General features: G+C 71.7%; 41 protein-coding genes and 4 pseudogenes (1 of these 45 cut by a window edge). 20 read left to right on the top strand and 25 right to left on the bottom strand.

The annotated features are described in order from the left end of the window. Positions 1-1,170: pseudogene (locus GA0070619_RS32090) on the top strand (hypothetical protein); the annotation flags it as partial. A gap of 45 nt (positions 1,171-1,215) precedes the next feature. Here the strand turns inward: GA0070619_RS32090 and metG are convergent. After that, positions 1,216-3,013, bottom strand: a pseudogene (metG, locus tag GA0070619_RS32085) (methionine--tRNA ligase). 581 nt (positions 3,014-3,594) lie between these two features. Between metG and GA0070619_RS32080 the strand changes: the two are divergent. Beyond that, positions 3,595-4,326 carry a hypothetical protein gene (locus GA0070619_RS32080; RefSeq protein WP_088951416.1) on the top strand — a complete coding sequence of 244 codons (732 nt, stop codon included), beginning with the start codon at positions 3,595-3,597 and terminating at the stop codon, positions 4,324-4,326. 41 nt (positions 4,327-4,367) lie between these two features. On the opposite strand, the gene rsmI is transcribed toward GA0070619_RS32080, so the two are convergent. Next, the gene (rsmI, locus tag GA0070619_RS32075) at positions 4,368-5,216 is read right to left on the bottom strand and encodes a 16S rRNA (cytidine(1402)-2'-O)-methyltransferase (RefSeq protein ID WP_088951415.1); all 849 of its coding nucleotides are present in this window, start codon (positions 5,214-5,216) and stop codon (positions 4,368-4,370) included. A 132-nt stretch (positions 5,217-5,348) separates the two neighbouring features. Between rsmI and GA0070619_RS32070 the strand changes: the two genes are divergently transcribed. The 3 genes from GA0070619_RS32070 (at position 5,349) to GA0070619_RS32060 (ending at position 9,496) form a co-directional block, all read left to right on the top strand. Then, on the top strand, positions 5,349-7,010 hold the full coding sequence (locus tag GA0070619_RS32070) for a dolichyl-phosphate-mannose--protein mannosyltransferase (protein WP_406085405.1): 1,662 nt from the start codon (positions 5,349-5,351) through the stop codon (positions 7,008-7,010). A gap of 420 nt (positions 7,011-7,430) precedes the next feature. Continuing rightward, positions 7,431-8,714, top strand: a complete 1,284-nt coding sequence (locus GA0070619_RS32065; RefSeq protein WP_088951413.1) for a VWA domain-containing protein — start codon at positions 7,431-7,433, stop codon at positions 8,712-8,714. Then, positions 8,714-9,496: a peptidase gene (locus GA0070619_RS32060; protein ID WP_088951412.1), complete on the top strand. Its 783-nt coding sequence runs from the start codon at positions 8,714-8,716 to the stop codon at positions 9,494-9,496. Before GA0070619_RS32065 ends, GA0070619_RS32060 begins: the two co-directional genes overlap by 1 nt. A 45-nt stretch (positions 9,497-9,541) precedes the next feature. Here the strand turns inward: GA0070619_RS32060 and GA0070619_RS32055 are convergent, their stop codons facing one another. Beyond that, positions 9,542-9,811 carry a hypothetical protein gene (locus tag GA0070619_RS32055; RefSeq protein WP_088951411.1) on the bottom strand — a complete coding sequence of 90 codons (270 nt, stop codon included), beginning with the start codon at positions 9,809-9,811 and terminating at the stop codon, positions 9,542-9,544. Between the two features lie 202 nt (positions 9,812-10,013). Here GA0070619_RS32055 and GA0070619_RS33175 point away from each other — a divergent pair. The 7 genes and pseudogenes from GA0070619_RS33175 to GA0070619_RS32025 all read left to right on the top strand — a co-directional run. Further along, positions 10,014-10,436 (top strand): annotated as a pseudogene (locus GA0070619_RS33175) (4'-phosphopantetheinyl transferase family protein); the annotation flags it as partial. Beyond that, positions 10,419-11,219, top strand: a pseudogene (locus tag GA0070619_RS32050) (M56 family metallopeptidase); the annotation flags it as partial. The pseudogenes GA0070619_RS33175 and GA0070619_RS32050, both read left to right, overlap by 18 nt. Before the next feature lie 200 nt (positions 11,220-11,419). Continuing rightward, positions 11,420-12,673 carry a cytochrome ubiquinol oxidase subunit I gene (locus GA0070619_RS32045; RefSeq protein ID WP_088946156.1) on the top strand — a complete coding sequence of 418 codons (1,254 nt, stop codon included), beginning with the start codon at positions 11,420-11,422 and terminating at the stop codon, positions 12,671-12,673. 26 nt (positions 12,674-12,699) lie between these two features. Further along, positions 12,700-13,707, top strand: coding sequence for a cytochrome d ubiquinol oxidase subunit II (locus GA0070619_RS32040; RefSeq protein ID WP_088946155.1), 1,008 nt, complete (start codon positions 12,700-12,702; stop codon positions 13,705-13,707). Beyond that, complete coding sequence (gene cydD / locus GA0070619_RS32035; RefSeq protein WP_088946154.1) at positions 13,704-15,380, top strand: thiol reductant ABC exporter subunit CydD; 1,677 nt, start codon at positions 13,704-13,706, stop codon at positions 15,378-15,380. Before GA0070619_RS32040 ends, cydD begins: the two co-directional genes overlap by 4 nt. Then, on the top strand, positions 15,377-17,167 hold the full coding sequence (cydC, locus tag GA0070619_RS32030) for a thiol reductant ABC exporter subunit CydC (protein ID WP_088951454.1): 1,791 nt from the start codon (positions 15,377-15,379) through the stop codon (positions 17,165-17,167). Before cydD ends, cydC begins: the two co-directional genes overlap by 4 nt. A gap of 69 nt (positions 17,168-17,236) precedes the next feature. Further along, on the top strand, positions 17,237-17,941 hold the full coding sequence (locus GA0070619_RS32025) for a permease prefix domain 1-containing protein (RefSeq protein ID WP_088946153.1): 705 nt from the start codon (positions 17,237-17,239) through the stop codon (positions 17,939-17,941). A 51-nt stretch (positions 17,942-17,992) separates the two neighbouring features. Here the strand turns inward: GA0070619_RS32025 and GA0070619_RS32020 are convergent, their stop codons facing one another. Continuing rightward, positions 17,993-18,334 (bottom strand): PadR family transcriptional regulator, encoded by a 342-nt coding sequence (locus tag GA0070619_RS32020; RefSeq protein WP_088946152.1) that lies wholly within the window; start codon positions 18,332-18,334, stop codon positions 17,993-17,995. 160 nt (positions 18,335-18,494) lie between these two features. Here GA0070619_RS32020 and GA0070619_RS32015 point away from each other — a divergent pair, with 160 nt between their 5' ends. Together GA0070619_RS32015 and GA0070619_RS32010 are read left to right on the top strand one after the other, a co-directional pair. After that, positions 18,495-19,451 (top strand): DNA primase, encoded by a 957-nt coding sequence (locus tag GA0070619_RS32015; protein WP_088946151.1) that lies wholly within the window; start codon positions 18,495-18,497, stop codon positions 19,449-19,451. Positions 19,452-19,490: 39 nt separating this feature from the next. Then, a complete protein-coding gene (locus tag GA0070619_RS32010; protein ID WP_088951453.1) occupies positions 19,491-22,061 on the top strand; it encodes a transposase in 2,571 nt (856 codons plus the stop codon). Between the two features lie 244 nt (positions 22,062-22,305). Here GA0070619_RS32010 and GA0070619_RS32005 read toward each other — a convergent pair whose 3' ends face one another. The 4 genes from GA0070619_RS32005 to GA0070619_RS31990 form a co-directional block, all read right to left on the bottom strand. Then, positions 22,306-22,899: a GTP-binding protein gene (locus GA0070619_RS32005; RefSeq protein WP_007455465.1), complete on the bottom strand. Its 594-nt coding sequence runs from the start codon at positions 22,897-22,899 to the stop codon at positions 22,306-22,308. Position 22,900: 1 nt separating this feature from the next. Continuing rightward, a complete protein-coding gene (locus GA0070619_RS32000) occupies positions 22,901-23,275 on the bottom strand; it encodes a DUF742 domain-containing protein (protein ID WP_088952188.1) in 375 nt (124 codons plus the stop codon). A gap of 101 nt (positions 23,276-23,376) precedes the next feature. Continuing rightward, entirely contained in the window at positions 23,377-23,781 is a 405-nt protein-coding gene (locus GA0070619_RS31995; protein WP_030329023.1) for a roadblock/LC7 domain-containing protein, read from the bottom strand. Then, positions 23,778-27,398 carry a sensor histidine kinase gene (locus tag GA0070619_RS31990; RefSeq protein ID WP_088951452.1) on the bottom strand — a complete coding sequence of 1,207 codons (3,621 nt, stop codon included), beginning with the start codon at positions 27,396-27,398 and terminating at the stop codon, positions 23,778-23,780. Before GA0070619_RS31990 ends, GA0070619_RS31995 begins: the two co-directional genes overlap by 4 nt. A gap of 502 nt (positions 27,399-27,900) precedes the next feature. On the opposite strand from GA0070619_RS31990, the gene GA0070619_RS33715 reads away from it, so the two are divergent. Continuing rightward, positions 27,901-28,194, top strand: a complete 294-nt coding sequence (locus GA0070619_RS33715; protein WP_231927210.1) for a hypothetical protein — start codon at positions 27,901-27,903, stop codon at positions 28,192-28,194. Positions 28,195-28,218: 24 nt separating this feature from the next. Here the strand turns inward: GA0070619_RS33715 and GA0070619_RS31980 are convergent, their stop codons facing one another. Beyond that, a complete protein-coding gene (locus GA0070619_RS31980; protein WP_088951450.1) occupies positions 28,219-29,292 on the bottom strand; it encodes an adenosine deaminase in 1,074 nt (357 codons plus the stop codon). A 105-nt stretch (positions 29,293-29,397) separates the two neighbouring features. Here GA0070619_RS31980 and GA0070619_RS31975 point away from each other — a divergent pair, with 105 nt between their 5' ends. Next, positions 29,398-30,267 (top strand): putative RNA methyltransferase, encoded by an 870-nt coding sequence (locus GA0070619_RS31975; protein WP_088946150.1) that lies wholly within the window; start codon positions 29,398-29,400, stop codon positions 30,265-30,267. Between the two features lie 2 nt (positions 30,268-30,269). Here GA0070619_RS31975 and GA0070619_RS31970 read toward each other — a convergent pair whose 3' ends face one another. The 3 genes from GA0070619_RS31970 to GA0070619_RS31960 form a co-directional block, all read right to left on the bottom strand. Beyond that, a complete protein-coding gene (locus GA0070619_RS31970) occupies positions 30,270-30,950 on the bottom strand; it encodes a DUF4272 domain-containing protein (RefSeq protein ID WP_088951449.1) in 681 nt (226 codons plus the stop codon). A 110-nt stretch (positions 30,951-31,060) separates the two neighbouring features. Continuing rightward, positions 31,061-32,341 carry a thymidine phosphorylase gene (locus GA0070619_RS31965; RefSeq protein WP_088951448.1) on the bottom strand — a complete coding sequence of 427 codons (1,281 nt, stop codon included), beginning with the start codon at positions 32,339-32,341 and terminating at the stop codon, positions 31,061-31,063. Positions 32,342-32,488: 147 nt separating this feature from the next. Beyond that, a complete protein-coding gene (locus GA0070619_RS31960; protein ID WP_088951447.1) occupies positions 32,489-33,193 on the bottom strand; it encodes a cytidine deaminase in 705 nt (234 codons plus the stop codon). A gap of 247 nt (positions 33,194-33,440) precedes the next feature. Here GA0070619_RS31960 and GA0070619_RS31955 point away from each other — a divergent pair, with 247 nt between their 5' ends. Continuing rightward, entirely contained in the window at positions 33,441-33,935 is a 495-nt protein-coding gene (locus tag GA0070619_RS31955; RefSeq protein ID WP_231927209.1) for a nitroreductase/quinone reductase family protein, read from the top strand. Between the two features lie 54 nt (positions 33,936-33,989). Here the strand turns inward: GA0070619_RS31955 and GA0070619_RS31950 are convergent, their stop codons facing one another. From GA0070619_RS31950 to GA0070619_RS31915, 8 genes are all read right to left on the bottom strand, one after another. Then, the gene (locus tag GA0070619_RS31950; protein ID WP_088951445.1) at positions 33,990-35,270 is read right to left on the bottom strand and encodes an ABC transporter permease; all 1,281 of its coding nucleotides are present in this window, start codon (positions 35,268-35,270) and stop codon (positions 33,990-33,992) included. A 3-nt stretch (positions 35,271-35,273) separates the two neighbouring features. Next, positions 35,274-36,644 (bottom strand): ABC transporter permease, encoded by a 1,371-nt coding sequence (locus GA0070619_RS31945; protein ID WP_088951444.1) that lies wholly within the window; start codon positions 36,642-36,644, stop codon positions 35,274-35,276. Then, positions 36,641-38,188, bottom strand: a complete 1,548-nt coding sequence (locus GA0070619_RS31940) for an ABC transporter ATP-binding protein (RefSeq protein ID WP_331716868.1) — start codon at positions 38,186-38,188, stop codon at positions 36,641-36,643. The genes GA0070619_RS31945 and GA0070619_RS31940 overlap by 4 nt, the downstream gene beginning before the upstream one ends. A gap of 249 nt (positions 38,189-38,437) precedes the next feature. After that, on the bottom strand, positions 38,438-39,505 hold the full coding sequence (locus tag GA0070619_RS31935; RefSeq protein WP_088951443.1) for a BMP family lipoprotein: 1,068 nt from the start codon (positions 39,503-39,505) through the stop codon (positions 38,438-38,440). A 277-nt stretch (positions 39,506-39,782) separates the two neighbouring features. Then, a complete protein-coding gene (locus GA0070619_RS31930) occupies positions 39,783-40,124 on the bottom strand; it encodes a hypothetical protein (protein WP_088952187.1) in 342 nt (113 codons plus the stop codon). Positions 40,125-40,203: 79 nt separating this feature from the next. Beyond that, positions 40,204-41,091, bottom strand: a complete 888-nt coding sequence (locus tag GA0070619_RS31925) for a sugar ABC transporter permease (RefSeq protein WP_088951442.1) — start codon at positions 41,089-41,091, stop codon at positions 40,204-40,206. Beyond that, a complete protein-coding gene (locus tag GA0070619_RS31920) occupies positions 41,088-42,731 on the bottom strand; it encodes an ABC transporter permease subunit (protein WP_088951441.1) in 1,644 nt (547 codons plus the stop codon). Before GA0070619_RS31920 ends, GA0070619_RS31925 begins: the two co-directional genes overlap by 4 nt. Then, complete coding sequence (locus GA0070619_RS31915; RefSeq protein WP_088951440.1) at positions 42,731-43,978, bottom strand: sugar ABC transporter substrate-binding protein; 1,248 nt, start codon at positions 43,976-43,978, stop codon at positions 42,731-42,733. The genes GA0070619_RS31920 and GA0070619_RS31915 overlap by 1 nt, the downstream gene beginning before the upstream one ends. A 199-nt stretch (positions 43,979-44,177) precedes the next feature. On the opposite strand from GA0070619_RS31915, the gene GA0070619_RS31910 reads away from it, so the two are divergent. From GA0070619_RS31910 to GA0070619_RS31900, 3 genes are all read left to right on the top strand, one after another. Continuing rightward, positions 44,178-45,224 carry a LacI family DNA-binding transcriptional regulator gene (locus tag GA0070619_RS31910; protein ID WP_088951439.1) on the top strand — a complete coding sequence of 349 codons (1,047 nt, stop codon included), beginning with the start codon at positions 44,178-44,180 and terminating at the stop codon, positions 45,222-45,224. Positions 45,225-45,256: 32 nt separating this feature from the next. After that, complete coding sequence (locus GA0070619_RS31905; RefSeq protein ID WP_088951438.1) at positions 45,257-46,891, top strand: glycoside hydrolase family 13 protein; 1,635 nt, start codon at positions 45,257-45,259, stop codon at positions 46,889-46,891. Positions 46,892-47,073: 182 nt separating this feature from the next. Continuing rightward, a complete protein-coding gene (locus GA0070619_RS31900; protein WP_088951437.1) occupies positions 47,074-47,445 on the top strand; it encodes a VOC family protein in 372 nt (123 codons plus the stop codon). A 43-nt stretch (positions 47,446-47,488) separates the two neighbouring features. On the opposite strand, the gene GA0070619_RS31895 is transcribed toward GA0070619_RS31900, so the two are convergent. From GA0070619_RS31895 to trpS, 5 genes are all read right to left on the bottom strand, one after another. After that, on the bottom strand, positions 47,489-47,926 hold the full coding sequence (locus GA0070619_RS31895) for a hypothetical protein (RefSeq protein WP_030486628.1): 438 nt from the start codon (positions 47,924-47,926) through the stop codon (positions 47,489-47,491). A gap of 81 nt (positions 47,927-48,007) precedes the next feature. Further along, positions 48,008-48,394 (bottom strand): GntR family transcriptional regulator, encoded by a 387-nt coding sequence (locus GA0070619_RS31890; RefSeq protein WP_088951436.1) that lies wholly within the window; start codon positions 48,392-48,394, stop codon positions 48,008-48,010. After that, on the bottom strand, positions 48,394-49,320 hold the full coding sequence (locus tag GA0070619_RS31885) for a YhjD/YihY/BrkB family envelope integrity protein (RefSeq protein WP_088951435.1): 927 nt from the start codon (positions 49,318-49,320) through the stop codon (positions 48,394-48,396). The genes GA0070619_RS31890 and GA0070619_RS31885 overlap by 1 nt, the downstream gene beginning before the upstream one ends. Positions 49,321-49,399: 79 nt before the next feature. Beyond that, on the bottom strand, positions 49,400-49,969 hold the full coding sequence (locus GA0070619_RS31880) for a 2'-5' RNA ligase family protein (protein ID WP_172862155.1): 570 nt from the start codon (positions 49,967-49,969) through the stop codon (positions 49,400-49,402). Positions 49,970-49,993: 24 nt separating this feature from the next. Then, positions 49,994-50,547, bottom strand: the 3' portion of a protein-coding gene (gene trpS / locus GA0070619_RS31875) for a tryptophan--tRNA ligase (RefSeq protein WP_088951433.1). 472 nt of this gene lie beyond the right edge of the window; only the last 554 of its 1,026 coding nucleotides appear in the window; its start codon lies off the right edge, out of view; it ends in the stop codon at positions 49,994-49,996.

The following is a 50,547-nucleotide window of genomic DNA, read 5'->3' as shown; positions in this document are numbered from 1 at the left end:
TGTACCCGGCCGAGGAGATCGCCCGGGGCGCCGCGTACGAGCTGTTCAGCGCCGAGGAGGTGGCCGGCTTCGAGCGGGCGCCCCGACCGGGCAGCGCCCTGCCGTGGCGCCGGTTCGTGCACGTCACCGAGGCGAGCGCGGTGCACGGGGCGGTCGAGCCGGCCGAGGAGCCGGAGACGCCGCTGATGATGCCGGCGCACCGGGAACGCGGTTGGACGCACGTACACCAGCTCAGCCAGCAGCCGTCCGCGGCGGGCGACCCCGTCCTGACCGCGGTGCGTGCCTCGGCGGTGGTGCGGAGGGGCACCCGGATGGTGAAGGTGCTCTCCGCCCGGCAGCTCGCCGGGTACGTGCGGGGCTGGCTGCCGCACGGCTTCTGCTTCCGCGAGCACGACGTGGCGCACCTGCGTACGCCGACCGCGACCACGGTGCTGCGCACCGACGGTGACGCCGGGCGGGAAGGCTCGGACGTCGCGTACGCGCTGTTGGCGGGCCGCGGACCCGGGCGACTACGACGTGCCGGTCGGCGAGACGCACCGCGGTCTGACCGCGCTGGCCGCCCGGGACCGGCTGGGCCCACCGGTGCTGGGCACCGGCTTCGTGCCGAGCAACGGTCAGCTCATCCCGAGTTCATCACCCGGGACTTCGCCGACCTGCCGATGCCGGCGAACGCCACCCTGCTCGCCTACCCCGCCGAGGGGTGAGGTCGTGCTCTACACGTACCAGGCGGAGCAGCGCGGTTGGCTGCGGATGGTGGGTCCGCAGTGGCGGCACCTGCTCGCCGCGGTGCCGGGCCTCTCCCCCGACCAGGAGTACGTGCCGACCGGCGACGCTCTGCGCTCCACACAGTTGGTGGGCCTCTACGGCGACACCGAGTACGAGGCGGTGGCCGACCTGCCCGGCGGGTTCCGGGTGTTGGCGATGACCCGGGGCGCCCGCTACCCGGTGGACGCGGTGGCCCGACGGCTCCGGTTCGCCCAGTGGCGGGGCGTGCCGTGCCTGGTGCTGCGCGAGGAAGCCGGCTGGCTGCGGCTGCGGCTGCGCTTCCCGGACCCGGACACCGTGGTCGCCACCGGCGCGCAGTGTCACGACCGCGGCATCTACGAGACCTGGGCACCGGGCGCCGAGGTGAGCGACGACCAGGTGATGGACACCCGGTACGTGATGTGACGTCCCCGGCGGCCGGATGCCCTGCCGCCGGGGGGCGTCGTGCGCTCAGTCGGCCAGTCGGGCCAGCTCCTCGTCGACGATCGACGGGTCGAGCTTGCGGAACACCGGCTTCGCGCTGCCAGCGGCCGGCCCGCCTCGATCGACACCGACTCCCAGCGCGCGCCGACGGTGTAGTCCCCGGTGAGCACCGGGTACGACGGCCCGCCGTCCAGGTCGTCGACCTGCTCGATGACGGGCATCGGGGCGTGCACACCGGTGCCGCCGAGCAGCTCGTGCACCTGCTGAGCCGAGTGCGGCAGGAACGGGTGAGCAGCGTGTTCGCGTCGCTGATCACCTGGAGGGCGACGTGCAGGATGGTGCCCATCCGGGGCTTCTCCGCCTCGCCCTTGAGCTTCCACGGGGCCTGCTCGGAGAGTATCTGTTGGCCTCGGCGACCACCCTCATGGCCTCACCGATGGCCTGCTTCTGCCGGTGCCGGCCGATCAGGTCGCCCACTGTGGCGAAGCCGGCCCGAGAGGTCGCGAGCAGCGCCTCGTCGGCCTCGGTGAGCCCGGCCGGGTCGACCGGCGGGATCTCGCCGAAGTTCTTCGCCGCCATCGAGACGCACCGGTTGACCAGGTTGCCCCAGCCGGCGACCAGCTCGTCGTTGTTGCGGCGGAGGAACTCGGCCCAGGTGAAGTCGGTGTCGTTGCTCTCCGGGCCGGCGGCGGCGATGAAGTATCGCAGCGCGTCGCGTCGTAGCGCTCCAGGAAGTCACGAACGTAGATGACCACCTTGCGCGACGAGGAGAACTTGCGCCCCTCCATGGTCAGGTATTCGCTCGACACCACCTCGGTGGGCAGGTTGAGCCGACCCAGCTCGCCCGGCGCACCGTCGCGGGAGCCCTCGCCGGAGTATCCGGAGAGCAGCGCCGGCCAGATGACCGAGTGGAAGACGATGTTGTCCTTGCCCATGAAGTAGTAGGACTGGGAGTCCTTACCGGCACCGTCGGCGGACCAGTACTGCCGCCACGCCTCCGGGTCGCCGGAGCGGCGGGCCCACTCGATCGAGGCGGACAGGTAGCCGATCACCGCGTCGAACCAGACGTAGATCCGCTTGTCCGGCCGGTCCCGCCAGCCGTCCAGCGGGATCGGAACGCCCCACTCCAGGTCACGGGTGATCGCCCGGGCTGGAGGTCGTCGAGCAGGTTGCGGGAGAACCGCAGCACGTTGGGCCGCCACCCCTCCCGGGTGTCCAGCCACTGCCGCAGCACCTCGGCCAGCGCGGGCAGGTCCAGGAAGAAGTGTTCGGTCTCGACGAACTTCGGGGTCTCCCCGTTGATCCGTGACTTCGGGTCGATCAGGTCAATCGGGTCGAGCTGGTTGCCGCAGTTGTCGCACTGGTCGCCCCGGGCGCTGTCGTACCCGCAGATCGGGCAGGTGCCCTCGATGTAACGGTCGGGCAGGGTGCGGCCGGTGGACGGGGAGATCGCGCCCATGGTGGTCTTCGGCACGATGTAGCCGTTGCGGTACATCCCCTCGAACAACTCCTGCACCACCGCGTAGTGGTTACGGGTGGTGGTGCGGGTGAACAGGTCGTAGGAGAGACCCAGGCCGTGCAGGTCCTCGACGATCACCCTGTTGTACCGGTCGGCCAGCTCGCGCGGGGTCACCCCGTCGGCGTCGGCCTGCACCTGGATCGGGGTGCCGTGCTCGTCGGTGCCGGAGACCATGAGCACGTCGTGGCCGGCCATCCGCATGTACCGGGCGAAGACGTCGGAGGGAACGCCGAAACCGGAGACGTGGCCGATGTGGCGGGGGCCGTTGGCGTACGGCCAGGCCACTGCCGCGAGAACGTGACTCATGAGCAGCAAGCCTAGTGACCCGCCAGGGGCGACCGCGAACCAATGGGGGGTGCCGGGCCGGCGGACCGGCCGGACCACCTCCACCATTGGTCCGATTTGTCGCCGACACGCGGTCGAGCTGCCCGTTCCGCCTCCCGGACCGGTGTGCAATGAACGTCGTGACTGGCAGACGAGCGGCACGGGACCACGAGGACCCTCGCACCGGCCCGACGGTCGGCGACGACCCTGGCCCCGACCCCGCCTCGCCCCGGAGTGCCGGGGTAGCACCCCAGCCCCGGTTGGTGCCCGGAGCCGACGCGGGTTCCGCGTCGCGCCCCAGTCCCAGCCCGCGACCGAGCCCCGCCCCGCGGCCCGGCGCCGACCGGCCCGAGGAGCAGCAGGCCAGGCCGTCGGGGCAGGCGGTCACATCGGGGCGGGAGGAGGCTGCGGAGCGCACCGCCACCCCGGCCCGGCCCACGCCGGGCGCGCCGGTACCCACGCCGGCCCGGCCGACCCCGGCGGCACCCGCACCGAGCCCGGCCCGACCCGGCTCATCAGGCCCCCCGGTCGGCTCGGCACCCGCCGCCACGGAGGCCGTCGAGATGGAACCCACCACCGGCGCGCCGGTGGACGCGGTGCCACGTCGAGTGCCCGTCCGCCAGCAGAGCCGCCTGCAACGGGAGGGCCGGTCCGACGGTGACACGCCGGACGACGTCGCTGCCTTCTGGGCGCCGATCGAGGAGGTGCACTGGGACGGCACCCCGGTGCGGGAGGACCCGGCGCCGTCGGGGGACCGCGGCTTCCGCCCGGTGGGCCGCCGCGCACCGAGCCGTACGGCCCCACCGCCCGATCCTCTGCCCGGGCTGGCCGCGCTGGTGACGCTGAGCCTGGTGGCGGCCTTCTTCGCCTGGGTCAGCGCCGGCCCGTTCTGGCTCGCCGTCGGGCACGCCCGGGTGGGCACTGTGGTGCTCGACGGCTGCACCGGTGACGGGCTCACCCAACGGTGTCGGGGGACGTTCACGGCCGACGACGGGCGGTTCATCGCGCACGGCGTACGGGTCAGCGGCGTACCCGCCGGGGAGAACGCGAGCGGTACACCGGTGCCGGCACGGATGACGGGCCCGGACGCCGGCACCGCGTACGCGGACACCGGCGTGGGCCGGCACCTGCTCTGGCTGCCCGGTCTGCTGGTGGTGCTGGCCTGCACGGCCGGCATCGTCCGGTGGACCGGGTCGGCCCGGCTGCCCGGCCGTCGGCACCGTCGCTGGGCCGTGACAGCGGCCGTCGCCGGCCCCGTGCTGATCACCGTCGGCTTCCTGGCCTTCGCCTGGTGAGCGCGTCACCCGGTGAACCCCGGCACGGCCGGGCGCCCGGGTCAGCTGTGCACGATGGTGTAGACGTCGCGCCGGCGCAGCGCGTACTCGGTGGCGACGTCGGTGATGGCGTCCCGGCGGGACCGGCCGGCGGCCTCCCGCTCGGCGACGGCCGCGCGCAGGGTGTCGTCGTCGGGGCGTTCCGGGGCGATCACCGGCGCACCAGCCACCACCAGAGTGATCTCGCCGCGCGGGTCTCCCTCGGCGGCCCACCGGGCCAGCTCGCCGAGGGGACGGCGGAGCACCTCCTCGTAGGTCTTGGTGAGCTCCCGGCAGAGTGCGGCTGGCCGGTCCGCGCCGAACGTGTCGGCGAGGTCGGTGAGAGCCGCACCGATCCGGTGCGGGGCCTCGAAGAAGACCAGCGTCCGTTCCTCGGCGGCGAGCGCGCGCAGGCGGGTTCGCCGGGCGCCGGGGGTGCGGGGCAGGAAGCCCTCGAAGCAGAACCGGTCACAGGGCAACCCGGAGACCGCCAGCGCGGTGGTGACCGCGCTGGGCCCGGGGGCGACGGTGACCGGCGCCCCGACGTCCAGTGCGGCCCGGACCAGCCGGTAGCCGGGGTCGGAGACGCTCGGCATCCCCCCGTCGGTGACCAGTGCCACCACGTATCCGCTCAGGATGACCTCGACCAGCTCGGGGGTTCGCCGCTCCTCGTTGCCCTCGAAGTAGGAGACGATCCGGCCGCCGACTGTGATGTCGAGGTCGCGGGCCAGCCGGGTCAGCCGGCGAGTGTCCTCGGCCGCGACCACGTCGGCGGTGCTCAGCACCTCCCGGAGCCGGGCCGAGGCGTCGGCGGGGTTGCCGAGCGGGGCACCGAGCAGGATCAGGCGCCCAGCTTCGGACTTTTCACCCACGAATTCGTCTCCTTCATCGACAGCGAATACCGGTATCAGGGACGACGGGCGCCACAGGACACCTTGGCAGCCTACGATCGCCGGGTGACGAGTGCGTCGACAGCGCAGAGCCCGAGCGCCGAGCCTGCCAAGATGGTCGAGGTGACGGGCGAGCCCAGCCCCAACCAGGAGCCGGCGGCACCGAGTGCCGGTGGCGGTGGCGCGTCCGCCGCGCTCCGGCGAAGGTTCGCCACCGTCGACAGCCAGGTGGACCGGTTCTCCTGGCTGGCCACGGCGGTGGTGGTGACCATCGCGGCGATCCTGCGCTTCGTCGGGCTGTCCAGCCCGAAGGGCAAGATCTTCGACGAGACCTACTACGCCAAGGACGGCTACGGGCTGATCTCCCGCGGCGTCGAGTGGAACTACAAGGACAACGTCCCGTCGTACGTCGTGCACCCGCCGCTGGGCAAGTGGCTGATCGGCCTCGGCGAGTGGGCCTTCGGCTACCAGGACGCGGATTCGAAGGTCTCCGTCCCCGGGCACCTGATGACCACCGCGCCGGAGTTCGGCTGGCGGTTCTCGGCGGCCGTGATCGGCACCCTGTCGGTGTTGCTGCTGGTCCGCATCGGTCGGCGGATGTTCCGCTCGACGGTGCTCGGCTGCGCAGCCGGCCTGCTGCTCGCCCTGGACGGCTTCCACCTGGTGCTGTCCCGCGCTGCGCTGCTCGACATCTTCCTGCTCTTCTTCGTGCTGGCCGCGTTCGGCGCGTTGGTGCTCGATCGGGATGCCCGCCGCAGGCGCTGGGCGCGGGCCCTGGACGACGGGCTCGACCCGAGCCAACCGGGCCGTGCCGGCCGGCCGCCGACCGGTTGGCGCACCTGGCCGTGGTGGCGGCTGGCAGCCGGGGTGTTGATCGGCTGCGCCTGCGCGGTCAAGTGGAGCGCTCTGTATTTCGTACCGGTCTTCGCGCTGCTGGTGATCCTCTGGGAGGTCGGCGTCCGCCGCTCGGCGGGGGTCCGCCGGCCCTGGCGGGACACAGTGCTCGACGAGCTGCCCTGGCTGGTCCTCGCCGGTGTGCTCATGCTGGCCACCTATGTCGCCACCTGGTCGGGCTGGCTGCTCACCGACGACGGCTACTACCGGCTCGCGTCGGCCTACCCGAGCGCCCCGCTCAGCGACCGCCCGGTGATCGGGCCCCTGATCAACCTCTTCGAATACCACCGGGCGGCGTACGGCTTCCACGCCCAGCTCGACGACGCGCACAAATACCAGTCGTGGCCGTGGCAGTGGCTGCTGCTCGGCCGGCCGGTGGCGTTCCACTGGTCCGGTGACGGCGCCTGCGGCGCACCGACCTGCGCCTCCGAGATCCTGCTGCTCGGCACCCCACTGCTCTGGTGGTCGTTCCTGCCCGCCCTGGCGGCGCTGGCCTGGCTGGGTCTGGCCCGCCGCGACTGGCGGGCCGGCGCGATCCTGCTGACCGTGGCGGCCGGGCTGCTGCCCTGGTTCTGGTTCGCTCTCGACGGCCGCACGATGTTCTCGTTCTACGCCGCGCCAGCGCTGCCGTTCCTGGTGCTTGCCGTGGTGTACGTGCTCGGCGCGCTGATCGCGCCCGCCGGGGGTGACGTGGGTGAGGTGGCACCGCTGGTGCCCGGCGACCCGAGCTACGAACGTCGACTGGTGGGCAGCATCGCGGCCGGGGCGTACGTGCTGCTGGTGGGGCTCTGCTTCGCGTACTTCTATCCGATCTTCGTCGGCAAGGTGATTCCGTACTCGGACTGGCTGTCCCGGATGTGGCTCGACGGTCGGTGGATATAAGCACCGACAGGCGACGCGCCGCACAGCGCGACGGAGAAGGGCCCGCACGCCGAAGCGTGCGGGCCCTTCTGTGACCCTGCGGGCACTGCGACCCCTGCGGGCACTGTGACCTTGCGGGGCCTTTCGACAAAGACGCGCGCCCCGATCGCCTGCCACGGGGGAAGCGGGCGATTGGGGCGCGCATGAAGAGCTTAACCACCGCGCACCACCGGCACAACGGGTCAACTTGGGTCAGATTTCCGACGGATGGTGGCCGGGCCGACTCGTACCCGCCTGCAGTTGACCGAGGGTGACCTGGCGTGGACCCAGAGCGCGGAAAAGCAAGGTCGGAGGTGGTCATCGACCTGGCCGGAGGCACCGGGGTCCGATCCACGCCCACCCAGACGATCATCCAAAGTGGATCTCACTACACTGCGGGCCGTGATCAACTTCAGACGATCGACGGCGGTCCTTCTCGGGCTGCTGGCGACCACCGCACTGGCCGGGCCCGCCCCGGCGCAGGCCGACGAGGAGCCGGTGCCCGAGCCACCCCGGGTCGAGCTGGTGCTCGACGTCAGTGGCTCGATGCGCGCCGCCGACATCGACGGGCGCAGCCGGATCTCCGTTGCCCAGCAGGCCTTCAACGAGGTCGTCGACGCGCTGCCGGCGGAGACCCAGCTCGGCATCCGGGTGCTCGGCGCGACCTACCGCGGCAAGGACAAGAAGGTCGGCTGCCAGGACACTCAGCAGATCGTGCCGGTCGGCCCGGTGGACCGGTCCGCGGCCAAAGCTGCCGTGGCGACGCTGCGGCCGACCGGATTCACACCGGTCGGCCTCGCACTGCGCTCCGCCGCGGAGGACCTGGGCCGAGGGGCCACCACCCGACGGATCGTGCTGATCACCGACGGCGAGGACACCTGCGCCCCGCCGGACCCGTGCGAGGTGGCCCGGGAGCTGGCCGCCCAGGGCACCAGCCTGGTCGTCGACACCCTCGGTCTGGCCCCCGACGAGAAGGTCCGAAAGCAGCTGCTCTGCATCGCCAGCGCGACCGGCGGCACCTACACCGCCGCACAGAGCGCCGAGGAGCTGACCGGACGGATCAAACAGCTCGTCGAGCGGGCCGGCGACACGAACACCCGCGCCCCGACGGTGGTCGGCGGCACGAACGTCTGCGACTCGGCGCCGCTGCTCGCCCCCGGCGTCTACGCCGACCGGGAGGCCTTCTCCGAGCACCGCTACTACCGGGTGCCGGTACGCCCCGGGCAGGAGCTGCGCGCGTCGGTGAGCATGGCGCTGGACCGAGGAGTGAACCGGGACTACGGGGTCCTGCTGAGGGCCACCGCAGCGGACGGCCGGGAACTGGTTCGCGGCGCTGACGCCGGCAGCGGACGGGCCGATGTGCTCTCCGCCGGGCTGCGCTGGTCGGCCAGCGCCGACGACGAGAATGCCGCGAAGGCCGAGGAGAGTTCCGCGCCGGTCGTCGAACCCACCACCGTCTGCCTGGTGGTGAGCAACTCGTTCGCCCCGCGCCCCGGCACCGCGGCCACCCCGGGCATGCCCGTGGAGTTGACCATCGACGTGGTCGCCGCCGCACCGGCACCGGACGGCCCGGACCTCGGTCGAGGCTGGGTGCTGCTCGCCCTGCTCACCGTCGCCGGGCTGCTCACCGGCCTGATCGCCGGGCTGCTCACCCGCTGGTGGGTCGCCACCTGGAGGGAGAACTGATGCGTACCGCCCTGAACCGATCGCTGGCGGCGCTGCTCGCCGCCGGCGGGGCCGCGCTGCTCCCCGCCTCGGCCGTCGCCGCCCCGAGCCCCTCCCCGGGCGCCACGCCGGTGAACCGGGCCGGCACGTCGTTCCTCAGCGCCACCCCGATCGCCGCGGGGCAACCGGTACGGGTGGACGCGTCGATCGGCGACCACCTCTACTGGGCGTTCCCGGCGAAAGCCGGCCAGGTGCACGAGATCACCGCCACCGTCACCTTCCCGAAGGGGCGCAGCGGCGCCTCCACCTGGACGGTCGACGTGTTCGACGGGCTGCGCCGGCGGCAGGCGTGCACCGCCGGGGCACAGACCCCGACCGTGGACGCGAAGGCGTCGAGCGTGGCGCTGGGCTGCACGTTGCGCGAGGTACGACCGTGGGCGGAGCCCTGGTCAGCCGATCCACTGCCCGGCACGTACGTCATCAGGCTCTCCGTGATCGATCTGCCCGAGCCGGATCTGGGCGCACCGATCGACGTGGACCTGCTGGTCGGCACGGTCGCCGACCGGGGCGCCTCGGCCGACGACGGTGAGTTGGCAGCGCCGCTGGTGCCGAACACCAAGGCGGGCACGGTGCTCAACGCCGTACCCGTGGCGGACCCGGAAGCTGGCGACGACGGTGACTCGCCGGCGGACTGGTTGCCGAATCTCGGCTCGCGGTGGGTCTGGACCGCCATCGGCGGCGTGCTCGCCGCGGTGGCCGGCGTCGTCGGCTTCGCGGTGACCAGGCGGCCCCGGCGTCGCTGAACCGCCCCGCTGGTGGCCCTGCCCGAAGGTGGGGCCACCAGCGGCTCAACCTCGGCGGGAGCCGCGTGGCAACCAGCCGATGAACCGACTCTGGAGCGACATCACCGGCGCGGCGCGCAGATCCTCCGTGGCGGCGGCGAGACAGGAACCCAGATAGACGCTGAGCATCGCGCGGTCACTCCCGTACTCCGCCAGCAGCCGGCTGCGCTTCGTCGCGCACGGCCACTCGTCGCCGCAGGAGCCGCAGCTCCAGCAGGGGGTCTTCGGGGCGTGATCGTCCACCCGCACCCCCGACCGTTCCGCACCATCGGTCATCGCACGTCCTTCCAGATGTCCACGGGACTGGCGGCTGCCCTGCCCGACCAGTTCTTGATGGTGGTCCCCCCGGAGCCATCAGGGAGGGCGCGCTGCACGTCCCTCCGGTGTTACATCTTTGCGGTACCTTCTCCCGTCGTGGGAGTCGGAAATCTGACGGTTGACAGGAGCCGCTGCTCCCACCGACCAGTAGGCTGCCGCGATGCGTGACCTGCTGCCGTCGACAGTCGCCGTGGCCGTGGCCGGGCCGGACGACTGGGTCGGCGAACTGCTCCCCGCCGAGCAGGCGTGCCTGAGCGAGCGGGCCGTGCAGACCCGTCGGCGGGACTTCGCCGCTGGGAGGGCCTGCGCCCGTCGGGCCATGACCGGTCTCGGCCTGCCACCGACAGCCGTGCCGGCCGCCCCCGACCGCGCGCCCGTCTGGCCGGCCGGGGTGGTCGGCACCATCACCCACACCACCGGCTACTGCGCCGCCGCGACGGCGCTCACCACCGATGTCCGATCCGTCGGAATGGACGCCGAGCAGCACCACGAGGTCGATCCGGGAGTACGCAGAATGGTGCTGCTGCCCGAGGAGGAGGCCCTCTGCGCACGGCTGCCCGGCGGCATCTCCTGGCCGGTCGTCGGGTTGGCGGTGGGTCTCTCGGCGATGGGCCTGCCCATGGCGCTCGGGCTGAGCGCGTACGACCTGCCGACCGGCAGCGCGCTGCTCGCCCTGGCCAACGACCTCGCCCACGGCACACTGCCGATCGGGGTGAACACCTTCCACCTCGCCGGCGTCGGGGTGGGCTTCGGCATCGGCGCGGTGCTGGTCGCCACGACCGTCCGCAGCATCCACGGCACCGTACGCGCCCAGCGCCGGCACCGGGACCTGCTCTCCCTGGTCGCCCGGGACGATCCGGCCGCCCCCGGCGCGCTGGTGCTGGATCATCCGAGCGCCGCCGCATACTGCCTGCCCGGGGTGAAGCCGCAGGTGGTGGTCAGCGCCGGCACTCTGAGCCTGCTCGACCGCGCCGAGCTGGCCGCGGTGCTCAGCCACGAGCGCGCGCACGCCCACGAGCGGCACGATCTGGTGCTGCTGCCGTTCACCGCGCTGTGCCGGGCGTTGCCGTGGTTCGGCTGGGTCCGCGACGCCCACGAACGGGTCGCCCTGCTGGTCGAGATGCGCGCCGACGACAAGGCCCGTGAGCTGCACGCGGAAGCGCCGCTGGCCGGAGCGCTGCGCCGCTTCGCCGCCGCCGGTCACCGGATCACCCCGGCCGGCGCGCTGGGCATGGGCGACCGGGATCTCGACGTACGGGTCCAGCGCCTCCTGGTCACCGACCGGCCGCCCCGGGTGCTCGGCGCCACCGCCCTCGCGGTGGCCAGCACGCTGGTCGCCCTCCCGGTCACCCTCTTCCTGTCCTGACCTGAAATAGCACGTCACACGCCGCGCCCCCGCATGGGTGCCGCGCCGCCGTGTCCCGCCGCAAGAGCGCGATCTTCCAAACCCATGACTACTACGTGCTGTAGTACCGTCTTCTACGACGTCACGTAGTAGACAGACGTGTAGAGAAACTACGTGTAGGGTGGCTACGACAAGGGAGCCAACACTACGGAGAGCCGGCCATGGACACCCTGCTCCTCGCCCGCCTGCAGTTCGCCACCACCACCTCGATCCACTTCCTCTTCGTGGTCGTCACGCTCGGGCTGGTCACCCTGCTGGTCGGGATGCAGACCGCCTGGGTGCTCACCGGCAACCCGAAGTGGGAGCGGCTGACCCGCTACTGGGGTCAGCTCTACGTGATCAATTACGTGCTCGGCATCGCCACCGGCATCGTGATGGAGTTCCAGTTCGGGCTGAACTGGAGTGGCCTGTCGCGCTACGTCGGCAACGTCTTCGGCGCGCCGCTGGCCATCGAGACGCTGGTGGCGTTCTTCCTCGAATCCACGTTCCTCGGGATGTGGATCTTCGGCTGGCACCGGCTCGGTAAGGGTGTCCATCTCGCGCTGCTCTGGGGCGTGGCCATCACCGCGTACGCCTCGGCGTTCTGGATCATGGTGGCCAACTCCTGGCTGCAACACCCGGTCGGTTACGAGGTACGCGACGGCATCGCCCACCTCACCGACTTTGGCGCGCTGCTCTCCAACCCCAGCCTCGGCATGGCGTTCGGGCACGTGGTCTCGGCCGCGTTGCTGGTAGGCGGGATGCTGATGGCGGCGGTCAGCGCCTGGCACCTGATCCGGCGTACTCCCGACTTCGTGCTCTTCCGCACCTCGCTGCGGATCGGCCTGGTCACCTCGGCGCTGGCGATCAGCCTGGTGCAGGGCTTCGGCTTCGCCCAGTTCGGCCCGGTCGGCGGCGTGCAGCCGACCAAGTTCGGCGGCCAGAGCCCGGAGGCGCAAGCGCTGATCGCCGACTGGACCACCCGGTTCGGCCCCGGCGACTACACGCCACCGGTGCTGGCCAGCGTCGGGCTGGGCTTCATGATCCTGATCGGCTTCACCCTCGGCTGCGTCTGGTTGCTGCTCCCCCTGCTCTTCCGGGACTGGATCATCCGGCTGCGCTTCCCGCTCTGGCTGGTCCTGCTCGCCCTGCCGCTGCCGTTCGTCGCGGTGGTCCTCGGCTGGATCGCCCGCGAGGTCGGCCGCCAGCCCTGGGTGGCGTACGGGCTGCTCCCCACCGAGCAGGCCGTGTCCCCGGTCGGCGCACCGGTGATGCTCGCCTCGCTGATCGGGTTCAGCCTGCTGCTCGGCACCCTCGCCGTCACCAACTGGGTGCTGCTCGCCCGGCACGCGGCGCGGGGCGCGGCCGATCCGGCACTCGGCCGCCCACCAGCGCCGCCGAGTGAGTCGACCCACCCCGAACCCGCGCTCGTCTGAGGCACTGAGGAACTGAGGAGAACACCGTGGACCTCGCCTGGTACGCCCTGCTCGGCCTCTTCTTCACCGGCTACCTGGTGCTCGCCGGCTACGACTACGGCGTCGGGCTGCTGCTCGCCCGCGGTGGCGGCCCCGCTCTGCGGAGGGAGGCGCTCACCGCGCTCGGCCCGTTCTTCCTCGGCAACGAGGTCTGGCTGGTGGCCGCCGTGGGCATCCTCTTCGGTGCGTTCCCGGTGCTGGAGGGCGAGTTGCTCTCCGGCTGCTATCCGGCCGTGGCCGGTGCCCTGGTCGGCGTCATCCTGGTCACCGTCGGGGTGCAACTGCGTAGCCGGCCCGCCGACGAACGGATCCGCGCGCGCTGGGACCGCGTCGTGATGATCGGCAGCGCACTCGCCGCAGTGGGCTGGGGGGTGGTGCTCGCCGCGCTGCTCCAGGGCGTGCCCCGTCAGGCCGACGGGCACGTCGCCGGGGTGTCGCACCTGGCCACCCCGTTCGCAGCCACCGTCGGGCTGGCCATGGTCGCACTGGTCGCGGTGCACGGAGCGACCTTCCTCGCGCTGCGTCTGTCGGCCGACGCCGCCGCAGTGGTCGGCCGCACGGCCCGCCGACTGGTGCCGGTGGCGCTCACCGCGGTCGCCCTGGCCACCGTCGTGGGCCTGCTCTCCTCCCGGGTACGCGACGCCGTCCAGCGGCCGGCGGTGGCCGTACTCCTGCCGGTGCTGCTCGCGGCGGCGCTGCTGGCGGCCCGCGCGGCGCTGGCGCGGCGGCGGCCGGGGTGGGCACTGGCCGCAACCGGCGCGGCCCTGGCGCTGCCGGTGGTGCTGGTCGGGGCGGCTCTCTGGCCCTATGTGCTGGTCTCCACGACCGACCCGGGCGCCTCGCTGACAGTGACCGACGCCGCTGCGAGCGCACCGACGCTGCGGCTCCTCGGCTGGGTGGCGCTGCCGCTACTTCCGGCCCTACTAGGCTTCCAGGCGATGTGTTGGTGGGTTTTCCGAGGACGGACCGACGGCAGGGCACCGGTGTACTGGTGAAACGCCGTCCGTTCGACCCGCGTCTGCTGCGCCGGGTCCCTGCGGCCCGGCGCGATCTTGCCGTGCTCGCGCTCCTCGGTGTGCTCGCCGCCGGGTTGATCGTGGCGCAGGCCACCGCCCTCGCGGCGGTGCTGGCCACGGCGATCGACGGTCGACTGGATCGGCCGGCGCTGGGCGCCTTCATGGTCGCGGTCGCTGCCCGCTCGGCGCTGGTCTGGGCACAGGGCACGGTCTCCGCGCGGGTCGCCGCCACGGTCAAGGCGACGCTGCGGGCCGACCTGCTCGGCGCGGTCGGCCGCCATGGTCCTGGCTGGGTGGCCGGGCAGCGGGCCGGTCAGATCGCCACCCTGGCCGGGCGCGGGCTGGACGCGCTGGACGCCTACTTCACCGGATACCTGCCCCAACTGGTGCTCAGCGTCACCGTGCCGCTGGCGGTGCTCGCCCGGGTCGTCTTCGCCGACTGGAGCTCGGCGGTGATCATCGCGGTGACCCTGCCGCTGATCCCGGTCTTCGGCGCGCTGCTCGGCTGGCAGGCCCAGGCCGCCACCGAACGGCAGTGGCGGCGGCTCTCGCTGCTCGGCGGGCACTTCCTGGACATGGTCGCCGGGTTGCCCACGCTGCGCGCGTTCGGGCGGGCCCGGGCACAGACCGAGGTGGTGCGCCGGATGGCCGACGGGCACCGCGTCGCCACCATGAAGACACTGCGGATCGCGTTCCTCTCCGCGCTGGTGCTGGAGCTGGTCGCCACCCTCTCGGTGGCACTGGTCGCGGTGCCGGTCGGCATCCGGTTGCTCGGCGGCGGGCTGGCCCTGCAGACAGCGCTGCTGGTGCTGCTGCTCACCCCGGAGGCGTACCTGCCACTGCGGGCCGCCGGCAGCCGCTTCCACGCCAGCATGGAGGGGCTCGCCGCGCTGGACGAGGCGCTGACCATCTCGGCCGCGCCCACCGCGCCCCGGGCCGCCGAGGGCGCCACCGTCCCGGACGCGCGACGTGACATCCGGTTCGAGGGGGTGACCGTTGCGTACGAGCGGACCACCGCCCTGCGTGACGTGACCCTGACCATCCGAGCCGGCGAACGGATCGCCATCATCGGGCCCAGCGGCGCCGGCAAGAGCACGTTGCTCGGCCTGCTGCTCGGCTTCGTGACCCCGACCAGCGGCCGGATCACGGTGGACGGGGTCGACCTCGCCACGGCCGACCCGGACGCCTGGCGTCGACAACTCGCCTGGGTGCCGCAGCGGGCCCATCTCTTCGCCGCCTCGCTGGCCGACAACATCCGGCTCGGCGCACCGGACACCACGCCCGACGCGCTCGCCGCGGCGGTGCACGACGCCGCTCTGGACGACGTGGTGGCCGGCCTGCCGGACGGCCTGGACACCCTGCTCGGCGAACGCGGCCACGGGCTGTCCAGCGGGCAGCGGCAGCGCGTGGCGCTGGCCCGGGCATTTCTGCGGTCCGCCCCGGTGGTGCTGCTCGACGAACCCACCGCCCGCCTGGACACCGCGGCCGAGGCGGTGGTGCTCGACGCCACCCGCCGCCTGGTCGCCGGGCGCACCGCGCTCCTGGTCGCGCACCGACCGGCGCTGCTCGCCGACGCCGACCGGATCCTGCGGGTCGAGGACGGTCGGGTCACCGAGCTGACGCCCGAACCGACCGGGAAGGCGACCCGATGAGCACGGAACACGGACCGGAGGCGGTCGCCGGCGTGGCATCGGGCGGGCGGACCGCCGCCGAGCGCGCCGTGCTGCGACTGGCCCGCCCGTACCTGGGTCGGCTGGTCGGTGCCGGGCTGCTCGCGGCCGCCACCGAGTTCGCCGGGCTCGCCCTGATGGCCACCGCCACCTGGCTGTTGATGAGCGCCGCCGGCCAGCCTCCGCTGGACCGGCTCACAGTGGCGATCGTCGCTGTCCGGGCGCTGGCGATCAGCCGTGGCGTGTTCCGCTACACCGAACGGCTCGCCGGGCACGACGCGGTGCTCCGCATGATCACCGACGTCCGGGCCCGGGTCTTCGCCACCCTCGCCGCCCGGCGTGGCGCCGCGCACCGGTCGGGGGACGTGCTGAGCCGGCTGGTCTCCGACGTCGAGGCCGTCCAGGACCTGCTGCTGCGTGTGCTGGTCCCTGGGTCGGCGGCGGCCCTGGTCGGTGTGCTGGCGGTCGGCGTGGCGGCGCTGATCTCACCACCTGCCGCCGGTGCGCTCGCCGTCGGGCTGCTGGTCGCCGGAGTGGCGCTGCCCGCTCTGGCCACCGCTGTCACCCGCCGCAGCGCGTCCCAGGTGGCACCCCTGCGCGGCGCACTGGCCACCGACGCGATCGACCTCACCCACGGCGCAGCCGACCTGGCCGCGTTCGGAGCCACCGACGTCACACTGCGTGCCGCAGCGCAGCGGGCCCGCCGGCTGGCCCGCCTGGAACGTCGGCTGGCCGCCACCGGGTTCGCGGTGGACGCGGCCGGGGTGCTGACCGCCGGGCTGACCGCCGCGGCGGTGGTGCTGGCAGCGCTGGCCGCCGACGTGTCGGGGGTGCTGGTGGGTGTCCTGGCCGTCGGCGCGCTGGCCGCCGTCGAGGTGACGCTGGCACTGGTCACGGCGGCCCGGCAGTGGACGCAGTTGCGGCCCGGTCTGGCCCGGGTGGCCGACCTGCTGGACGCCGGCACGCCGGCTTCCCCGCCCACGACCGGTATGACGGACCTGGTCGGCCCCCACGAGCTGCGCTTCGTCGACGTGACAGTGCGGTACCGGGCCGGTGCGGCACCCGCCCTCGACGGCGTCAGCCTGGACCTGCCGCCGGGGCGGAGGATCGCGGTGGTCGGCCCGAGCGGCGCCGGCAAGAGCACCCTGGCCGCCGTCCTGACCGGCACCGTCCAACCGGTGTCCGGGCGGGTCACCCTCGACGGTCACGACCTCTCGGCGTACGCCGAGGAGGCACTGCCGCGGGCGGTCGGCGGCCTGCTGGCCGAGGCGTACGTCTTTCACGCCACGGTGCGGGAGAACCTGCTGCTCGGGCGGGCCGGGGCCGACGAGGAGGCACTGACGGCGGCCACCGCCGCCGCGGGCCTGCTGGACTGGGTACGCGCCCAGCCGGCGGGTTGGGACACGCTGGTCGGCGAGGAGGGCGGGCAGCTCTCCGGTGGCCAGCGGCAGCGGCTGGCGCTCGCGCGGGCCCTGCTCGCCGCGCCGCCGGTGCTGGTGCTCGACGAGCCCACCGAAGGTCTTGATCCGGCCGCCGCCGACGCGGTGCTCGCGTCCGCTCTCGCCGCCACCCCCGCCGGGCACTCGGTGCTGCTGATCAGCCACCGGCTCAGCGGGCTGGCCGAGCTGGACGAGATCGTCGTCCTCGACGGCGGCCGGGTGATCCAGCGCGGCCGGCACGCCGACCTGGTCGCCGCCCCGGGCTGGTACCGGGACCAGTGGCTGCTCCAGGCTGCGGCCGAGCGGGGTTACCTGGCCCTCGCCCCCTGACCGGGGCTCGGGGACGGACCAGGGTTCTCCCCGACGTCAGGACTCCCTGACCCGTGGCAGGGTGGTGCCATGCCGCACCGTGAGGACGTGTTGGTCGACGAGCACCTGCGGGAGTTGGCCGCCCGGTTGCAGGGGCCGGCGCGACTCAAGTCCGACCTGCTCACCGAGGCCCGGCACGGGCTGTTGGACGCCGTGGAGGCGTACCGGGAGAGCGGTGTGCCGTCCACGGAGGCGCAGCGCCGGGCCGTGGTCGAGTTCGGCTCGCCGGCGCAGGTCCTTCCCTCCTGGCAGGCCGAGCTGGCGGTGGGCGCTCTGCGCGGGCTCTCCCTGCGGATGCTGGCGATCGCCGGGGTCGGGGTGGTCGCCGGGGATCTGACCTGGCGGGGGTCGAGCTGGAGCAGCGGCCCCCGTCCACCGGCCGGCTACCAGCTGCTCGCCAGCTCGGTCGACTGGATCTGGATGGGTTCGCTGCTGCTCGCGGTGGCCGGTCTGCTGGTGGTCGCGGCGAGCGCCCGTTCGACACGTCCGGGTCTGGCCCTGGTGCAACGCGCGGTGGGCGCCGGCCTGACCGCCATGCTTGCTCTCGCCATGATCGCCGGCTGCGCCCTGTTCGCCTGGTCGATGACTCTCTGGGACGACGCGCTGCGCTGGCCACCGATGATCATCGGTGCGGTGCTGGTGGGCGGCGCGTACTTCTCGCTGGCCCGTGCGGTGCGCGGCTGGCTGCAGGCCACCGCCCGCCGAGCGGAGTCGCTCACCAGCGTGGCCCACTGAGCCACGTCGCCGGTGCCCCGGTCCCGCCGGTGGTCGCCAGCTCGACCGGGGTCAGGCCGGGGTGGTGGGCGGGCTGCCGGGGTCGAGGAACCGGCCGACGGTCAGCTGGAAGTCGCGCCAACCCGCGCGCTCCCCGGCCAACGCTCCCCGGCCGGAATCGGTGAGCTCGTACGTCCGTCGTTCCCTGCCGTTGACGGTGCTCCAGGTGCTCGCCACGTGCCCGGCGCGTTCCAGCCGACGCAACGCCGGATAGATGGTGCCGGTAGGCAGATCCAGAGTGCCGTCGCTGCGCGCGCGCAACGCCTCGATGATGGCGTAGCCGTGCAGCGCGCCCTGTTCGAGAACGGCGAGCAGCAGAGCGTCGAGATGGCCGTGCAACGCCTGGGCCTTCATACGTAGCTACGCTACTTGTCGAACGGTCAGATCGCCAGCGCCCACCACCAGCAGGTCGAATCCGTGCGCCAGCCGGCCACCGGGGTGCGGGCATCGGTCACCCAGGGCCGCCGACTAGGGTATGTGCCCAGAGTCACTCGCCGGTCAGAGACCCCGGCGGGTGGGCAACCCGAAGCACACGGAGGTCAGCGTGGCCCGCCAGTCGCCCCAACGGCCCGACGCCGACGAGCCCGAGCTCGACGACACCACCGGCGCGGTCGAGCCAGATGAGACCGACGGCCCCTCGGCCTCGGTCGACCGTGCACTCTGGGACGAGCTGCGCATCGACCCGGTGGAGATCGCCCTGCCCGCCGGCACCGGCTTCACGCTGCGGGCATACCGGCCGGCCAGCTCGCTGACCCCGACCGACGTGACCGAGCGCGACCTGGACGACCCGTTCCTCGCCCGACGTCAGGTGATCGAGGAGGAAGAGGACGACGAGACCGTCGTCATCCTCGACGAGGACCTGGCCGAGGAGTTCGCCGACGACGAGGACGAGTCGAAGCGCCGCCGACGCGACGGCGCCACCGACACCGACGCGGCCGACGACGAGGCCGAGGCCGACGAGGACGCCACGGACGAGGCGGACGACGAGGAGGTGCCGGTCTTCCTCAGCAACCAGGGCAAGCTGCTGCTGTTCAAGACCCCCGAGTCGTTGGTCAGTTTCATCCGGTCCGGTGCGCCAAACGATCTGTCCCAACTGGACAGCTGGAATGAATTGTCCGAACGGGTGGAGCCCGCGGATATCGCGCCCCTCGACGAGGACACCTACGAGCTCGACCTCGTCGTGGAGAACCTGCGCGGCGGGCACGACTCCTGGGATTCGACCCTGCTGATCGAGGCCGGCGAGGTCGCGCGTGACCTCTCGTACGCATTGCGGCTGCCTGCGGTACTCGACATGCTCTCCGCCGGCTCCAGCCTCGACGACCTGGACGAGGCGCTGCGTGCCACCGCCAACGGTGGGATCGGCGCTTTCATGGGTCGGCGGCGGCTGAAGAAGATCGGTGCGCAGACCGCGAGTTTGGGTTGGCGCACCATTGTCGGCAAGATCTCTGCGGTGGTGGACTGGCGCGACTGACCCGTACCGGGGAGCATCAGTTGCTGGCAGAGGAAAGACCTGTCCCGGGAGGAGGACGACGCCGTGGCGCTCGTGCGCGTTTACTGCGGTCTGGCCTCGGCGGATCCGGCTGACCGACCGGCCTCCGCCGGATCGACGCTGACGTCCGCTGTGGTCGACGACGCAGGCCGTCTGCTGCATGTCTGCGAGATCAGCGACGAGGCCGCTGGCTACGCCCAGCTCGTCGCGCTGCTCGTGGAGCGGTCGGGCGGGCCGAGCGGTGCGGCCATCGCCGCCGACAGCGACGACCACACGGTCATCTCGCTGTTGAGCGCGGCGGGTCGGCCCCTGGCGATCGCCGACGACGACTCGGTGGACGACTTCGCCGAGCGGTTCGCCGACGACGACTCCCTGGAGGAGATGCAGTCGCCTCCGGCCGAACGACGGGCCGTCGGCCTGGCCCGCGCGTTGCAGGCGGGCGCGCTCTCCGCGGTCACCCTGCCGGCACCCCGGGATCTCGCCGGCTACAAGCAGGTGCTCGCCGCGCACGCCGCGCTGGCCACCGGCCGACACTCCGCCGCCGTGGCCCTGCGCGAGGTCCTGCGCGAGCTCTACCCGGCAGCTCTGCGTGCATACCCGGACCCGGCCGAGCCGGTCTCGCTGGCGGTGCTGGACGCGCTGCCCGAGCCGGGCATGCTCGGCGGCACCGTCGCCCGGGGCCGCGAGGTGTCGGTCGCGGCGGACGCCATCGCCGCGCACCTCGCCGCCGACGGGGTGGCCGACGCCGACGAGATCAACGAGGCGGTCACCGCTCTGCGGGTCGCCATCTCCGAAACGCCGCGGCGCGCCGCGGTCAACCGGGCGCTCACCTCCGCGGTGGCCGAGACGGTCCGCCAGGCCGTCGCTTCGGTGCGGGCCTGCGACGCAGGCTGTGAGGCCCTGGTCAGCGCGCTCGGCTCGCGGGTGACCGCCCCTGCCCAGGCACCCGGCCGCCGTGCCGCCGCCCGCCGTGGCGAGTCGGTCGGCGAGCTGGCCGGGATGGCCGGCAACGGCGCCCGCCGTGGCGAGCCAGCCGGTGAGCCGACCGGGCTGGCCGGCACCGGCGCCGGGCTGCGGTCGCTCCGGCCCACCCCGGCCGCCGACCCCGCACCCGCCGTCGGGCGACGCAGCCGCCCCGAGCCGATCCCCGGTAACGCGCCGCTCGCGTCGCCCCGCCCACTCGGGCCGCCCCCGGTCGCCCCGGCTCCGGTCACGCCGCCGCCGGTCGCGCCCGCACCGATGGCCCCGGCCGCCATGGCCAAGCCGCCGTCGTCCACGCTTCCCGGCCGCGCCGAGCCGGCGCCCAGCCGGATCGACGGTCCGACCAACCGACCGGTCTCCTCGCCGCCGCCCCCGCCGCCCGGGATCACCCCGATCGCACCGGCACAGCGCGGCATGGTGCCTCCGGCCGAGGCGGGCGAGCCGTTCCGGCCGACGCTGACCACCGCCGCGATCAACAACGCGCGGGCCGAACGGCAGCGGACGGTCATTCCTCCCCGCCCCAAGACGAACGGCGAGCCCCGGCCGAGCCATCTGCAACGCCCGGTGGACGAGCCACCCACGGGCGGGTTCAGCGCCACCGATCTCAGCATCCCGGTGCCGATCCCCCGTCCTGGCCAGGAGGCCGCCGCACCCCCCGGTTCCCGCGCCAACTGGCCGCTGGTCAACAGCCCGGAGGACCCGGCCGACAGCTCGCCGAACAACCCGGTGGCCTACCCGTACGGTGGCAGCCGCGGCATCGAGGCCCCGACCGACCCGGGTCGGGCCGACGGTCGGGTCACCCCGCCCTGGTTGGCGGACGACCTGCCGCAGGAGCCGCCCATGCTGCGACTGGTGGAGCCACCGCCACTGGCCGACCGGGCGCTGCGCGAGGGGCTCAACCCGTCTGCGGACGCGCACCTGGAGACCCCGCCGCTGCGGTTGGTCGACCGGGAGTTGGCCGCTCGCGGCGGCCGACCGGCCGCTCGGCCCGACCGTGCCACCGAGCACCGTCCGCCGCCGCCGATGGAGCACCGGACGCCCTCGCTGGAGCCTCGCACGCCCTCATTGGAGCCTCGCACGCCCTCGCTGGAGCAGCGGACGCCGCCGATGGAGCGCCGGACCCCTCCGTTGGAGCGCCGGACGCCGCCGGTCGAGCACCGTCCGCCACCGGTCGCCGACGAGGGTGACGGCGACCTGCTGATCTTCGCGCAGGCCAAGTCGGCCTGGTTCGTCGGCCAGGCCGAGGAGTCCGACCTGGACTGGTCGACCACGGCCGACACCGGCTGGCAGGCCGCAGAGCAGGCCGCCCGCCCCGCGGTCGGCGCCGAGACCAACGCCGGGCTGCCGAAGCGCGTGCCTCAGGCCAACCTGGTCCCTGGTTCCCCGCTGCGCGAGGAGCGTCCATTGCGGATAGTGCGCGATGCGGCAAGCCTCGCGGAGAACACCACCGGCTACTTCCGTGGTTGGCGTCGCGGCCAGGAGATCGGCGGTTTCGCGGTGGGTGGTCGACCCGGCCGCGAGGCGGCCGGTGGCTGGGACTTCAGCCGGGACCACGGCGACCGCGACGACGACCGGGAGTACGAGTACCGCTCCGCCGGTTACCAGTCCTGACCCTCGTCACACGCGACAGCGCCCTCAGTCAGCTGACTGAGGGCGCTGTCGCGTGTGCAGACGTGCCCCTGGACGCGGCAACGCCGCCTCTCGAAGCCCGCAGCTCAACGGCCCAGGGTGCGGGGGCCGGTGGCTTCCAGGGCCTCAGGAGACGGCGTAGAGCGCGCGCCGACGTAGGGGCGTCGGCGAGCAGGGTAGTGCTCCCGGTGGCGGCCTGAGCCACCACCGGGGTGCGGCGTCCCGATCAGGCCGGGGCGACGGCGCGCGTACGGCGCATGGTGAGCACGTACTCGACCAGCGAGATCAGCACGTGCTTCGTCGACTCCCGGTTACGGGCGTCGCAGGCCACCACCGGCACGTCGCTCGAGATCGCCAAGGCGTCCCGAACGTCCTGCGGGTCGTGGTACTGCATCCCGTCGAAGCAGTTGATCGCCACCAGGTACGGGAGGCGTCGGTGCTCGAAGAAGTCGATCGCCGCGAAGCAGTCGGCCAGCCGGCGAGTGTCCACCAGCACGACCGCGCCGATCGCACCCCGAACCAGTTCGTCCCACATGAACCAGAATCGGGTCTGACCCGGCGTACCGAACAGGTACAGGATCAGGTCACGGTCGATCGAGATCCGGCCGAAGTCCATGGCCACCGTGGTCGTCGTCTTGCCCGGCACCTGCCGGGTATCGTCGACGCCCACGCCAGCGGAGGTCATGATGGCCTCGGTGGTCAGCGGCGTGATCTCCGAGACCGAGCCGACCAGCGTCGTCTTACCGACGCCGAATCCACCGGCGATAACGATCTTCGCCGACGTCACGCGGCCGCTCGGGTTCGGCGGGCGGTGCGACATGTCAGAGCCTGCGAAGTCCACTCAGCACCCTCTCCAGCAGTTCAGTGCCCACCGCGTCGTCGGAGTCGTCCAGGATGGTCGGCTCGTGGACCGCGACCAGGCCGTCCGTCGCCATGTCGGCGATGAGCACCCGGGCCACACCGAGCGGGAGCTGCAGCCGCGCCGCGATCTCCGCGAGCGATTGCACGCGTCCGTCACACAGCGCGGCGATGTACTGGTGTTCGCGGCCACCACCGTTGCCACTGGCAGCGGTGCGGCCGCGCACCGTCGTCTCGACGAGCGCCTCCAGCGCGATGTCGAGCCGGGGACGGGTACGGCCACGGGTCACGGCGTATGGACGGACCAACGCTCCGGTCGGTTCGTCACGATCGGCCATCTCGCCGCTCACCTCCTTCGTACCCGTTACCGGCTCCCACCGGTGAAGCCCGTCGTTGTCGTTGTTGCGTTGGTGCCGACCTCACGATCAGCGGCGGGGCGTCAGCCCAGCATGCCCGCAGCCGCACGCGGCTGCGGAGTCAGTGCGTCGCCCACCCGGTCGACCAGCAGCGCCATCTCGTAGCCGACCTGGCCCACGTCAGAGCTGCGGGCGGCCAGCACGGCGAAGGACGACCCATCCGAGATGGACATCAGGAACAGGAAGCCATTGTCCATCTCCACGACGGTCTGCAACACCGCGCCTCCCTCGAAGCAGCGGGCTGCCCCCTGGGTCAGGCTGACCAGACCCGAGGAGATCGCGGCGAGCTGGTCGGCCCGGTCGCGCGGCAGGTCCCGTGACGACGCCAGGAGAAGGCCGTCGGCCGAGACGGCGACCGCATGAGCGACACCGGGCACCCGGTCGGCGAAGTTGGCCAGCAGCCAACCAAGATCCTGCGTAGTTGTCATCCTTCTTGCTCCTTCTGCCCGCTCCCGGCCACCGGGCCTGAGCCAGACTGCGAGGATTGCCCTCCCGGAGTCGCCTCCGGGCTGGTCGGGTTGTCCGAGGTGCTACGCCCTCGCTGCACGCCCCGGTGGTAGGCGGAGAGCAGGCCACGGACCGCCTCCGGGGAGCGCCGCTGGACCGAGGTGGTGGGCTTCTCCACCGCGCCCGGCACCAACTGCGCCATCGGCTTGCGCTTCGGCAGGCCGGTCGTGGTGGTCTCGCTCACCGGCACCGCGCCGGCCGCCGCCGAGGCAGCACGCCAGCCGTCGTCGGCAGCGGTCTGCCAGCCGTTGGTCTGCGGTTGGGGCCGGCGGTTCGGCAGGCTCTCAGCGACGCTCGGGCGACCGCCCTCGTTCGCTGTGGAGCCGTTGTCCCGCGGCGCTCCTCCGGCCGTCGGAGTGTCTGCCATCGGTGTGTTACCTGTCGTCCCGGGTGGTGTCTTGTGGACTGCCCGACCGGTGGCCTCGACCGTAGCGAACTGCTGGGTCGCGGAGTCGCCGTTCGTCGCCGGCTGCGCGCCGGGTCCCGCTTCCTCCGAACCCGGACGGCGGGTACGGAACCAAGCCGACTCGAGCTCCCGGAAGATCGGCAGCTCCATCGTCTCGTCCGCGTAGCGCTGGCGGTTCTGCGCCTGCGGTTGCTGCGGTGCCGGCCGATTCTGCGGGGCCGGCCGATTCTTCTGCGGGGCCGGAGCCGGAGCAGGAGCCGATGGCCGAGTCGGAGGCTGGGCTGCTGCGGCCGGCTGTTCGCCGGGTCGCGGCACCCGCGGCAGCTCCGTCGTCATGTCCAGGGCAGCGGCGAGCCGCTCGGGCACCGGCGGCGCCGAAGCGTCGCGGTCGGTACCCGGCACCGGCGGCCAGGCCGGCGGCGCGGGGGTGCTGGGCGCCTGCGCGGGCGGGGCCGACCGGGGTGCGAACCCGGCGAACGACTGGCTGGAGGCGGGCGGCACCGAGTAGGGCTGACCCGAATACGGCTGGCCGGACGCCGGCGACGCCGACACGGGCGACGCGGACACCGGCGGACCGGCGTACGGCTGCCCGGAGGCCGGGGCCGCAGAGACCGGCGGGCCGCCGTACGGGGCACCCGAGTAGGGCTGCCCGGAGTACGGCTGGCCGGAGGCCGGCGAGGCGGAGACCGGCGCGCCGGAGTAGGGCTGCGCGGAGACCGGCGGCGCCGAGTACGGGTGTGCCTCGGGGCTGCTCGGCAGCTGCCGTGGAATCGACGGCTGCTGGCCGGAGGTCGGGCTGTCGTCCCCGGCGCGACGCTGCGGCAGCGGGTCGATCGGCTGGCCGTTGGCGGTCCGCGGGGTGAACCCGTCACCACCGTTGACGCCGTTCGTCCCGGCAGCGCCGGTCAGGTCGGACCAGGCCGGCATCGAGCGGTAGCCACCGGAGTTGGCGGGGGTGCCGGCACCGTTGCGCGAGGCGGGCTCGAACGGCCGACCGCCGAGAGTGACCTGGTTGCCGGACTCGCTCGGACGAGGGCCGTTGCCCAGCGCCGGCAGGGCGCCGAAGGCCGGTGCGGGCCCGTTCTGCTGGGGGCCACCGGCTGCGGGCAGGGCCGGGGGCTGCTGCACCCGACCGGAGAGCGCCCGGGGCACCAGCACCGAGGTGGGCAGTGTCACGTCCGCGACGGTGCCACGGTCGGAGCCGGGGCGCAGCTCCACCCGGACGCCGTGCCGGGACGCCAGTCGGGCGACCACGACCAGGCCCATCATCCGGGAGACGGCGACGTCCACCTGCGGCGGCGTCGCGAGCCGCTCGTTGAGGTCGTGCAACTGCTCGGCGCTGATGCCGATGCCGCGGTCCTCGACGTAGAGCGAGGAGCGGTCGCCGACCCGACGGGCCTCGACCATCACCTGCGAGTCGGGCGGAGAGAACGCGGTGGCGTTGTCGAACAGCTCGGCGACGAGGTGCACCAGGTCGTTGACCGCGTGCGCGGCGACCTCGATGTCGCGGTCGATGACGCCGAACTCGATCCGGGTGTAGTGCTCGACCTCGGACTGCGCGGCCCGCAGCACGTCGATGAGCGCGGCCGGCTCACGTTGCACACGGGTGGAGTCGGCACCGGCGAGCACCAGCAGGTTCTCGTCGTTGCGGCGCATCCGGGTGGCCAGGTGGTCGAGCTGGAACAGCTCGGCCAGCCGGTCCGGGTCCTCCTCGCCGCGCTCCAGCCGGTCGAGGTGCCCGATGAGGCGGTCGACCAGGATCTGTGAACGGCGGGCCAGGTTGACGAACATGGTCGCGACGGAGGCGCGCAGTGCCGCCTGCTCGGCGGCCGTACGGACGGCTTCCAGGTGGACGGCGTTGAACGCCTCGGTCACCTGGCCGAACTCGTCCCGGCTGCGGACCGGTAGTGGCTCGGCGATCTGGTTGGCCAGCTGCACCGGGGAGAGCTGCCCGACGACCTGCGGGTCACGCAGTCGGGCAACCGCCTGGGGTAGGCCGTACTGGGCGACGGAGAGCGCACCCTGCCGCAGCTCACGAAGTGAACGGGCCATGGAGCGGGCGACCAGGTACGCGAAGAGGATGGCCAGCAACAGCATGCTGAGCAGCAGGCCGGTCTCCAGGAAGACCTGGCGCTGCACGTCCGAGCGGAGACTGTTGGCCTCGTCGACCACTTCGCCGTCGAGCTTGGTCTCGACGTTGCGGATCAGCTTGGCGTTGGCCGTCATGGCGGCTTCCCACTGGTCCGGCCCGAACGGCGCGTTGCGCATGTCGCCGGTGGTGTTGCCGTCGATCCAGCCGGTGTAGTTCTGTGCCTCCCGGCGGTCGCCGCCCGCGACCGTCTGGTCGTGGAACTTCGCGTCGTCCGGGGTGGCGACGGCCTTGAAGCTCTGCAGCGCCTGCTGCTGGCCGGTGCCACTGGCGATGTAGTCGGTGCGCAGCGCCGGAGTGAGGCGCTTGCCGCCCTTCACACCCAGCGCGCGGTGCACCACGACCCGGCGTGCGGCGAGGAACTCCTTCTCGCGGGCGACCGCCGCGGCGGCGCGCATCCGGTCGCTCAGTTCGTTGTTACCGGCGAGCTGCGTGGCCGAGTCGCGGATGGCGAGCAGGTCACTGATCAGACCCTCGTACGCCTGCACGGTCTCGGTGAGCGCGAGCTTGCCGTTGAACACCTGGCTGCGGATGCCCGACAGGTCCTGCAGGTTCTGGTCGATGCCGTCGAGCAGACCTTCCAGGCTGCCCGGCAGGTCCTCGATCTCGGCACGCTGCTGCCGGTAGGGGGACGTCTCACGGTCCACCCGGGAGGTCACCCGGTTGTAGGCCTCCTGGTACTGCGCCGTCGGCTGCGTCCCGTCCGCCCCCAGCAGCAGCACGGCGGCAGTCCGCTCATCCTGCAGACTGTCGACCAGGCTGCCGGAATAGCTCGACAGGTTGGCCAGGTCGCCGGCTCGGTTGGCATTGTTGAGCGTCTCCACGTGGTCGACAAGACCACTGGTGCCCACCACGACCGTGGCGATGGTCGGCACGATCATGATGAGACCGAGCTTGGACCAGATCGGCATGTCCCGGAGCCGGCTGGCCGGCCGGCGCAGCCGCGACAGGAAGGAGCCCGCCGTCTTTGGCCGTTTGCTCACAACACCGCCCTCGCGATTACAGCTTCAACGCGTTGCCCCGGGCAACGCCCAGCGACCGACCCGGCGGGTCGGACCCCCGAGATTCCATCACGCCGGTCGACAAGAAGAAAGCCCAGGTTGTCACCGGCCGGAGGTGTGATGAGATGTTGATGCGATTTGATAGCAGTCCGTCTGGCCGGAGTAACTGAAGGTAATGGAACATCCGCACCGCGTTGTCCTGCTCGCCGGTCCTTCCGGCTCCGGAAAGTCGTACATAGCGCAGCAAACCGGTTTACCGGTGCTCTGTCTGGACGACTTCTACAAAGACGGCGATGACCCTACGTTGCCGCGACGAAACGGCCAGGTGGATTGGGAATCGCCGCAGTCCTGGGATGCCCCCACCGCTGTGGAAATCATTGCCCGACTTGCTCGGGAAGGCCGCGCCGATGTGCCGGTTTATGCGATCGGCGCAGACCGACGGGTGGCCACCCGGACATTTGATGTCGCCGGATCGCCACTTTTCGTGGCCGAAGGGATCTTCGCCGCCGAGATCGTCGAGGAATGCCGTCGCCGCGGACTGCTCGCTGGGGCGTACGCGCTGCGCCGTCCGCGCGGGGCGACCTTCCTGCGCCGGCTCGCCCGGGACCTGTCCGAGCAGCGCAAGGCCCCCCGGGTGCTGGTCCGGCGCGGCGTGGCGCTGCTCCGGGCCGAGCCCGCGATCCTGCGTCGGCAGACCGGGTTGGGTGCGGAGGCGGCCCGCGCCAGGGAGGTGCTGCGCCGGGTGGCCGGCCTGCTCGCCGGCCACCCGCACGGCTGATGGTCAGGTCAGCACGGCTGACCGTCAGGCCATCAGCTTGGCGTACGCCGGCTTGATCACCTCGTCGATGATCCGCAGTCGCTCGTCGAACGGGATGAAGGCGCTCTTCATCGCGTTGATGGTGAACCACTGCAACTCTTTCCAGCCGTAGCCGAACGTCTCCACCAGCAGCGACATCTCCCGTGACATGGAGGTGCCGCTCATCAGCCGGTTGTCGGTGTTGACTGTGGCGCGGAAGCGCAGGTCGCGCAGCAGACCGATCGGGTGGTCCGCGATGGAGGCCACCGCGCCGGTCTGCACGTTCGACGAGGGGCACAGCTCCAGGGGGATCCGCTTGTCCCTGACGTACGCGGCCAGCCGGCCCAGCGTGCCGTCCGGGCCGATGTCGTCGACGATCCGCACCCCGTGGCCGAGCCGGTCCGCTCCGCACCACTGGATCGCCTGCCAGATCGACGGCAGACCGAACGCCTCACCGGCGTGGATGGTGAAGTGGAAGTTCTCCCGTTGCAGGTACTCGAAGGCGTCCAGGTGGCGGGTGGGCGGGAAGCCCGCCTCGGCGCCGGCGATGTCGAAGCCGACCACCCCGGCGTCCCGGTGGCGCACGGCCAGCTCGGCGATCTCCTGGGAGCGGGCGGCGTGCCGCATCGCCGTGAGCAGGGTGCCCACCCGGATGCTCAGGCCCGCCTCGACGGCCTGGGCGGTGCCCTCGGCGAACCCGGCCAGCACCGCCTCGACCACCTCGTCCAGGCTGAGATCCTGCTCCAGGTGCTGCTCGGGGGCGAAGCGCACCTCGGCGTAGACCACCCCGTCGGCGGCCAGGTCCAGGGCACATTCGCGGGCGACCCGCCGCAGCGCCGGCGCGGTCTGCATGACCGCGACGGTGTGCGCGAACGTTTCGAGGTAGCGCTCCAGGGAGCCGGAGTCGGCCGCGGCCGCGAACCAGCGTCCGAGCGCGTCGGGATCGGTGGCGGGCAACTCGTGGCCCACCTCCGCGGCCAGGTCGACGATCGTCGCCGGCCGCAGCCCGCCGTCGAGGTGGTCGTGCAGCAGGGCCTTCGGAACCTTGACGATGTCCTCATACCGGATAGTTGCGACCATGCTCAGACCCTAGTCAGCGCCCCGGGCGGACCGGGACAGGGCCGCCGGGTGTCACGGCCTCCGATCCGGTGCACGTCTAAACTGAGCGGATGGAGTGCGCCTGACGTGGATCCCCGCATCCTCGACCGGCTGCGCTGCCCGGTCTGCGGCGAACCCCTGGGGCAGGCCATCGACACGAGCGCGCTGCGCTGCCCACGCCGGCACAGCTTCGACATCGCGCGCCAGGGCTACGTCAACCTGCTCACCGGTCGTGCACCGCACGTCGGTGACACCCCCGAAATGGTCGCGGCCCGCGCGGACTTCCAGGCCGCCGGGCACTACGACGTCATCTCGGCCGCTCTCGCCGCCGCCGCGACGGAGGCCGTGGCCCGGCTCGAACCGCCGGAGCCCGACGTCGGGGCGTACCCCCTGGTGGTGGATGCCGGCGCCGGCACCGGCCGGTACCTCGGCGCGGTGCTGGCGGCGTTGCCGGACGCCGTGGGTCTGGCCCTGGACGTGTCCAAGCCGGCGCTGCGCCGCGCGGCCCGCGCGCATCCCCGGGCCGCCGCGGCTCTCGCCGACACCTGGCAGCGGCTGCCCGTGGCGGACGCCTCGACGGCCGTGCTGCTGAACGTCTTCGCCCCGCGCAACGGCGCGGAGTTCCACCGGGTGCTCGACCCGGCCGGGACGCTGCTGGTGGTCACGCCCGACACCGACCATCTCGCCGAGTTGGTGGATGCCCTCGACCTGCTGCGGGTGGACCCGGACAAGGCGGACCGGGTGACCGGCAGCCTGGGCGGGCACTTCACCCCGGTCAGTTCGGCGGTGCACCGGGCGGAGCTGGCCCTGACCCGCCGGGAGGCCGCCAGCCTGGTCGGGATGGGCCCGAGCGCCTGGCACACCGACCCGGGCGCTCTCGCCGACCGGCTGGCCGCCCTGCCCGAGCCGGTCCGGGTGACCGTCGCGGTCCGGCTGGACGCGTACCGACCCCGCTGACCTCAGGTGGAGAGGTCGACCTCTTCCCAGCCGGGGGGCTCGTCGTGGTACGGCCCGCGCAGGATCACCGCCCACTCCAGGGCCCAGCGCCGCTGCCCGATCGCGTTCGCGTCGACCAGGCCCGGTGCCCTCCGACCGTCGCGCTCGGTCTCCAGGTACGCCCAGTCCAGGCAGTAGTGCAAATCGAGCAGCGCGGCCGCGTCGGCCGGGTGCTGCGGCGCCGTGAGGATCCGCGAGCGCCAGTGCGGGAAGCTCTCCCCCTCGGCGATGTGCGGCAGCCGCTCGACCAGCCGCTCGTCCACGGCCAGGGTGGGGTCGAGCTGCTTGCTCAGCCCGAGCACCCAGGCCAGCGCGAACAGCGCGTCGTGGTGCAGCACGAACGAACGGTGGTCACCCTTGCCGCCCATCACGAACTGCCATTCCGGCGGGGTGACCATCTCGACCAGGTGTGAGCCGAGCAGCCAGCTCATCGCCGCCTGCGGGGGCATCCCGAAGCAGCGGGCCAGGATCAGGTGCAGCACCGCGATCCGCGCCTCGATCTCCGCCGTGGGGCGCAGCTCGATCCGGTCGCCCGGCTCCCAGACGAGGGGAAACTGGGCCGGCGGCAACGGCAGGCCGAGCCGGGACAACTCGTCCAGACTCGCCTCGCGCACCTCACGTGGGTCCGGGGCAGCAACGGTCACGGCGGATCTTCCTGTCTGCTCGCGCCGGCGCAAGGCCGGTTTTCCCCCCTTGGCCAGCGACAATAGCGCTCCCAGGTGACCGGCACCACGCCGCCCCGACCCGCGCTCGATCAGCCGATGCGCTCGATGACCAGCGGCGTCGTCGCGGGGGCGGTCGGCGCGATCCGTACCGCGTCGGCGGCCTCGGCCAACGCCGCCGGGATCCGCGTCGCGTCCTCGGCGCGCAACTCGTAGAGGGCGTCACCGGCCCGCACCGCGTCACCCGGCCGCTTGTGCAGGACCACACCGGCCGGCACGCTGACCGGGTCCTCCTTGCGGGCCCGGCCCGCGCCGAGCCGCCACGCCGCAACCCCCATGGCGTACGCGTCGACGGCCGCGACGTGCCCGTCCCGCTCGGCGCGGACGACCTCGACCTCGCGGGCCTCGGGCATCGGCGCGTCCGGGTCGCCGCCCTGCGCCCGGATCATCGCCCGCCAGGAGTCCATCGCCCGGCCGTCGCGCAACGCCGCCGCCGGGTCGGCGTCCGGCAGGCCCGCGGCGTCGAGCATCTCCCGGGCCAGGGCGAGGGTCAGCTCCACCACGTCGGCCGGGCCGCCACCGGCCAGCACCTCGACCGACTCGGTCACCTCGACGGCGTTGCCGATCGCCAGTCCGAGCGGTGTGGACATGTCGGTGAGCAGGGCGACCGTCCGGACGCCATGCGCACCGCCCAACTCGACCATGGTGCGCGCCAGCTCGCGGGCCTGGTCGACGGACTTCATGAAGGCGCCCGAGCCGACCTTGACGTCGAGGACCAGCGCGCCGGTGCCCTCGGCGATCTTCTTGCTCATGATCGAGCTGGCGATCAGCGGGATGGCCTCCACGGTGCCGGTCACGTCGCGCAGCGCGTACAGCTTGCGGTCGGCGGGAGCGAGCCCGGTGCCGGCCGCGCAGATGACCGCGCCGACCTCGTCCAGCTGGGTGATGAACTCGTCGTTGCTCACAGTGGCCCGCCAGCCCGGGATGGACTCCAGCTTGTCCAGCGTGCCGCCCGTGTGCCCGAGACCTCGGCCGCTCAACTGCGGTACGGCAGCGCCGCACGCCGCCACCAGCGGGGTGAGCGGCAGAGTGATCTTGTCGCCGACGCCGCCGGTGGAATGCTTGTCGACGGTCGGTCGGCGTACCGCCGAGAGGTCCAGCCGCTCACCGCTGGCGATCATCGCGGCGGTCCACCGGGCGATCTCCGGCCCGGTCATGCCGTTGAGCAGGATCGCCATCGCCAGCGCGGACATCTGCTCGTCGGCGACAACCCCCCGGGTGTACGCGTCGACCACCCAGTCGATCTGCGCGTCCGACAGCACCCCGCCATCCCGCTTGACCCGAATAACGTCAACAGCAGCAAAAGCACTCATCAAGAAAGATCTTTCCTAGTCGAATGGTGAAACCGACCCGCGGACCGCACGCACCGAGGGATTGGGCCGACCGTGCCCGGCGGAGGGATCAAGCCTGACCGCCCGGAGCCGGGCACGGTCGGCCCCGGCCCTAAGCGCAACCAGAAATCAAGACCAGCGAACCGGAATCTCCGCAGGCGGCTCACCCTCGCCGGCCCAGAAGATGGTGCCGGTGGCGTCCACCACGACCACCCGGGGCGTCCGGGCCAGACCCCAGGTGATCGCCTCGGCCGGGTCGTCCCAGCTCGGCGCCTCCTCCAGCACCCCGGTCTCGGCGCCCGCGTCGTCGCCGGCCGACCGCTCCCAGTACGCCGTCCAGACCTGCTGGCCGGCGGACATGTCCGGGTGCACGAAGACGGTGCCGCGCCCGCGCCAGGCGGCCAGTCGCTCCGGGACCACCGGCACCGGAGTCTCCCCGGTGACGGCCTCCAGGTCCTCCACACCGAAGGCGTGTGGCAGCAGCTCGGCCATCCGCAGCGGGCGGGTCCTGCTCTCGATCAGGCACTCCGGCCCGCCGTGCTCCCAGAGCAGTTGCCGACAGCGCCCGCACGGCATCAGCGGCTCACCCGTGGCGTCGACGCAGGAGAGCGCGACGAGTCGCCCGCCGCCGGTGGCGTGCAGGCTGGAGACCACGCCGCACTCGGCGCAGAGCGTCACCCCGTACGCGGCGTTCTCCACGTTGCAACCGACCACGATGCGGCCGTCGTCGACCAGCGCGGCCGCGCCGACCGGGAACGTCGAGTACGGCGCGTACGCGTGCCGCATCGCCTCGATGGCGGCAGCGCGCAACCGTGCCCAGTCAATGTCGGTCATGCCGCCATTCTGCCCAAGCGGCCCAGGTCAGAAGCGGGCAGGGCCGGGTCCACGGGCAGGCGCAGCCGTGCCGGGCATGAGTCCGACTCATCGGCCGCGCCCCCAGCAGTGGTCAACCGTCACCAGAGTCGGAGGCGTTGCCGAGGATGACGGCTCGGGGTGAAAGGGACGTTCGGCCCTGCATCTCCCGCTCGGGACAGCCAACCCTGAAGCCGAGGACGGACACGTGCGACCGAGAGGACCTGTGATGGCGAAGTTGGGGAGCTGGCCGTTGTCCGCGCAGACTCTTCGTCGGATGTACGCGGGGGGCCGCGGTAATGCGGCGGCCCGCCGGTTCGCCCGGCTGTGGGCGGCCGTGTATGCCGCCGGCCTGCACCCGAGGCGGTGGGTGACACTGGAGGTCGTGGGACGCCGCACCGGCCAGATCACCCGGTTCCCGCTGGGAATGGCCGACTGGCAGGGCGACTGGTATCTGGTGCCGATGCTGGGCGAGAACTGCAACTGGGTCCGGAACGTGCGTGCGGCTGACGGCCTGGTGATCCTTCGGCACGGGCGCGCCCGGGTCTGCCGCCTGGTCGAGGTGCCGGTCGACGAGCGTGCGCCGATTCTCAAGCGGTATCTGGCGACGGTCCCCGGAGCCCGGCCGCACCTTCCCGTCGACCGGCATGCGCCCCTGTCCGAGTTCGCGGCAATCGCGGCACGGTACCCCGCGTTCCGTGTCGAGACGGCACCCGTGAGATGACTGGCGCGGACCTCGCTGTGCCCGACGGGAGTCCCGCCGGGCACAGCTCGGGTGTCAGCCCTTGATGTACGGCTTGCCGTCGGCGGCCGGTGCGCGGACCCGGCCGACCAGCCCGGCGACCGCCAGGATGGTGGCCAGGTAGGGCAGCATGGCCAGGAACTGACTGGGGATCGAGCTGCTGATCGCGCCCAGGTAGGTGGCGAGCTGGTCGGCGAAACCGAAGAAGAGCGCGGCGAGCAGCGCACCGGTCGGGTTCCACCGGCCGAAGATCAGCGCGGCCAGTGCGATGAAGCCCTTGCCGCCGATCATGTTCTTGGTGAACGAGTAGAGCGCCAGCGTGTAGGACGCGCCGCCGATGCCTGCGACGACGCCGGCCAGCAGCACGTTGCGGTAGCGGACCCGCAGCACCTTGACGCCGAGCGTGTCGGCGGCGACGGGGTGCTCACCGACCGAGCGGGTACGCAGACCCCACCGGGTGCGGAAGAGCCCGATGTGGATCACGAGCACCAGCAGCAGCCCGAGGTAGAGGAAGATGTTGCCGCGGAACAGCGCCGGCCCGAGCACCGGGATGTCCTTGAGCAGCGGGATCTCCCAGTTGCTGAAGCGGGGCGCGCTGTTGTATTTCGCCGCGTCGGTCTGCATCAGCCGCTCGTAGAGGAAGCCGGTGACGCCGACCGCCAGCAGGTTCAGCACGATGCCCATGACGACCTGGTCGACCAGGTAGCGGATGGCGAAGACGGCCAGCAGCAGCGAGATGAACGCGCCGCCGAGGGCTGCGGCGACCAGACCCACCCAGACGCTGCCGGAGATGCTGCCGAAGAGCGCGCCGCTGAAGGCACCCATCAGCAGCTGGCCCTCGATGGCCACGTTGACCACACCGGAGCGTTCGCAGAGCACCCCGGCGAGCGCGCCGAAGATCAGCGGCAGGGCCAGGATGAACGTGCCTCGGATGATGTTGACCAGGGGCATGAAGTTCTGCCCGGCTGGCGCGGCGGAGACCTGCCAGCAGAGGAACGAGAGCACGAAGCCCACCAGCCCGATGCCGAGCACGGTGATGAACCACCGCTTCGGCACCCCGGCGAGCAGCGCCGCGCCGGCGGCGATCGCGATGATCCCGAACAGGATCGCCCCGATCGTGCCGTTGATCTTCAGTGCGGCACCGGCCGCGTCGTCGCTGAGCGTGAACCGGGCCTGCTGGTTGGTGGCGAGCGCGCCGAAGAGCACCGCGGCCAGCAGGCCGAGCCCCAGCAGCGTGAGGCCGACCTTGCGGCTACGGGTCCAGAAGCCCTCGTCGACCGGGGCGACCGCGATGTCGGGGACAGCCATGGTGGACATGAGTTACCAGCCCTTCGCCAGGCTCGTCTGCAACCGGGCGGCGCGCGCGGCCCGGAGCTGGAAGATCGCCTTCACCAGGGCCGGCGCGGCGATGAAGATGACGATCAGCGCCTGGAGCACGGTCACCAGCTCCAGCGAGATCCCGGAGTACGACTGCATCCGGTTGCCGCCGGCCTGCAACGCACCGAACAGCAACGCGGCCAGCAGCACTCCCCAGGGCTTCACCCGCCCGAGCAGCGCGACCAGGATGCCGTCGAAGCCGATCTGCGCGACCACCAGCGGGGTCAACGCGCTGGCGGTCGAGCCCAGCACCATGTTCGAGCCACCGAGGCCCGCCAGGATGCCGGCGAAAACCATGATCAGGATGTACGTCCGCGTGACGCTGATGCCGGCGGTACGGGCGGCGTCCGGGTTGGCGCCGACCGCCCGCAGCTCGAAGCCGAGCGTCGAACGGTTGAGCAGCCAGGCGACCGCCCAGGTGGCCAGCACGGCGAGCAGGATGCCGGCGTGCACCCGCAGGTTGTCGCCGAGCAGTCGGGGCAGTTGGGCGGAGGTGTCCACCGCCTTGCTGATCGCGTCGGTGCGGTTCGGGTCCTGCACACCGTTCTGCACGATCAACCAGGTGAGGAAGTACGTGGCGACGTAGTTGAGCATGATCGTGTTGATCACCTCGTGCGCGCCGGCCCGGGCCTTGAGGATGCCGGGGATGAAACCCCAGATCGCTCCGCCCAGCGCGCCGGCGAGCACCGCCACCAGCAGGTGCAGGCCGGGCGGCAGGGGCAGCAGGAAGCCGGCCAGGGCCGCCATGATCACGCCGATGGTGGCCTGACCCTGGGCGCCGATGTTGAACAGGCCGCCGCGGAAGGCCAGCGCCACCGACAGACCGGTGAAGACCAGCGGCGCGGCGTAGGTGAGCGTCTCGGAGATCGGCGCGAGAACGGCCTGCCAGCTACCGGTGCCGTTAACCCAGCCGGAGAACGCCTCGGGGTCGAAGACCGAGCCCTTGAACAGGTTCGCGTACGCCTCGCTGACCAGCGTCCAGCTGGAGTTGATCGCGTCGGACGGGCGGGAGGTGATGTACGAGTACGTGGACAGCACCGCCGGATCAGAAACGATCATCAGCACCGCGCCGACCACGATCGCCAGCACCAGCGACAGCAGGGTCACCGTGAAGGTGTTGGCCGCCCAGAGGTTGTCCATGAACAACCGGCCCAGACTCGGCTTCTGCTCCGGCTCCGGCTTGGACGCCGGGCCGCCCGGCTCGGTCGCCACCTCGGCCCGTTCGGTGTTGCCGAGCGCGTTCTGCGCGGCCTGCGCCTCGCTCGCCGGCTCCTTGTCCGGCGAGCCGGACTGCGGGGTTGGGGGGTTGGTCATGCCTCGTCCTCGCTCGCGGAACCCGGGCCGCTCGCCGGGCTCCCGTCGGTGGCCGGCCCGTCGCTGGGCACGGCGTCCGTGTTGCGCTCGTGGGCCACGTCCGGGCTGATGCCGGCCATCAGCAGGCCGATCTCCTCACGCGGGGTGTCCGGGCCGACGATGCCGATGATGCGACCGCGGTACATCACCGCGATCCGGTCGGCCAGCCCGATCACCTCGTCGAGCTCGCTGGAGACCACCATGACGGCGGTGCCGATGTCCCGCTCGCGGATGATCTGGCTGTGGATGAACTCGATCGACCCGACGTCGACGCCACGGGTCGGCTGGGCCGCGATGAAGAGCTTCAGTGGCCGGGACAGCTCCCGGGCGACGATCACCTTCTGCTGGTTGCCGCCGGAGAGGGTGCCCACCGACGCGTCGGCCGATGACGTGCGGACGTCGAACTGCTCGATCCGCTCCTTCGCCGACGCCGCTATCGCGTCCGGCTTGAGCGCGAGCCCGGCAGCGAACGGCGGCCGGTCGTAGATGTCCAGCACCAGGTTCTCCGCGACGCTGAACTCCTTGACCAGGCCGTCCACGCTGCGGTCCTCGGGCACGTAGCCGACGCCCGCGCGGAGCACCTTCTTGGGCTTCCAGCCGTCGATCCGGTCGCCGACCAGGCTGACCGTGCCGGCGAGCACCGGCCGCAGGCCCATGATCGCCTCGATCAGCTCGGTCTGACCGTTGCCCTGTACGCCCGCCACGCCGAGCACCTCGCCCGCACGCACGGTCAGGTCAACCCCGTCCACCGCGCGGATCTGCCGGTCGTCGTCGACGACCAGCCCGGTCACCTCCAGCACCGGCTCACCGGGAGTGGCCGGGCCCTTGTCCACGGTGAGTCGGACGTTGCGCCCGACCATCATCGCGGCCAGCTCGTCCCGACTGGCGTCCGGCGAGGCGGTGCCCACGGTCTTGCCGCGTCGGATCACCGTGATCCGGTCGGCGATGGCCTTGACCTCGCCCAGTTTGTGGGTGATGAAGACGATCGACTTGCCGGCCGCCTTGAGCGACCGCATGACCGTCAGCAGTTCCTCGGTCTCCTGCGGGGTGAGCACGGCGGTCGGCTCGTCCAGGATGAGCAGGTCGACGTCGCGCGTGAGCGCCTTGACGATCTCGACTCGCTGCTGGATGCCGACCGGCAGGTCCTCGACCACCGCGTCCGGGTCGACCCGCAGGTTGTAGCGCTCGGACACCTCGGTGACCTCGCGCCGGGCACGTCGGCGGTCCAGGAAACCGGCGATGCCGCCCCGGACCTGTTCGGCGCCGAGCATGATGTTTTCGGCGACGGTGAAGACCGGCACCAGCATGAAGTGCTGGTGCACCATGCCGATCCCGGCACCGATCGCGTCGGACGGGCCCTTCAGCTTCAACGGCTTGCCGTCGACCAGGATCTCGCCCTCGTCGGGCTGGTAGAGCCCGTAGAGCACGTTCATCAGGGTCGACTTGCCCGCGCCGTTCTCGCCGAGCAGGGCATGAATCTCTCCAGGCTCCACCGTCAGGTCGATGTGGTCGTTGGCGACCAGATCACCGAACCGCTTGGTGATGCCGCGCAGTTCGAGTCTCAGCGCAACCTCCTGGAGTGCGAGCGATGGTGCAGCCTAGCTGCCGTCAACCTGGCCGGAGCGGCCCGGTTGACGTGGTGCGCGATCGGCCGCTCCGACCCCACGGTCACCCGCAGGGCCGAAGCGGCCGATCGGTCGTACCTGTCCCCCGCCGACCTCCCCGATGATCTCACCGGAGGAGCCGGGCGGTTGTCACTTGGTCGGCTGGGCCTTCGAGGTGACGGTGATGGTGCCGGCGGCGATGTCCGCCTTGATCTTGTCGACCTCGGCCTTCAGCTCGGCCGGAACCTTGCTGTCGAAGTCGTGGTACGGGGCGATCGAGACGCCGGTGTTGGCCAGGGTGCCCACGAAGCCCGGGTTGGCCTGCAGCTTCTCGCCACCGGCGGCCTTGAGCACGGCCTCCTTGACGGCCTCCGGGATGTTCTTGACCACCGTGGTGATGATGGCCGAGCAGTCCGGGGTGCTCTCGCAGCCGTCGACGTCCACCCAGATGGTGCTGTACTTGCCACCCGAGGCCTTGGCCGCGGCGGTGGTGCCGAGGCCTGCGCCACCGGCGACCGGCATGATGATGTCCGCACCCTGGGCGACCAGCGCGTCGGAGACCTTCTTGCCCTCGTCCTGCTTGGCGAAGTCGTTGGTGAAGGAGCCCTTCTGGGTCTCCTTGTTCCAACCCAGCGCCTGGACGTTCTTGCCCTTGGTCTTGTTGTAGTACGCCACGCCGTCGACGAAGCCATCCATGAAGATGGTCACCGGCGGGATCGGCAGGCCGCCGTACGCGCCCACCTTGCCGGACTTGCTCATCCCGGCGGCCAGGTAACCGGCCTGGAACGCGGCCTGCGCGGTGTCGAACTGCATCGGGTAGACGTTGGCGTCACCCGGGTTGGCGTCGACGATGCCGAACGCCTGGTTCGGGTTGGCCTTGGCGATCTTCGAGGTGGCGTTGGCCATCAGACCACCGACCGCCAGGATGAAGTCGCACTTCTGGTTGACGTACTGCGTCAGGTTCGGCTCGTAGTCGGCCTCGGCCTTCGACGCCACGAACTTGGTCTCGATGTTGCTGTTGGCGGCCTTGGCCTCCTCGAGACCCTTCCAGGCCGAGGTGTTGAACGACTTGTCGTCGATGCCACCGACGTCGGTCACCATGCAGGCGCTGAACTTCTTGCCGCCACTGCCGGCGTTGTTGTCATCATCGGGGGCCTCGCCACAAGCGGCGGCGGTGAGCACGAGCCCACCTGCCGCGACGATCGAGGCGATCCGCATCCCACGCACCGAGCGCAAGACGTCTCCTTCCCATTGCACACCGCGCCTAGTGCGGTGGCAGCCCATCAGCCGACCTGCGGTGTGCCGCCGGCTGTCCCACGTTACGGACGGGAGCGTACGCCCGCGCCCACCCACCGGCCGACAATCGTGCACGACTGTTGAGCGCCTGTTACCCGGGTGTAACCCTTGCGTGGGGCACGTCACTCTTCGTGCTGGTAAGCAAGCGACGTGCCGTCCGAAACGTCCGTTTTCCCGGGGTCGGCCCTCTCCCCGGACGTTACCGCCAAAAGACCGCGACCGCCGCGTTGACCAGGGTCAGGCCGACGATCGTCAGGAAATGACCACGGTTCACCGCGTCCCGCTTCCGGGAGAAGAAGACCATGACAAAGATCAGCAGCGCGATCACCAACTTTGTCACAAGCTTCGCGGGCGCCGGCTCGTCCCCGTCGCGCAGCGGGGCGGACAGGCCGAGCCCGGTCAACAACTGGATCACCGCCCCCCAGAGCATGGCCGAGTTGATCCGTAGCCGACCGCTGATGTATTGGGCGATCGATCCGCCGAGCAGCAGGGCGAAGCCGATCAGATGGACGTAGAGGAGGATTAGTCGCAGCGCTTCCACGCCGCCCATCCTCTCCCATCAACGACGGTTTGTAGTAGGGGGTCTGGCGGTCGGCGCGTCGACTCCGGCCGCGGCACGGTCAGCCCTTGACCGCTCCGGCGGTCAGGCCGGAGACGATGTAGCGCTGGAGAAGCTGGAAGACCAGCACGGTGGGGATGGCGGTGAGCAGGGTGCCGGCCGCGAAGATCCCGAAGTTGTTGTTGCTCTGGTTGCCCTGCACCAGGCCGTACATCCCGACCGCGAGAGTCTTGGAGTCGCTGCTGGTGAGGAACACGTTGGCCATCAGGAACTCGTTGATCGTGCCGATGAAGGCCAACAGCCCGGCCACCGCCAGGATCGGCGCCACCAGCGGCAGCATGATCCGGAAGAAGACCTGGGCGTGCGACGCGCCGTCCATGGTCGCCGACTCGTCCAGCTCGCGCGGCAGCGTGTCGAAGAAGCCCTTCATCAGCCAGGTGTTCACCCCGAGCGCCCCACCCAGGTAGAGCAGCAGCAGGCCCCACGGGGTGTTGAAGCCGATCGACGGCCACAGGTCGGTGATCGTGCCGAAGATCAGGTAGATCGCCACGATCGCCAGGAACTGCGGGAACATCTGGATCAGCAGTAGTGAGAGCAGCCCGACCCGGCGGCCGCGGAACCGCATCCGCGAGAAGGCGTACGCGGCCAGCGCGGACAGGAACACCGACGCGAACGACGCCACCCCGGCGATCAGCAACGAGTTGAGGAACCACCGTCCGAAGGCGGTGCGATCGAACAGCTCGCCGAAGTTGTCCAGCGACACCCCGCCGGTGGGCACCAGCTCGGTGGTGGACAGCGTGCCGAGCGGGTTGAGCGCGGCGGACAGCACGAACAGGATCGGGAACAGGCTGAACAGCACGGCGAGCACGGCGACGACGTGCCGCCAGCCGACCTCGGCCAACCAGCGGCCACGCCGCCGACCGGTCCGGATGTGGTTGACCGTTGTCACCCGTACACCTCCTCCTGCTTGCGGGTCCGGCGGAAGCTGATCGCGGAGACCACCGCGACGATGGCGAAGATGAACAGCGAGATCGCGGCGGCGAAGCCGAACTGCGCGCCCTGCCCGCCGAAGGCGAGCCGGTAGGTGTACGTGATCAGCAGGTCGGTCGCGCCGTTGGCAGGGTTGTCGGCCGGGAAGGGCGCACCCTCGGTGGTCAGGTAGATCGCGTTGAAGTTGTTGAAGTTGAACGCGAACGACGAGATCAGCAGCGGCGACAGGGCGACCAGGAGCAGCGGCAGGGTGACCGCGCGGAAGGACTGCCAGGGCGACGCCCCGTCGACCGAGGTGGCCTCGGTGAGCTCACGCGGGATGGCCTGCAAGGCACCGGTGGCGACCAGGAACATGTACGGGTAGCCGAGCCAGAGCTGCACGAGGATGACGGCGAAGCGGGCCGTCCACTCCTGACCGAACCAGTCCACGTCCAGGCCGAACAGACTGTTGATCAGGCCGAAGTCGGCGTTGAACATGTCCCGCCAGGCGAGCAGCATCGCGAACGACGGCATGGCGTACGGCAGGACCAGCAGCACCCGGTAGAAGTTGGTGCCGCGCATCCGGGGCGAGTGCAGGACGAGCGCGATCAGCGTGCCGAGCAGGAACGTCCCACCGGTGGAGCCGATGGCGAAGGCGAAGTTCCAGACCAGGGTGCCGAGGAACGGCCCGGAGATGTTCTCGTCGGTGAGCACCCGGGTGAAGTTGTTCAGCCCGACGTTGACCTTCCAGCCCTGGGCCAGCCGCTCGCCGTCGGCGGCGACGAAAGCGCCCGCCTCCTCGTCGGCGGTCCAGGTCCGCCCGGTCTCGGTGTCCCGTACGCAGTCGCAGCCAGCCTCGTACGCCCGCACCGCCTTGCCCTCGTACGCCCGGGACAGGCCGCTGGAGCGCACCGCGCCACCGGCGGTCGGGACCACCAGGTCGGTGATCTCCTTGCTACGGGCGCTGGCCTGGCCGAAGGTCAGCACTGTGTAGCCGTCGGCGGCGGTGACCTTGCCGCCCGTGGCGACCGTGACGTCGGCGGCGTCGAGTTGGCGGAGCCCTCCGGTGTCGCCGACGGAGACCGCGCCGGTGCCGGGGTCGGTGACCAGGAAGACCAGCGGACCGGTGGCCGGGTCGCCCTTGGTGGCGATCGACAGGGCGTATTCGGCGGACCCCGGCACCTGGGTGACCGACGAGGTCTGGATCGCGACTACCGCGTCGTCCTTGCTGCCGCGGTGCCCGTCCCCGAAGTTCGTGAAGGCGGTGCTGGCGGTGTAGAGCACCGGGAAGACCTGGAAGGCGATCAGGAACAGGGTGCCCGGGACCAGGTACTTGGCCGGGACGTGCCGGCGGGTGAGGTACAGGTAGAACAGCCCGACCGTGGACGCCGCCAGCAGGGCGAGGCCGGTCCACATCTCGGCGGCGATGAGCGGGAAGGCCGCCCAGACCGCGATGCCGGCGGTCAGACCGAGCAGGAGCACCTTGCCGGCGAGCCCGGTCACGGTGATCGGGGCGTCGTCGCGCGAGCGCGTGGCACGTGGGCGCGGGGGTGGGGAGCCGGCGGGCTCCCGGCCCGGAGTCCGCGTGGCGGACTCCGGGCCGGACAGCGGCGTACTCATTACTTGATCTGGCCGGAAATGGTCTTGCCGGCGGTGGTGATGGTGCTGGTCGGGTCGGCCCCGCCGATGACGGCGGCCTCGGCCTTGCCGAACGGGTCCCAGATCGCGGCCATCGCCGGGATTGCCGGGAGGACCTGACCGTTCTTACCGGCCTCCTGGAACTTGGCCAGATCCGGGTCGTTGCCCTTGACCTGGTCGAGGGCGGCGGTCAGCGCCGGCGGCCGGGGCTCGGCGTTGTAGAGCGCGACGGCCAGCTCGGGCGTGGTGGTGTAGTTGGCCACGAACTCCTGGGCCAGCGCCTTGTTCTTGCCCTTGGCGGCGACGTAGAACGCCTGCACACCCACGAACGGCTGGGCCTCCTTGCCGCCGGCGAAGCCGGGGATGGCCGAGATGTCGTAGGAGATGTTGGCCTTCTTGACGTCGGCCACCGCCCACGGGCCGGAGACCAGGTACGCGCACTTCTTGCCGGTGAACGTGGAGATCGAGTTGGTGTCCGAGATGGAGCGCTTGAGCACACCCTCGCCCTTCTCGCCCAGCGCGCCGATCTTCTTGAAGGCCTCGATCGACTCGGGCTTGCCCACGCCCAGGTCCTTCGGGTCGTAGTCCCCGTTGGCCGCGGTGCCGAAGAGGTAACCGCCGGCGGAGCTGTAGAGCGGGTAGATGTGGTACGCGTCGCCGTTCTGGCCGACCTGGAGGCAGAGCGTCTCTGTGGCCTTCTTCGCCGCCTTGAGCTTCTTGCCGGAGGCGACCAGGTCCTCGATGGTCTTCGGCGCCTCGGGGGCCAGCTCGGTGTTGCGGATCAGCGCCAGGTTCTCCTGCGCGTACGGCACGCCGTAGAGCTGCCCGTTGAAGGTGACGGCCTTGACGGCGGTCTCGTTGAACGCGCTCTTCTGCTCGGCGGCGAGCTGCACGGGGTCGATGGCGCCGTTCTGCACGAGGTTGCCGATCCAGTCGTGCGCGCCGACCACCACGTCCGGGCCACTGCCCTGCTGGGAGGCGGTGACGAAGTTGGTCTGCAGGTCCTTGCTGACGGCCTGGACCTCGACGGTGACGCCGTTCTCCTGACCGAACTTCTCGGCGAACGGCTTGAGGGCGGCGGTGCGCTTGTCGTCCGCCCAGATCACCAGTTTGCCGCCGGCGGCCTTGGGGGTTTCCTTCGCGGCCGGCTCGTCGCTGTCGCCGCCACAGCCGGAGGCGGCGAGCGCCAGGGCGAAGAGGGCGACCACACCCGCGGTACGGATGCGCATCGGTACTCCTGTCGTCATGGCGGGTCCGCCGGGGGAAGGGCGGCCCGCCAGTGGGAACCTCTGGAAGTTCTTGCCATCCGGCGCAGGGATGCTGCGCCGCTGCTCTCGCATGTTGCGGGCACGTTAGCAAGAGGTTGCAAGTAATGGAAGCGCTTGCAAAGGACCCCGCAAGAACTTGCCGGTGGGCTAAAGTGCCGCCATGCGCGCTCGACTGTCCGACATCGCCCAGCAGGCCGAAGTGAGCGAGGCCACGGTGTCGCGGGTGCTCAACGACCGCCCCGGCGTGGCCCCGGAGACCCGGCAGGCCGTCCTGACCGCCCTCGACGTGCTCGGCTACGAGCGCCCGGCCCGACTGCGCAAACGCAGCGCCGGGCTGGTCGGCCTGGTGGTGCCGGAGCTGGACAACCCGATCTTCCCCGCCTTCGCCCAGGTCATCGAGTCGACCCTGGCACAGAGCGGTTTCACGCCGGTGCTCTGCACCCAGAGCGCCGGCGGGGTGACCGAGGACGAGTACGTGGAGATGCTGCTGGACCGGCAGGTCTCCGGGATCGCCTTCGTCTCCGGCCTGCACGCCGACACCGCCGCCAACCACGACCGCTACCGGGCACTGCTCGCCCGACCGTTGCCGGTCGTGATGATCAACGGGTACGTGCCGGGCATCGGCGCACCCTTCGTCTCCTGCGACGACCGGGAGGCGGCCGAGCTGGCCGTCGCCCACCTGGTCGCGCTCGGGCACCGGCGGATCGGTCTGATCACCGGCCCGGACCGGTTCGTTCCCGTGCAGCGCAAGGTGGCCGGTTGGCGCTCGGCGATGACGCGCCTGGCCGGTGTCGCCGAATCGGATCTGGGCCCCCTGGCCGAGCTGTCGTTGTTCGGTGTGGAGGGTGGCGAGGCGGCGGCCGGTCGACTGCTCGACCGTGGTGTCACCGGCGTCGTCTGCGGCTCCGACCTGATGGCTCTCGGAGCGGTCCGGGCGGCCCGCCAACGTGGCCTCAGCGTGCCCGGCGATCTCTCCGTGGTCGGCTACGACGACTCACCGCTGATGGCCTTCACCGACCCGCCGCTGACCACCATGCGGCAGCCGGTCATCGCGATGGCGGTCGCCGCCGTCCGGGCCCTGGTCGACGAGATCAACGGGCACGGCGCCCCGCACTCGGAGTACCTGTTCCGCCCGGAGCTGGTGGTGCGCGGCTCCACCGCAGTCGTTCCGACTTCCGCACGACTGTCTTACGCAAGATCTGCTTGACTCTTGCAAGGGCGGGCCGGCATATTGCTCGGATGATCAGCACCACCACCCCGCCGCACGCCACCGAGGACGACTGGTGGCGCTCCGCGGTCGTCTACCAGGTGTACGTCCGCAGCTTCGCCGACAGTGACGGCGACGGTGTCGGTGACCTTCAGGGCATCCGGCAACGCCTGCCGTACCTGCGCGACCTCGGGGTGGACGCGCTCTGGCTGACCCCGTTCTACACCTCCCCGATGATCGACGGCGGGTACGACGTCGCCGACTACCGCGACGTCGACCCGATGTTCGGCACCCTCGCCGACTTCGACGCGATGATCACCGACGCGCACGCCCTCGACCTGCGGATCATCGTCGACCTGGTGCCCAACCACACCTCCAGCGCGCACCGCTGGTTCACCGCCGCCCTCGCCGCCGGCCCCGGCTCGCCGGAGCGGGCCCGCTACCTCTTCGCCGACGGCCGGGGCCCGCACGGCGAGCTGCCTCCGAACGACTGGGAGAGCATCTTCGGCGGCGCGGCCTGGACCCGGACCGCCGACGGTCAGTGGTACCTGCACCTGTTCGACCCGGCCCAACCGGACCTGAACTGGCGCCACCCGGAGGTCCGCGCCGAGTTCGAGGACGTGCTGCGGTTCTGGCTGGACCGGGGCGTGGACGGGTTCCGCGTCGACGTGGCACACGGCATGATCAAGGCGGACGGGCTGCCGGACGTCGGCTTCAGCACGATGACCACCGGCCAGCGCCAGGTCGAACTGCTCGGAAAGGGCCGGCTGCCCTACTTCGACCAGGACGAGGTGCACGAGATCTACCGTGCCTGGCGGCCCATCCTGGACAGCTACCCAGGCGGTCGGATGGCGGTCGCCGAGGCGTGGGCCGAGACCCCGCAACGGCTCGCCCGCTACGTCGGCCCGGACGAGCTGCACCAGGCGTTCAGCTTCGACTTCCTCGACGCCACCTGGACGGCCGACTCGTTCCGCAAGGTGATCGACACCGCGTTGACCGAGTCGACGGTGGTCGGCGCACCGACCACCTGGGTGCTCTCCAACCACGACAAGCAGCGACACGTCACCCGCTACGGCGACGGCGTCGAGGGGTTGCGCCGAGCCCGCGCCGCCAGCCTGCTGATGCTCGCCCTGCCCGGCAGCGCCTACCTCTACCAGGGTGAGGAACTGGGCCTGCCCGAGGTCCTCGACCTTCCCGACGAGCTGCGCCAGGACCCCGCGTTCCTGCGCACCGGCGAGAGCCGCGACGGCTGCCGGGTGCCACTCCCGTGGAGCGGCGACCTGGCCCCGTACGGCTTCGGACCGGCCGGCAGCGAGGCGAGCTGGCTGCCCACCCCCGCCACCTGGCGGGCCCTCTCCGTCGACGCGCAGAGCGGCGTACCCGGCTCGACGCTGGAGCTGTACCGGGCCGCGCTGCGAATCCGCCGCGACCACCCGGCGCTGGCTGTCGACGCCAGCGGGGTCACCTGGCTGGAGAGCGGGCCGGACGTGCTCGCCTTCTCCCGCACCGCCGGCGAAACCGTGCTGACCTGCGTGGTCAACCTCAGCGGCGCGCCGGTCCTGATCGACGGGTACGGTCAGCCGCTCGTCGCCAGCGACACGCTCACCGAGCAGGGCTCCGGTCACCTGCTGCCGGTCGACGCGGCAGCCTGGTTGGAACGGCGCTGAGCGGGTAACTCGTTTTCGACCTGGTCGTCCGTCGTGCCCCGCGCCAACGGGCGACTGGGCTACCAACCCCTTGTGGTGGGGGGTGAGGTGGCGCTGGCGCCACGCGGAGTCCGCTCCGCGTGGCGCCGGTGTCCGTCCGGGCCCGGCGTGTTCACCGCCGCCGCCGTGGGTACCGGAAACCCATGGGCGTACGGATTGCGCAGTGCACACTAGACGTCGAGGACATTGACCTGATGGTGTCGTTCTGGTCGGCGGCCCTCGGCTACGACATCGAGCAGGGCGACGACGGCAGCGCCAAGCTGTGGCCCCCGGGCGGCCCGTCCGCCACGGCGCCCACCCTCTGGTTGCAGGGCTCCGGCACCGGCAAGCGGGGCAAGAACCGTCTGCACCTCGATCTGGTCGCCGACACCGACCCGCAGACCGAGGTACGGCGCCTGATCGACCTCGGCGCGCGCCATGTCGACATCGGTCAGACCGGATCCGAACAGTTCACGGTGCTCGCCGACCCCGAGGGCAACGAGTTCTGCGTGCTGGACTCCGCACCGACCCGCTGACCGTCTCCCGGGAGTCGCCGCGACCCGCTGACCGTTCCCGGGGTCACTTCGCGGTGAGCAGCGCCGCGATCCGGGTGAAGCCGGCGCGCACCTCGGCCTCGTCCGGCGGCTCCACGGGTTCGCCGTGCCCCGCCTCGTCGGCGGCGGCGTCCAACTCCTCGTCGATCACGTCCTCGAAGTCACCGTAGAGGTCGGCCCCCTCCACCTGGCGGGCCTCGTCCTCGGCGGCGACCTGCGCAGCGGCGATCTCACTGCGGATCTCGTCGGCCGACAGCGCCGGCAGCAGCGGCTCCACCACGGCCATCAGCTGCTCCTCGGCCACCACCGCCTCGGCCAGCGCCAACGCGTGCGGCCGCTCGTACGGCCCGCAGACCACCGGCTCCCACTCGTCGAGGTCACCGAGCGGACCGAAGGTGATGATCCACGGCAGGCCGAGAAGCGGTGAGTCCGCCGGCAGGTCCAGTGTCATGAGTGCGCCCACCGGCTCATCATGGTCCGCAAACGCGAGCCACGACGCCTTTCGGCTCAGTTACCGCCCGTCCGGCGGTCGATCAGCGGCCGGTCAGCCGGGGCGGGCGGCATCCAGGGCGGCACGGACCAGAGCGAGCGCGGTGGCCGGCGCCACGCCGAGCCGAGCCGCCTCGGCCGCGTACCCGGCCGCCGCCCGCTGCAACCGGTCGACGGCGTCGTCCCGGCCAGGGGCGACGAAGGTGCCGTTGCGCCCCCGGGTCTCCAGCAGCCCGGCCACCTCCAACTCCCGGTACGCCCGGGCCACCGTGTTCGCGGCCAGCCTCAGGTCGGCGGCGAGCTGCCGGACGGTGGGCAGGCGGCTGCCGACCGGCAACCGGCCGTCGCCGATCAGCTCGGCGAGCTGCCCGCGTACCTGCTCGTACGGCGGCACCGACGAGTCCGGGTCGACCGAGATCAGCACGTGGGCACCTTCCGTCATCAGCCCCCACCGCCCGGCGTACCGGGGTCGGTGTCCTCGTCGGCCGGTTTGGGCGGGGCTGCGGCCTCCGCCAGGTCCACCACCCGCCCGTTCGAACTGGTCGCGAGCAGCGCCGCACCGAACAACACCAGCTGATTGAGCAGGTAGAGGTAGAGCAGCAGACCAACGGCGCCAGCAACCACGGTGTACGCCGGATTCCGCTCGGTACGCACCACGTAGTAGCGCCCGACCGTGTTCAACAGCGTGATGCCGATCGCCACCAGCAGCACCACCGGACGAAGCCGGGACCGGCTCATCCGCAGCCGGGGCACCGCGAGGAGCAGCGCGGTGGCGAGCACCGCGTTGACCAGCACGCTGAGCACCGCGCTGATCGTGGTCAGACCGACCGACCCGGTGCTGCGCAGCAGGAACCGCAGCACCGACTCCAACGCGTCCACCGCCGCGACCGAGACGCCGAGCAGCACGAAGATGCCGATCATCACGCCCAGGTCGACCAGCCGCCGGATCACCAGGTTGCCCGGCTGCTGGTTGAGTGAGTACATCAACCGCTGCGAGGACCGGATCGCCTCCACCCAGCCGATCCCGGTGAAGACCAGGATGACCAGGCCGACCACCCCGACCGTGCCGCTGGAGTTGGCGATCTGCTGGGCGTCCAGGAACGGCAGATTCTCCTTGAGGAAGTCGGCCGCCGCAGCGCTGACATCGTCGTTGTCCTCAAGGATCGCGCCGAAGATGGAGTACGCGACCAGGGCGAGAGCGAACACCGCGAAGAAGCCGTAGTAGGCGATAGCTGCGGCCAACCGCCCGGCCAGCACCTCGGCGTACAGGGTGCCGGCCCGCCAGACGTGGTCGAAGAGGCCCGACCGGCGGCGCGCGGCGCTCACCCAGCGGTCGATGCCCGCCTCGATGCGGCCGATCACGTTCACGCGATCATCCTCGCCGATCTCCCACCGCCGTCGTGGCAACCGGCTCCCGAAGCTCACCGATCGGCGCGTCGCCGACGGTTCAGTCGCCGAGGCGGAAGTCCCGACGCGGCTGCCACCGGGCCTCCCCGCTGTGCGAGAAGAGGGTGAACGCGTCGACCTCGAACATCGCGGAGAAGTCGGCCAGGTCCTCGTACACCTTGTCCAGGGCCTCCGGCGGCACGTCCTGCGCCACGGTGACGTGCGGATGGTACGGGAAGCGCGCCTGACGCTGCAGACCTGGTGCCGCGGCGATCGCGGCGGCCAGCAGTTCGCACTCGCTGATCCCTGCGGCCACCGCGACGAACACCACCTGGGTGACCGGACGGAACGTGCCGGTGCCCCGCAGGTGCAGCGCGAACGGCAGGTGCCCGGCGGCGACGGCGGCCAGGTGCCGCTCGACAGCGGGCAGGTTGGCCGTCTGGATCTCGGTGGGCCCGAGCAACGTCACGTGCGCGGGCACCGCGAGCGGGTCGCCGGCCTCGACGCGCCGCCGGGTGAGCTGGGCACCCCACGGCTCGGGAATGTCCACCGCGATGCCGATCTGGATGGTGTCGCCGGTCGGCGAAACCCCGCCACTGCGATCCACGCTTCGCGCCGCCCCTCCGGCCACCGACCCGTCCACCTGTCCCGCGAGCTACTCGCCACGAACGGGCGGGAAGAACCCCACCCGCTCGTACGCGGACCGCAGGGTCGTCGCGGCCACCGCGCGGGCCTTCTCCGCGCCGCTGGCGAGCAGCTTGTCCAGCTGTGCCGGGTCGTCGAGGTAGCCGCGGGTGCGCTCCTGGATGGGGCGGACGAAGTCCGTGACGACCTCGGCCAACTCCTTCTTCAGGTCGCCGTAGCCGCGGCCCGCGAAAGCGGCCACCAGCTCGTCGATGCTCCGACCGCTCAGCGCCGAGTGGATGGTCAGCAGGTTGGACACACCCGGCTTGGTCTCGGTGTCGAAGACGATCTCGCGACCGGTGTCGGTGACCGCCGACTTGATCTTCTTGGCGGATCGGGCCGGGTCTTCCAGAAGGTCGATGATGCCGGCCGGCGAGGACGACGACTTGGACATCTTCGCCGTCGGGTCCTGAAGGTCGGTGATCTTGGCGGTGTCCTTCACGATGTGCGGCGCCGGGATCGTGAACGTCTGGCCGAACAACGAGTTGAACCGCTGGGCAAGGTCCCGGGAAAGCTCCAGGTGCT

Source organism: Micromonospora zamorensis, assembly GCF_900090275.1.
GTDB lineage: Bacteria > Actinomycetota > Actinomycetes > Mycobacteriales > Micromonosporaceae > Micromonospora > Micromonospora zamorensis.
This window is presented reverse-complemented; position numbering and strand designations above follow the sequence as displayed.

Bases quoted from the DNA above. Each gene is read 5' to 3' on its own strand.
- GA0070619_RS32080 (WP_088951416.1), top strand. From the start codon at position 3,595: ATGGAACCCACCACCGGCGCGCCGGTGGACGCGGTGCCACGTCGAGTG.
- GA0070619_RS32070 (WP_406085405.1), top strand. From the start codon at position 5,349: ATGGTCGAGGTGACGGGCGAGCCCAGCCCCAACCAGGAGCCGGCGGCA.
- GA0070619_RS32060 (WP_088951412.1), top strand. From the start codon at position 8,714: ATGCGTACCGCCCTGAACCGATCGCTGGCGGCGCTGCTCGCCGCCGGC.
- GA0070619_RS32055 (WP_088951411.1), bottom strand. From the start codon at position 9,811: ATGACCGATGGTGCGGAACGGTCGGGGGTGCGGGTGGACGATCACGCC.
- GA0070619_RS32045 (WP_088946156.1), top strand. From the start codon at position 11,420: ATGGACACCCTGCTCCTCGCCCGCCTGCAGTTCGCCACCACCACCTCG.
- cydC (WP_088951454.1), top strand. From the start codon at position 15,377: ATGAGCACGGAACACGGACCGGAGGCGGTCGCCGGCGTGGCATCGGGC.
- GA0070619_RS32025 (WP_088946153.1), top strand. From the start codon at position 17,237: ATGCCGCACCGTGAGGACGTGTTGGTCGACGAGCACCTGCGGGAGTTG.
- GA0070619_RS32020 (WP_088946152.1), bottom strand. From the start codon at position 18,334: ATGAAGGCCCAGGCGTTGCACGGCCATCTCGACGCTCTGCTGCTCGCC.
- GA0070619_RS32005 (WP_007455465.1), bottom strand. From the start codon at position 22,899: ATGTCGCACCGCCCGCCGAACCCGAGCGGCCGCGTGACGTCGGCGAAG.
- GA0070619_RS32000 (WP_088952188.1), bottom strand. From the start codon at position 23,275: ATGGCCGATCGTGACGAACCGACCGGAGCGTTGGTCCGTCCATACGCC.
- GA0070619_RS31995 (WP_030329023.1), bottom strand. From the start codon at position 23,781: ATGACAACTACGCAGGATCTTGGTTGGCTGCTGGCCAACTTCGCCGAC.
- GA0070619_RS31980 (WP_088951450.1), bottom strand. From the start codon at position 29,292: ATGGTCGCAACTATCCGGTATGAGGACATCGTCAAGGTTCCGAAGGCC.
- GA0070619_RS31965 (WP_088951448.1), bottom strand. From the start codon at position 32,341: ATGAGTGCTTTTGCTGCTGTTGACGTTATTCGGGTCAAGCGGGATGGC.
- GA0070619_RS31960 (WP_088951447.1), bottom strand. From the start codon at position 33,193: ATGACCGACATTGACTGGGCACGGTTGCGCGCTGCCGCCATCGAGGCG.
- GA0070619_RS31955 (WP_231927209.1), top strand. From the start codon at position 33,441: ATGGCGAAGTTGGGGAGCTGGCCGTTGTCCGCGCAGACTCTTCGTCGG.
- GA0070619_RS31950 (WP_088951445.1), bottom strand. From the start codon at position 35,270: ATGTCCACCATGGCTGTCCCCGACATCGCGGTCGCCCCGGTCGACGAG.
- GA0070619_RS31945 (WP_088951444.1), bottom strand. From the start codon at position 36,644: ATGACCAACCCCCCAACCCCGCAGTCCGGCTCGCCGGACAAGGAGCCG.
- GA0070619_RS31935 (WP_088951443.1), bottom strand. From the start codon at position 39,505: ATGCGGATCGCCTCGATCGTCGCGGCAGGTGGGCTCGTGCTCACCGCC.
- GA0070619_RS31920 (WP_088951441.1), bottom strand. From the start codon at position 42,731: ATGAGTACGCCGCTGTCCGGCCCGGAGTCCGCCACGCGGACTCCGGGC.
- GA0070619_RS31915 (WP_088951440.1), bottom strand. From the start codon at position 43,978: ATGCGCATCCGTACCGCGGGTGTGGTCGCCCTCTTCGCCCTGGCGCTC.
- GA0070619_RS31910 (WP_088951439.1), top strand. From the start codon at position 44,178: ATGCGCGCTCGACTGTCCGACATCGCCCAGCAGGCCGAAGTGAGCGAG.
- GA0070619_RS31905 (WP_088951438.1), top strand. From the start codon at position 45,257: ATGATCAGCACCACCACCCCGCCGCACGCCACCGAGGACGACTGGTGG.
- GA0070619_RS31900 (WP_088951437.1), top strand. From the start codon at position 47,074: ATGGGCGTACGGATTGCGCAGTGCACACTAGACGTCGAGGACATTGAC.
- GA0070619_RS31890 (WP_088951436.1), bottom strand. From the start codon at position 48,394: ATGACGGAAGGTGCCCACGTGCTGATCTCGGTCGACCCGGACTCGTCG.